Origin of the sequence: Leisingera sp. S232, assembly GCF_049800895.1 — a bacterium.
GTDB lineage: Bacteria > Pseudomonadota > Alphaproteobacteria > Rhodobacterales > Rhodobacteraceae > Leisingera.
This window is the reverse complement of record NZ_JBNAFX010000001.1, coordinates 56,331-112,620: the sequence shown is the minus strand read 5'-3', so window position 1 is coordinate 112,620 and position 56,290 is coordinate 56,331. Positions and strand designations below refer to the sequence as shown.

Genomic DNA, 56,290 nt, shown 5'->3' with positions numbered 1-56,290 from the left:
CAGCTCGTTGTCCGGCATTGCCTGTTGCGCCTGAGCGGGCCCCGGCAACTGGTCTGGCATCGGGGCCTGCGGCGGCATATCGCCGTCGAAAGGGGCAATCTCGTTCATCACTGCTCTCGTCGTTAAGCCAGCCTTATACGGTGCCGGGGGCGTTTCTCCTATCTGGGAATCTCTGTGGATTCCCTGTGGATATCTGCGCCGGGCTTGTGGGCTGTTTACCTATAAAGGCCAGCATAGCTGTCCTATGCAGTCTACATACTGCGGGGGTTCCAGGGAAGGCCTCAATATCTGGGCTTTACCCTGGGTGAAATTTGATTCGAGGGCAGATCTTTTCCACAGATCGCCCCCGGTGCCTTACTTTGGGTCAGGCCTTTTTATTGGCCTCCTGCCAGGCCCGCGGATCTTTCAGAAAGTTTTCCACCTCGGCCAGCGTCTCCTTGCTGAAGCTCTGCTGCGCTTTGGCTTCGGCCAGAACATCCCACCAGGTGCACAGGTAATGCAGCTCCACCCCGTGGTCGCCCAGGCGTTTGGTGGTTTCGGGGAAGATGTCGTAGTAGAAAATCACTGCTGTATGGCCGCAGGACGCGCCGGTTTCGCGGATCGCGTCCACAAAGGACAGTTTCGATCCGCCGTCAGTGGTCATGTCCTCGACCAGCAGCACCCGCTGATCCTCGGTCATCACCCCTTCGATGCGGGCATTGCGACCATAGCCCTTGGGCTTCTTGCGCACATAGGTCATCGGCAGCGCCATGCGTTCGGCCACCAGCGCGCCAAAGGGGATACCCGCGGTTTCGCCGCCAGCAATATTGTCAAACGCCTCGAAACCCGCATTGCGCATCACGGTGACGGTAAGGAAATCCATCAGCGTGGTGCGGATCCGCGGGAATGAAATCAGCTTGCGGCAATCGATATAGCTGGGCGAGGGCAGGCCGGAGGCCAGCGTATAAGGCTCATCCGTGTTGAAATTCACCGCACCGATTTCCAGCAGCATCCGGGCAGACAGGCGGGCGATTTCTTCGCGTGAAGGGTAGGAGGTGGGGATCATGGCGGCAGGCATCCTTTACGGCAGCGGTTTTGCTGTCCTTAAACCGGAAGCGCGCGGGATTGAAGCCCCGGCAGAGCAACGCGATGCTGCCACCCGTGTTCAGCCAAACTGGCCCGCTCCCCGGCTACGGCTGTTTCGTCAGTGAATTCAGAAGAGATGCCGCTCAATTCGACGGTCTCGGCGGCAGCAGCCTGAAAAACCGTATGGCCCTACAGAACGGGTTCCCCGTCAGCAGCCATGACGGCCAAAGCGAAATTGTTTGCGATCAGGTTCGCCAGCGAAACATCCGTCAGCATAATCGTGTTTCCCAGACCATCGCTGACCACAACGTTGTCTCCGGCTTGCTGCATATGGCTGGCCATCAGAGTTGCCAAATCCGTGAGGCCAGACACGGTGCTCAGATCAATCAGATCATTGCCGATATCAAAGTCAGTGATGGTATCGTTGCCGAATGCGTCAAAGAAAACAAACCGGTCCCTGTCGGTCCCGCCCGTAGGCCCCGCCTGTCGGCCCGTCGTTGCCTTCTCCGTCATCCGGCACCGCCAGCCGGACGTCCGTGCTTACAGCTGAGTAAATGCTGTCCGGCGCGGCAGTGGGGCCTTTGTCCCGAACAATAAAGCCTGAGAGCACGTAGGTTGTCATCGGATCAATACGTGAGGACAGAGAAAGGATGTTCTGCTTTTTGGAATTTATTACCCGATGAATCGTCTTAAAGGTGTGCACCTCCCACACTCGTCAAGAGATTGGCAATGAAAAAGCCCGCGCAGTTGCACGGGCTTTATTTTCCAAAAGACGTTCGTGCAATCAGAACAGGAAATCATTGCCCGACAGATCGGCGATACCCACCCCGTCCAGGGTGATGGTATTCCTATTGTTGTCACCAATCACCGCATCCCCGTCGTCATTCTCGGACAAGTGGTTGTTTTTCAGGTCGCGAAAGGAGGTGATGTTGCTGACGCCCTTGAGATCAATCTTCTCGCGCAGTCCGGAGGTCTGGAAGTCAAAGATCGTGTCGTTTCCAAAGCTGTCCTTGAAGACAAACCGGTCGACACCGTTGCCGCCAAACAGGCCGTCGCTGCCGCCGCCGCCAATCAAACGGTCATTGCCGTCCTCGCCATATAGCGTGTCATTGCCACCTTTGCCTTCCAATGTGTCGTTGCCGCCTTCGCCTTCCATGTCATTGCCGCGACGGTTGCCAATGAGCTTGTCAGCCATATCCGAGGCACGCACGTCATCAATATTCCGCAGCTTGTCGCGATCGCCGAAACCATCAATGGCAAAGCCTTTGCCGAGATTGACCTTCACGCCGTCTTCACCGCCAAACCGGAAATCCCGATCATAGCGGACTTCGTCCCGCCCGCCGCGGCCGTTGATTGTGTCATTGCCTTCCAGTCCGCGGAAATAGTTTCTGCCGCCATTGCCGGACAGATCGTCATCAAAGGCCGAGCCGCGCAGGGCTTCGATGCTTTTAAACTTGTCAGTGTTACCCCAGCCATCGGTCGCTGTGCCGGATTTCAGGTTTGCGGTGACTGCGCCGGGGTCGCTGTTATAGGTGACTTGATCAAAGTTGTTGCCTTTGCCCAAGAATGTATCATTGCCTTGCGAGCTGACGAAGTAGTCGTTCAAACCGCTGCCGACCAGTCGGTCATTGCCGTCTGTGCCGATAAATGTGTCTTCATCCTGGTATTCAATGAAGGATCCGGCGAAGGTGGACCAGGGGATGTCGACACCAGGGCCAAGGGCGCCGGTCGGGTTTGTCAAGCTTGTGATCGAGTCGTTGATTGCCAGCCAGGCTTCAAGGTTGTCGACCGCCGGGAAAGGCGTTCCGCCCAGCTGGAAGATATAGGACGTGTCGGAATTGGCGCCCGTTGTCTCGTCCAAAACCAGCACGGTGCTGGTGCCGCCGGACCAGGTTACCTGAGTAATAAGGGTTTCAAGGTTGGCGGCGTTTGCGGTGTGGTCGAACACACGCCAGTCGACCCTCAGCTCCCGAATGCTGCCTTCCAGGTCAACGATGGCGGCATTGTCCTCCTGTTGGCCAGTAATCTGATAGCTGAATGTTGTCGTCTCGGACGGCACAACCACATCTGCCTGGGAAGAGCTGGCTGTAACAGGGGTGCCATCAGAATAGTCAACCCGAATGCCTGGAATGCTGAACGTCGTCAATTTTTTGTCCTCACCGTTAACTCACTTTTTTGGTCGTCGACCAATGGATGGCGCAGACCTTGGGCGGGTGGAGCGGTGATGGGCAAGAAATTTCTTCAACGTTGACGTGAATTTTTTGCATGAATGGTGCGCCAAAGCGCCTGGTTGGCCGCTGTGAGCCAAACCTGGGTTTTTGCGCCCAGTGGCAGCAAAAGGCCGGGGAAAGCAAAGTTCTGGCTAAGATCAGCGCGCGGCGTTTCGGCCGCGCGCTGAGAAATTGTTACCGGCTGACAGCAGGTTATGCGCCAGCGCGCCAAAATACTTCGAACCCTGGGTCAAACACGGTGACAGGACCGTCCTCGGTCTCGATTTTTTCCGGGAATTGCACAGCCGTATCCGACTTGGTCAGGGTCAGGCTCTCATTGCTGACCGGCAGGCGGTAAAAGGCCGGACCGTGTTCCGCGGCAAAGCCTGCCAATTTGTCCAGCGCGCCCTCTTCCTCGAACACATGCGCCAAGAGGGACATGGTGTTGGGGGCGGTGAAACAGCCGGCGCAGCCGCATGCGCTCTGTTTGTTGGGATCAGTATGCGGCGCCGAGTCGGTGCCGAGGAAAAACCGCTTGTCGCCGGAGGTCGCGGCGGCGCGCAAGGCCAGGCGGTGGGCTTCGCGTTTGGGCACCGGCAGGCAGTAGTAATGCGGCTTGATGCCGCCTGCCAGGATATGGTTGCGGTTGATGATCAGGTGGTGCGTGGTGATGGTCGCGCCCAGATCTTGCGCCTGGCTGGCCACGTAATCTGCGGCGTTTTTGGTGGTGATATGCTCCATAACCACCCGAAGGCCGGGGGTTGCCCTGCGAACCGGGTCCAGAACCCGGTCGATGAACAATGCCTCGCGGTCGAAGATGTCGATGTCGTGGTCGGTGACCTCGCCATGGGTGCAGAGCGGCAGGCCGATCTCGGCCATCTTCTCCAGAACCGCACGGACGTTGTCGAAATTGGTCACGCCGGAGGCCGAATTGGTGGTGGCGCCCGCAGGGTAGAGCTTTACTGCCTTGACCAGCCCGCTGGCATGGGCGGCGGCGACATCCGCCGGGTCTGTGTCCTCGGTCAGGTAGAGCGTCATCAGCGGCTCAAACGCCATGCCTTCGGGCAGCGCAGCCAGAATGCGGTCGCGGTAGGCTGCGGCCTGGGCTGCGGTCACCACCGGCGGCACCAGGTTCGGCATGATGATCGCACGGCCGAAATGGCGGGCGGTTTCGGGAAGCACGGCCTGCAGCATGGCGCCGTCGCGCAGGTGCAGATGCCAGTCATCGGGGCGGGGGATGGTCAGCGTGTCGGTCATGCGCGTGCGTTAGCACATAGCAGCCGGGAAACAAAGCGGCTGAATACCTGCGCGGTTGAAACCCGGCTCAGCCTTTGCTGGGGATGGTGAATTCCCCGTCTTCAGCGCGCTTTTGCATTTCCTCCAAACGGCGGCGGAACCGCGGCGCCCGCATCCGCTCTGTCACGTTGCGGCACAACAGCGCCATCAGCACTCCGCGGTCGTCCCGTTCCAGCCGGCCCAAAATGTTGCGCAGGAAAAAGGAATTGTTGCGGCGGCTTCTGAACAGCTTGTAAAAGGCCGCTTCCGACAGTTTACCGCTGCCTGCCAGCGACAGGATGTGATACAGCATCTCCATCTCGATCAGCCGGGTCTGCACGGCGGCGCCCATGTGGGGGGTCCGCAGGCGGGTGACGTTTGGCCGGGCAAACAGCGCCGCATGCATGGCGTCGAGCCGCTCATAGGGGTCGAAAATGATAAACGCCTGGCCTGCCGCATCCAGCATGTCCGGCGCGTAGCCGTAGCGGTCGGTGAACGACAGCCGCCGGTTTTCGGTAAAGCGGTCGTCCCATTCGGTCATCCGCGAATCCAGGGTTGCCTGTGGCTGCACCGCCACCACCGTGGCACCGGGAGAGGCCACGGAATAGGCAGCCGCAGCATAGCCACAGGGGCCTGCGCCATAAAAGATCACATTGTCGAATTCGTCAAAGAAGCCGTCATCAATCAGCTGGTCAAAGAAACTATAGATGGTTTCTTCGCGAAACCAGGTGTCCCCGTCAGAGATGACGCACATATGCGACCAGCCGAGGTTCTTAACCAGATCGAAACCCAGCGGCTGCGCCAGATCCGACAGGTTATGGATGCCTTGCATGGTCTCAAAGGTCACCAAAAGCGTGTTGCCCTGATCGATGAAAGTGGCGAAATGCTTGTTGCCCAGAGGCTGGTACATGCCTTGGGCTTCCGCCAGGGCCGCCAGCCGGGCCTGCCACTGTGGCGGTTTCAGTCCGGAAAGGTCCTCATCCAGGTTTTCAAGTCCGTCGTGCATTACTGCCATCTTTTTACCCCAGTGCGCCCTGCAGCGGTTTTGTTAACTTACGGTTAGGAGACAAATAAGGCCAAATTTGGAAAAACTCAGGCCGGTTTACTGTCTGGGCCGGAATGATCGGCGGGCTTTTGCCCGCGAAAAAGTTGGGCGGCAGTGATGCTGCCCGATACGTGGGCCTGACACACCGGCCCGACACGTGGGCCCGACACATCGGCCTGACACACCGGCCTGACACCCGGGACCGGCAGTCAGGCTGGCGGTTTGGCGCCCGCCGCCACCTGACCCAGCATCGCAAAGCGGCGCATCTCTGCACCTTCAGCCGCAGTCAGCACGCGCGCGGGCGGTGTCATCATCAGCCGGGTGAACAGCGCCCGTGTCTGTTCTGCCAGCATCAGCTCCCTGAACCGCGCCTGCCGCCAGGTCACCGCCTGAAGGTGCAGCCGGTCCAGCACCGCATCCGCGGTCAGCTCTGCCTGCAGCGCGCTGCGCGGGCCAGCATAGCGGGCAATGCCACGGTCCTCGCAGGCAGTATAGTTGCGCTCCACCCAGTAATCCATGCCCAGGCCAGCCTGCCGGTTGACCCGGCCGCGGTCGGACTTCACCACATAGCTTTCCATCGAACCCAAAGGGTAATGGTTCAGCTGTGCCAGCCGGGTGTTCGACTGGCCATAGTCGGAAAACAGCCGCTTGGTCTTGAAGGCGCCGCCCAGTTCACGCCCTTCGCAATCGAACCAACGGAACGTCTCCAGCCGGGCCTTGTCCCGGACGCTGCGGGGGCGGTGCACACCGCATTTTCCATAGGTCCCGTCATTGCGGTACAGCGTCTTGAACATCACCGCCCGCCAGGGCCAGTGGATCACCTCCGGCGCGCAGCGGGTGAACTGCTCGGTGACCGGGCGGTCCTCGAACTGCACCACGCCGCAATTGCCGAACAGCCGCCAGGTCAGCGGGATAGCATCCGCATCCGGCAGCGCCGCCAGCAGGTCCGCCACCGTGCCATCGCCGGTCTTGATGCAGGGAAACTCGTCGATATCGGCAACCAGCACCCAGTCGGCGGTCTTCATCAGCGGATGCTTGTCCGCCAGTTTCAGCGCCGTGAACTGGATGCCCTCACTGCCATAAGGCCCCTCGTTGCGCACATGCGCCAGCTGCCCCATCTCCTGCAGGCGGTCCAGCATCAGATCCGTGCCGTCCTGGCAATCGTTTGAAAAAACAAGGAAATCAGTAAACCCAGCCGCACGGTAATGAGCCAGCCATTCCAGCAGGAAGGCGCCCTCGTTGCGCACGCACAGAACTGCCAGCACCCGCATCGTCACATCTCCCCGCAGCGCCTTGCTGCCGGTTGGAACCGCTTCTGGGGTGTCTCGCTCATACCTCGGCCTTCTTTGCTATGGCGCCAGTCTTACCCGAAGGCGGCGGCGATACAAACCCTCCGGTGCTGTTGCCGGGCCGCAGCGTCGCAGGGACCCACAGCTTGACCGCTGCCTCGGCCCATGGCCTGTTGGGCGGGCAAGGGGAGGCTTCACGTGCAGACAAAGTCCATTGAACAGATCGCGGCCATCGAACAGGTGCAGGAGCTGCTGTCGCAGCAGGGCTATATCTGTGACCGGGCGCTGGCCACCGTGGTGTTCCTGTCGCTGAAACTAGGCCGCCCGCTGTTCCTGGAGGGGGAGGCCGGCACCGGCAAGACTGAAATCGCCAAGGCGCTGGCCGCCGCCCTGGGCCGCCGACTGATCCGGCTGCAATGCTACGAAGGCCTGGATGCCGCCAGCGCCGTCTACGAATGGAACTTCGCCGCCCAGATGATTGCCATCCGCACCGCCGAGGCTGCAGGCAGCGCCGACCGCAAGGCACTGCAGGCGGAACTGTTTTCCGATGACTACCTGGTCGAACGGCCGCTTCTACAGGCGATGCGCCCTGACGAACACGGCGCCCCGGTGCTGCTGATCGACGAACTGGACCGCACCGACGAACCGTTCGAGGCTTTCCTGTTGGAAGCGCTCAGCGATTTTCAGGTCACCATCCCCGAGCTTGGCACCATCCAGGCGCCGGAGCCGCCGATTGTGGTCCTCACCTCCAACCGCACGCGCGAGGTGCATGATGCCCTGAAACGCCGCTGCCTTTATCACTGGGTCGATTACCCGGACTTCCAGCGCGAACTCGACATCCTGCACGCCCGCGCCCCCCAGGCCAGTGAACAGCTCAGCCGTGAGATCGTTGCCTTTGTGCAGTCCCTGCGCACCGAGGATCTGTTCAAAAAACCGGGGGTCGCGGAAACCATCGACTGGGCCAATTGCCTTCTGGCGCTCGACGCCATTGCACTCAGCCCCGCAGTGATCGCCGACACGCTGGGGGCCATCCTCAAATACCAGGACGACATCGCCCGCCTGCATGGCTCCGAGGCCAAACGCATCCTGGATCAGGCCAGGGCCGGCCTGGACACCGCGTGATGTTTCATCTTTCCAGAAATACTCCGGGGGAGGCCCGCAAGGGCCGGGGGCAGCGCCCCCAGGAGGACTGATGCCTGACACCCCGCCGTTCACCCTTCCGGACAATCCCAAGCTGGTGCAAAACCTCATCCATTTCGCCCGCGCCCTGCGCAAGGCTGGCTTGCCGCTTGGTCCTGGCCGGGTGCTGGACGCCGCCAAAGCGGTCGCGGCTGCGGGCTTCACCAGCCGCGAGGATTTCTATTGGGCCTTGCATGCCTGTTTCGTCAGCAAGCCCGAGCAACGTGCAGTGTTTGCGCAGGTCTTTCGCCTGTTCTGGCGCGATCCCAGATATCTCGAACAGATGATGGCGGCGATGCTGCCCGCCATCCGCGGCGTGCAAGAAGAGCGCAGCGCCAAGCCTGCAGAGAAACGCGCAGCCGAGGCGCTGCTGGACGGGATGCAGACCCCGAGAGAGGCGCCGGAGGAGGAGGAGGGCAGCGAGATCGAAATCGACTCCACACGCACCATCTCTGCCGAGGAACGGCTCAGAACTCTCGATTTTGAACAGATGAGCACCGCTGAGACCGCCGCGGCCAAACGCATTCTTGCGCAGCTGAAACTGCCCGTGCAGCCGATCCAGTCGCGTCGGCTGATCGCGGCAAGGCGGGGCGAACAGGCGGATTGGCGCCGCACTCTGCGCACAGCAGCGCGCCAGGGCGGTGACCTGCAGGACATGGCCCGCGCGAAACGCCGCATCCGCTGGCCCAATCTGGTGGTGCTCTGCGACATTTCCGGCTCGATGAGCCAATACAGCCGCGTCATCCTGCATTTTCTGCATGCGGCCGCCAACGCCAAAGGGCGGGGCTGGGCCAAAGTGCACGGTTTCACCTTCGGCACACGGCTGACGAATATCTCCCGCCATCTGGCGCAGCGCGATGTCGATGCCGCCCTGGCCGCGGCAGGGGCCGAGGCGCAGGACTGGGAAGGCGGCACCCGGATCGGTGACTGCCTGCATGCCTTCAACCGCGACTGGTCGCGGCGCGTCATGGGACAGGGGGCGGTGGTCCTGTTGATCACCGACGGGCTGGACCGGGGCGATGCGGATGCACTGGGACGCGAGATGCAGCGGTTGCAACTGTCATCCCGCCGCCTGATTTGGCTGAATCCCTTGCTGCGCTGGGACGGGTTTGCCCCCAGGGCGCAGGGTATTCGCGCCATGCTGCCCTTTGCGGACAGCTTTCGTGCGGGTCATTCCATCGCCTCGCTGCAGGAACTGGCCGATGCCATTTCCTGCCCGCAGGATCAGGGCGACAAAGCCCGGCTGATGGCAATGTTGTGACTGACCTGCTTGCAATCCATGGTCCAAGTGCCGATTTTTAACAGCAATTCCCCAGCCCATGCCCGGAGAGACGCAGATGCCGACCGCCGCAATATTTGAAAACGCCCCGGAAACCGCGCTGGAATGGCATCGGTCCGGCGCGGGTGCGGCGCTTGCGACCGTGGTGCAGACCTGGGGGTCCGCGCCGCGCCGCGCCGGGTCACAGCTGGTGGTCTCGGGCGATGGCAGGATGGAAGGCTCGGTGTCCGGCGGCTGCGTCGAAGGCGCGGTTGTCATGGAGGCGTTGGAAGCACTGCAGGACGGCCAGCACCGGCTGCTGGACTTCGGCGTCAGTGACGAGGACGCCTTTGCCGTGGGTCTTGCCTGCGGCGGCACAATCAAGGTGCTGGTGGAGCCTGTTGGCTCTGCTTTGCCTGTGGCGCTGCTGGAGGAACTTGTCCAAGCCCGTGCCAGCCGTGCGGCTGTCGCTTACGAAGTGAACCTATCCACAGGCACCCGCCGTCTGATGCGCGGAAACTACCCGGACCGGATGCGCATGGACCGCTCCGGGCTGGAGGAAGACGGCGAAACCTTCGTGGCCGTGCATAATCCGCCGCTGCGGTTGGTGTGCGTTGGTGCCGTCCACATCACCCAGGCGCTGGTGCCGATGGCGCGGATTGCCGGTTACGATCCGGTGATCATCGACCCGCGCGCAGCCTTTGCCGCGCCTGAGCGGTTTCCGGGTGAGATCCTGATGGAGGATTGGCCGGATGAGGCGGTCACAAAGCTGGGGCTGGATGCCCGCACTGCGCTGGTCCTGCTGACCCATGACCCAAAACTGGACGACCCGGCGCTGCAGGCCGCACTGGCGGCAGATGTGTTCTATATCGGCGCGCTGGGCAGCACGAAGACCCACGCCGGCCGCATTGCGCGGATGCAGGAGGCCGGTTTCACCGAGGAGCAGATTGCCCGTATCCATGGCCCCGTCGGCCTTGATATCGGGGCGGCGGGACCGGCGGAAATCGCGGTCTCCATCCTGTCAGAGATAACCGCCGTCCTGCGCGGCAAGCAGCCATGAAATTCGGCCCAGTCCCGCTGAACGAGGCATTGGGGGCGATCCTTGCCCATTCCCTGCAAGGCGCCTCCGGCAAGATCGCCAAGGGCACCGAACTGGCCCGGGCGGACCTCGCTGATCTCGCGGCTGCCGGCCACAGCGAACTGACGGTCGCCCGGCTGGAAGCCGGCGACATGCATGAGGATGCCGCTGCCGCAGCCCTGGCAAACGCACTGGTGCCGGATCCAGAGGAGCAGGGCATCCGCATTTCCGGCGCAGGCACGGGGCGGGTGAATCTCTATGCTGTACAGGCCGGTCTGGTGCGGCTGGACCGGGCCAGACTGGACGCCTTCAACGCGGTTGATCCGATGATCACCATCGCCACGGTACCGGACTGTCACCGTGCTGATGCAGGCGGCATGCTGGCGACAATCAAAGTGATTTCCTATGCGGTGCCTGAGGCGGCCGTGCAGCGGGCCTGCACCGGTGCGGCGGGCGCCATCAAGGTGGCTTTGCCTGTCTTTTCCAGTGCCACGCTGATTGAAACCCGGGTAAGCAATGACACACCGTCCGACAAGGGCCGCGCTGCGATGGCGGGACGGCTGCACCGGATGGGTATCCCCCTGTCGGACCGCATTGTGGTGCCGCACCGCGAGGCCGAACTGGCGGCCGCCATCAACGATGCCTCTGGTGATCTGGTGCTGATCCTCACGGGCTCCGCGACTTCTGACGTGATGGATGTGGCGCCGCGGGCTGTCCGGCTGTCCGGCGGAGAAGTGACCCGCTTTGGCATGCCGGTCGACCCCGGCAATCTGTTGTTTCTGGGCATGCATCAGGGCAGGCCGGTCATCGGCCTGCCGGGCTGTGCCCGCTCGCCGGCGCTCAATGGGGCCGACTGGGTTCTGGAACGGGTGATCTGCGGCATTCCCGTCACCGCGCAGGACATCGCCGCGATGGGAGTCGGCGGCCTTCTGAAAGAAATTCCCACCCGCCCCATGCCACGCCGCGACGCAGAAGGTTGATGCCGCCCTGCAGCGAGCGTTTTGTGACGCAGGGTCACAACCCTAGGGCTGCCCATCTGACGCCGAATTTACCGGTTTTGCCTCGTGGAAATCATTTCACCGATGGCCCGGCCCGTGCTTAACTCCTCTTAGCCAGACAAAAACAAGCTAAGGGAGGGTACTATGGCCAAGGTCTCAATGACCGTGAATGGCAAGGCTGCCAGCGGCGATGTCGAGGGGCGCACGCTTCTATCATCATTCCTGCGCGAGGAACTGGGTCTCACCGGCACCCATGTGGGCTGCGACACCAGCCAGTGCGGCGCCTGCGTGGTGCATGTGGACGGCAAGGCAGTGAAAGCCTGCACCATGCTGGCGCTGGAGGCTGAAGGCACAGAGGTTGCCACCATCGAAGGGCAGGCGGGTGCCGACGGCTCGCTGAACACAATCCAGCAGGCGTTTCAGGACCACCACGGGCTGCAATGCGGTTTTTGCACGCCAGGCATGGTGATGTCGGCGGCAGCTTTGCTGAAGGACAACCCGCAGCCCAGCGAACAGGAAGTCCGCGCGTACCTAGAAGGCAACCTGTGCCGCTGCACCGGCTACCACAATATCGTCAAGGCGATCATGGCGGCCTCGGGACAGGATGTCTCTGGCATCGCAGCCGAGTGAAATCACGACCCCAGGCCGGCACGCGGCCTGAGCTGAACAAGGAGTGATGACCAAGAGGTGCGCCAAAGGCAGCACCCTCCAGGGAGGAAGACCAGACATGCCCAAGGACAATCCAAACAGCGGCGGCATCGGCGCCAGCCCCAAGCGGCGCGAGGACGTGCGGTTCCTAACAGGCGCCGGAAACTATACCGACGACATCAACGTTCACGGCCAGGCCCATGTGCATTTCCTGCGCGCAGATGTGGCCCATGCAACCATCAATTCCATCGATACAAGCGCGGCTGAGGCAATGCCCGGCGTGGTGAAGATCTTCACCGGCGCTGATTTCGCCGAGGTGGGCGGCATCCCTTGCGGCTGGGGTGTCACCGACCGCCACGGCGACCCGCAGCAGGAGCCGCGCCACCCGATCATCGCAGATGGCACCATCCGCCACGTGGGCGAGATCGTCGCCGCCGTGGTTGCCAATACGCTGGAACAGGCCCGCGATGCGGCAGAAGCCATTGACCTGGACCTGGGCGACAAGCCCGCGGTGGTCGATATGGCCGCCGCACTGGCCGAGGGCAGCACCAAGGTGCATGAGGATCTGACGTCAAACCTCTGTTACGACTGGGTGTTCGGCAATGATGACGATGCGGCGGTGCAGGCAGCCTTTGACAGTGCCGCCCATGTGACCACGCTGGAGCTGGTCAACAACCGTCTGGTTGCCAACCCGATGGAGCCGCGCGTGGCTATCGGCGAATACAGCCGTGGCACCGATGAATACACGCTGCACACCACCAGTCAGAACCCGCATGTGATCCGCCTGTTGATGTGCGCCTTTGTGCTGGGCCTGCCGGAACACAAGGTGCGGGTGGTGGCCCCGGATGTGGGCGGCGGCTTTGGCTCCAAGATCTTCCACTACGCCGAGGAAGCCTTTTGCACCCATGCCGCCAAGGCCTGCGGGCGGGCAGTGAAATGGACCTCGACCCGGTCCGAGGCCTTCATCTCGGACGCCCATGGCCGCGACCACGTGTCCAAGATCGAACTGGCGCTGGACGCAGACAATAACTTCACCGCGCTGCGCACCAATACAATGGCCAATATGGGCGCCTATCTGTCGACCTTCTCGACCTCGGTGCCCAGCTACCTGCACGGCACGCTGATGGCGGGGAACTACAAGACGCCGATTGTGCAGGTGAATGTGAAAACGGTCTTTACCAACACGGTACCGGTCGATGCCTACCGCGGTGCCGGCCGGCCCGAGGCGACCTATCAGCTGGAGCGTGTCATCGACAAGGCCGCGCGCGAGCTGGGCGCCGATCCAATTGCCCTGCGCCGTCAGAACTTCATCACCCAGTTCCCCTATGAAACCCCGGTGGCGCTGACCTATGACACCGGCGATTACGTGGCGACCATGGACAAGCTGGAACAGGTTGCCGATGTGGCAGGCTTTGCCGCCCGCCGTGCCGCAAGTGAAGCCAAGGGCAAGCTGCGCGGTTTTGGCGTCAACTGCTATATTGAGGCCTGCGGCATCGCGCCCTCCAACATCGTTGGCATGCTGGGCGCGCGGGCGGGCCTGTATGACGCCGCCACCGTCCGGGTGAATGCCACCGGCAGCATCAGCGTTTTTGTCGGCGCGCACTCCCACGGGCAGGGGCATGAGACGTCCTTTCCGCAGGTGGTGGCTGAGATGATCGGCATCGATGAGAGCATGGTCGACATCGTGCATGGCGACACCGGCCGGGTGCCGTTCGGCATGGGCACCTATGGCTCGCGTTCGATTGCGGTCTGCGGCTCGGCCATGGTGCGGGCAACCGAAAAGATCATCGCCAAGGCCAAGAAGATCGCCGCCCATCTGATGGAGGCGTCAGACGCCGATATCGAGCTGAAGGACGGCCAGTTCACTGTTGCGGGCACCGACAAATCGGTCGCCTGGGGCGATGTGACCCTGACCGCCTATGTGCCCCACAACTACCCGCTGGAGGAGCTGGAGCCGGGGCTGGAGGAGACCGCGTTTTATGACCCGGCGAACTTTACCTATCCGGCGGGGGCCTATGCCTGCGAGGTCGAAGTGGACCCCGACACCGGCAAGGTCAGCATCGAGCGTTTCTCGGCCGCCGATGATTTTGGCAATATCATCAACCCGATGATTGTCGACGGCCAGGTCCATGGCGGGCTGGGGCAGGGCATCGGTCAGGCGCTTTTGGAAAACGCGGCCTATGATGCGGATGGCCAGCTGCTGTCGGCGTCCTTTATGGACTACGCCATGCCGCGGGCTGATGATGTGCCGTTCTATCAGGTGGACCATTCCTGCCAGACGCCCTGCACCCACAATCCGCTTGGGGTGAAGGGCTGCGGCGAGGCCGGTGCCATTGGCTCGCCGCCTGCAGTGGTCAATGCGGTGGTCGATGCGCTGCAGTCGGCGGGCCAGGATGTGACCCATATCGACATGCCGCTGAGCCCTGCACGCGTGTGGGCGGCGATGAACGGGTAAGGGTTCATGGGGGCGCTGCCCCCATACCCCCGGAGTATTTTCGGAAAGATGAAAGCCGGCGGGCCGGTTTTCAGAAAGGATACGAAATGTATGAATTCGAGTTCGAGACGCCTGCAACCGTCGCCGAGGCCGTGGCCGCGCTGGCAGAGGAGGAGGCGCAGGCGCTGGGCGGCGGGCAGACGCTGATTCCAACGCTGAAACAGCGGCTGGCGATGCCGTCGAAATTGGTGAGCCTTGCCGGTATTGCGGAGATGAAGGGGGTCAGCATTGCGGACGGCGTGCTGACAATCGGCGGCGGCGCCACCCATGCTGACGTCGCAGCCGAGGCCTGCCCGCCACTGGCGGCGCTGGCCGCGGGCATTGGCGATCCGGCGGTCAGGAACCGTGGTACCATCGGCGGCAGCCTGGCCAACAACGATCCGGCGGCGGATTACCCGGCAGCAATGCTGGCGCTGAAATCCACCATCGTGACGGACAGGCGCGAGATTGCGGGAGATGATTTCTTTCAGGGCCTGTTTGAAACTGCCTTGGACGAGGGGGAAATCATCACTGGGGTGCGCTGCGACATTCCGGAAGCTGCGCATTATCAGAAGTTCGACCAGCCCGCGTCCCGCTTTGCGCTGGTTGGCGTGTTTGTGGCGAAATACGCCGATGGCGTGCGGGTTGGCGTGACCGGTGCCTCGGAAGAGGGCGCCTTCCGCTGGCGCGAAGCCGAAGCTGCGCTGAGCGCCAGTTTTGCGCCGGATGCGCTGGAGGGTCTCAGCCTGGATGCAGGCAGCATGATGGGCGATCTGCATGGCAGCAAGGACTACCGCGCGCATCTGGTGGCGGTGATGACGAAGCGCGCGGTGGCCGCCATCAGCTGAATTCGGGACCACTGTATGACAGCAGAACCACAGCAGGCGCCTGTTTTGCGGCGCCTGTTTTGCGTCAGTGCTTCAGATAGCTGGAAATCTCCTCCAGCAGCGTCTGGGTCTTGCCGGACAGGTCGCGGATTTCTGTGGCGATGACGGCAAAGCCCTTGCCCATGTCGCCGATCCGCGCAGCCTCAATCGAGGCGTTGAAGGAAATGAATTTGATATTGCGGCCAACGCTTTCGGCATTGGCGATGGTCGTGCGCATGTTTTCTTCACGCTGCACCTCGCGCAACTGCTGTGCTTCGCGCAGGTTATGCACCATATCCTTGAGAAAATCGGAAATCACCGGCTCAAGCTGGAAGAGGCACAGGTCGGAAAGCCCCGGAATGGCGCGCAATTGCTGCAGCACGTCCTGTTCAGACTTTGAGATCGCCTTGTGCAGTGGCTGCAGCACCTGCCGACAAGCTTTGCGCTTGGCCTCGAGCGGCTCTGGCAGGCTGTAGCGGCACTCCTCCAGCAGCTCATCGAGGCCGGAGCCGAGCATGGCATAGGCAGCATTCAGTCGCTGCACAGAAAGGTCCAGAACAGCCTTGGGCTCTGTGTCTGCGCTGTCTGATTGCCCCTGCGACAGCGCCAGCAGCGACAGGGCTGCAATACGGCTGGGGCCGATCGCCATGAAAGCGGTGTTTTGAACGTCGGTTAAACTCTGCATGCCTGCCTCTTGGTGCCGTTGGGACGGTTATATCGGGCAGGCGTTAAGGCACCGCTAACTGTAATGGCGGCAGCAAAAGAAAAGCCCCGCGGCCAAGGCTGCGGGGCTGAATTTTGTTTGGCAGATGGGTGGCTTACTTCTTGGCAAGCGGGCCGATCATCATGATCATCTGGCGGCCTTCCATCTTCGGCATGTTTTCGACCTTGCCGATTTCCTTGATGTCTTCGGCTACCCGTTCCAGCAGTTCGCGACCGAGGTTCTGGTGCGCCATCTCGCGGCCGCGGAAGCGCAGGGTGACCTTCACCTTGTCGCCGTTCTCGAGGAACTTGAAGACGTTGCGCATCTTCACTTCATAGTCATGAGTATCCGTGTTGGGACGGAACTTGACCTCTTTGACCTCGATGATCTTCTGCTTCTTGCGGGCTTCGCTCTCGCGCTTTTGCTGTTCGTATTTGAACTTGCCAAAATCCATGATCTTGCACACGGGCGGGTTGGCATTGGGCGAGATTTCAACCAGATCCAATCCGGCCTCTGCCGCCATGTCCATGGCTTTCGCGGGATGCACGACCCCGGCGTTTTCGCCATCGGCACCGATCAGGCGGATTTCGGGGGCACGGATTTTTTCGTTGACGCGCGGGCCGGTGTCGCGTTGCGGCGGCGCGTTATGAGGTCTGCGGGCTATGACTGTGATCCTTCTGTCATTGCAAAAAGTGCGGGAACGCTACTGCCCCCACGCGTGTGATTCAAGCGCTATGGCCGGTATGGCTGCAGGAAAGACGCTTTTCAAGGCCGCATGTTGCAAATGGCCCTGAAAACAAGCGCCGAACAGAGCCTGCCGCAGTGCGGGGTGGGTGGTTCTGCCGCCGAAAACTGCGAAGCTGCGGCGGTGTTCTGCCAGTTTCGCAGGAAACGGGCGGCGCCGTGCCGCCCGTGATGCGGGCGCCGGAAACTTCCCCCTTGAGCCGCAACGTCTTCGGCGCCATCTGGCAGGGCATATGCCGCATCAGCTGCGGCCCCGGCCCGGGTGGCCGACAAGAGTGAGGAGAGAGAAATGAAACAGTTGTTGATTTTGCTGGCGCTGGGTGCCGCCGCAGCCGGGGCCTATGTGGTTGTGACCGGCCAGGGCACGCAGGAGCCAGCTCCGGCGGAGGCGCCGGTTGTGCAGGAAGAGCAAAGCAGCACCGCGCCGGAAACTGCTGAAGAGCCGGCCGCAGCCGTTGAAGAGGCCGCTGAGGACGCAGGCGATGCTGTGGAAGAGGCCGCAGGAAGCGCGGTTGAAGCGGCTCAGGATGTGGTGAATGACGCCACCGACGCAGTGACGGAAACAGTGGGTGACGCCGTTGATGGGGCTGTGGACACGGCCGGCGACGTGGCGGATGCAGCGGCTGACGCAGCCGAAGGCGTTGCAGATGCTGCGGCTGATGCGACGTCTGATGCGGTGGAAACAGCTGTGGATGCTGCCACCGATACCGCCACGAGCGCCGCAGGTGCCGCTGCCGAGGCGCTGAACGATGCGTCTTCCGCGGCCGGAGAACTGCTGAACCAGACCGGCGTGACGGACGCCGCCACGGGCAGCGCTGCAACCGCCAGCGAGTGACCGGGTGACACCGGTTGCCCCGGCAGAAACAGGACATGCGGCCGGGATTTCCCGGCCGCAATTTATTTGAGATTGATTTTCCAGAGCGGTCGCCACAGTTGGTCTGAGCGCCGGATCAGTTCGGCCGCACCTGGGCCTGCTGCGCAAGCCGCGCCACATGGTCCATCGGCGCCTGGGTCACGGTCTGAGCAGGCTGCGGCGCCGACGGTGCCAGGAATGCCAGAAAGCTCTCCCAGCCGCCGCTGGCGCTGCCCTGTTTGCGGGCGCGCTGGATCTGAAGCTGTGCCACTGCAACCAGGTCCAGAGGCTTGCTGCTGTCATAATCCTTGCCTGCCAGTGATGCCAGATGGCTGCGGAATCGTTCGCCCATCGAATTCAGCAGCAGCATCGGTGCGGTCATCGGATGGCCTGTCTGCACCAGCGCATCAAACATCCGGTCGATGTCCTGCGGGGCCATTGCCCGCATGTCGAATTGTGCCTTGATGGCGGCAGTGCGTTCCGCGGCTGACGGCTGCACCTGTTCGGGGCGGTTCTGAAAACCCGACACGGCGGCACGGACGCGAGCCTTGCCTGCCTCGGTTCTGACGGACTGGAAGAGGGGCGCCTGCCCGGGGGCCGTTTCGTTGTACATCTGCTGCTGCTCCATTCTGGATCTCAGCAACTGGAATACCGATTCATCACCAACAAATGATAAACGGGAGGCGGCAACCTCCCGTCAAAACCATGTCAAAAATCGGGCAGCCTGCGGGGGCTGCCCGGCCCGGGATCAGTCCAGGAACGCTTTTTCCACCACGAAATGGGCCGGTTTGGAGTTGGCACCTTCTTCCAGCCCATAGGTGTTTTCGAACAGATCCTTGAGTTCAAGGTTGAACGCCAGATTGCCGCAGATCATCGCGCGGTCGCTTTCCGGGTTCAGCGGTGGCACACCAAGTTCGGCAAACGCCTCGCCCGAGCGCATCAGATCGGTGATGCGGCCCATCTTGGGGCTCTCCTCGCGGGTGGTGGTCGGGTAGTATTTGATCTTCTTCCAGAAGCCTTCGCCGATCACTTCGTTCAGCAGTTCGTCTTCCTTCAGGCCTTCGATCAGTTCGCGGCCATAGGTCAGCTCACCAGCAGTGCGGCAGGTGTGGGTGATGATCACCTCGTCGTAATCTTCATAGGTCTGCGGCTCGCGCAGAAGGCTCGCAAAGGGGGCAAAGCCGGTGCCGGTGGCAAAGAACCAGATCCGCTTGCCCGGCAGCAGCGCGTCATGCACCAGAGTGCCGACAGGCTTGGGGCGCAGGATGATCTCGTCGCCCGGCTGGATGTGCTGCAGGCGCGACGTCAGCGGACCGTCCTCGACCTTGATCGAGTAGAATTCCATTTCCTCGTCCCAGCTGGGCGAGGCGATAGAATAGGCACGCAGCAATGGTTTTACCTTGCCGGTTTTGGGATCGGGATCATTCATCAGGCCGATCATCACGAACTCGCCCGAGCGGAAGCGCAGGGAGGCCGGGCGCGTCACCTTGAAGGAGAACAGCTTGTCGGTCCAGTGTTTCACCTCAGTGACGGTCTGGGCGTCGGGCAGGGCGGGTTTCGCCTTTTCCGGCGCGGGGGTGGTGGCGGTATCGGTCACGGCGGTCATCTCATTCATCGGTTGCACTGCCGGAGGAGTAGCCGGCACCTTTGATTAATCGTTGATCTGGGTCAGGGAAACCCTCTGTTTTGCGAAACCGGCCCCGCGTCTGACACAACGGGGCCGGTTTTGCAAAGATGTCTCCCCGGGTTCGGGGCTGGCTTAGCGGGCAGCAGTGCTGCCGCGCAGGCGGGCCTGATAGCTGTGGTCCTGCCAGTTGGCACGGGCAAGCCACTGGTCCTCGGGCTGGCGGGCGGCCAGTTCGTCGCTCAGTTCCACCTCGTCAAAGCCAGAGCGGCGGGCCATGGCATACTGGTCGGCAATCACATGGCCAAAGGCGCGCAGGCGGCCCTCAAAACCTTTCAGCCGCAGCTGGCGGGCCAGGGTAAAGCCGCGCCCGTCGGCAAAGCTGGGGAACTCAATCCGCACCAGGTCCACGCCGTCCAATGCAACGCCGTTCAGGTTGGCGTCAGAGGCCAGAACCAGCACGTCTGATCCCTCAAAGCCGGCGGTCCAGTCGTCGGCAGCAAAGCCGGTGTCGGTCACGATAACAGTCATCTCACTCACGCTCCTGTGCGTAGCATTTGGCCGTCCACTATGTGGATGCCGCATTCTTCTTTGTTTTCGCCGCGCCACCGGCCGGCGCGCGGGTCTTCGCCTTCCTTGACCGGGCTGGTGCAGGGCGCGCAGCCGATCGACGGATACCCCTTGGCCACCAGCGGATGGCGGGGCAGGCGGTTTTCATCCATATAGGCGCGCACGTCCTCGGGCGCCCAATGGGCCAGGGGGTTGATCTTCAGCCGCCCGGTGCCCTCTTCGACCTCGAAGAAATCAAGCGCCGCGCGGGTGCCGGACTGGAACCGTTTGCGCCCGGTGATCCAGCCGTCATACCCCGCCAGCGCCTTTTGCAGCGGCACCGTTTTGCGCAGGGTGCAGCAGGCGTCCTTGTCGCTGAACTTGAGGGCCCCGTAGGGGTCCTTCTCGGGGATGTCGTCGGCGCGGATGATGCGCAGATTGCGCAGGCCCAGGCGTTCGCTTACCTCCTGCTGATAGATCAGCGTTTCGGTAAACAACAGCTCAGTGTCCACAAACACAACCGGGGTCATCTGGTCGATGATCGCGGCCATGTGTAGCAGCACCACGGATTCCGCGCCGAAAGAGGAGACCAGGGCAATATGCCCTGCGTCCCGCAATGCGCCCTGCATCACCGAGGTGGCCGAATGGTGGCGGAAGCGCGCATTCAGCGCCTCCGCCTTGGCGGCCAGCTCCCGGTCCCGGAGAATATCTGCTTCTCCGGCGGGCTTGTTTCCGGCTGTCTGGAACATCAGATCAGGCGACTTTCTTTGCGGCCTCGGGATAAAGCGCGGCCTTGAAGGGGTCCATGCCGACCCGGCGGTAGGTCTCGATAAAGGTCTCCTCGGCGCTTTCACGTACCGCCAGATAGGTGTCCACGATCCGCTCCACCGCAGGCACGATTTCGTCATAGGCAAAACCGGGGCCGGTGCGGGTGCCGATGGCAGCGTTCTCCGAGGCGTCGCCGCCCAGGGTGATCTGGTAGTTCTCGACGCCGGCGCGGTCCAGGCCCAGGATGCCGATGTGGCCCACATGGTGGTGGCCGCAGGCGTTGATGCAGCCCGAGATCTTGATCTGCAGGTGGCCGATGTCATGCTCCAGCTTCAGCTCGTCAAAGCGGGTGGCAATCTCCTGCGCGACCGGGATCGAGCGCGCGGTGGCCAGGTTGCAGTAGTCCATGCCGGGGCAGGCGATGATGTCCGAGATCAGGCCCAGGTTGGCAGTGGCCAGCCCGTGCTCTTTCAGCTTGGCGTGGATCGCGGGCAGGTCCGACTTGTGGACATGCGGCAGGATCACGTTCTGCTGGTGGCTGATGCGCAGCTCGCCATAGCCGTACTTCTCCGCCAGGTCCGCCATCACACGGATCTGCTCCGCCGAGGCGTCGCCCGGGGTTGCGCCATGCGCCTTGATCGAGATGGTGGCGATGGCGTGGCCTTCGGCGCGGTGCTGATCCAGGTTGGTGTCGGCCCAGGCGCGGAACACCGGGTCGTTTTCATAGGCAGTATCGAACGCTTCGGTGGAACCTGAGCGGAACTCCGGCGCCGTGAAATGCGCCTTGATCTCTTCCAGCAGCTCTTGGTCGGTGCCGTCGTACTGGCCGCGGATGGTGAGGAAGGCTTCCTCGGTCATTGCGCGGTAAGTGTCGATGCCGTTTTCCGAGACGGTGATCTTGATACGCGCCTTGTATTTGTTGTCGCGGCGGCCCAGCACGTTGTAGACGGTCAGAACCGCTTCCAGATAGGGCAGCAGATCCGCCTGCGGCAGGAACTCGCGCAGGGTCTTGCCGATCATCGGGGTACGGCCGAGACCGCCGCCAACGATGACCTTGAAGCCGATCTGGCCGTCCTGCTCGACCACCTGCAGGCCCACGTCATGCGCCTTGATCACGGCGCGGTCGGTGTCGCTGCCGGTGATGGCGATCTTGAACTTGCGGCCCAGGAACTGGAATTCCGGGTGGTCGGTGGACCACTGGCGGATCAGCTCGGCATAGGGGCGCGGGTCGGTGACTTCTTCCGCGGCGGCACCGGCGAAATGGTCGGCGGTGGTGTTGCGGATGGTGTTGCCCGAGGTCTGGATGGCGTGCAGGCCAACCTCACCCAGCGCGTCCAGCATGTCCGGCAGGTCGCGCAGTTTCGGCCAGTTGTACTGGATGTTCTGGCGGGTGGTGAAATGGCCATAGCCGCGGTCCCATTTCTCGGCCAGCAGCGCCAGCGCGCGCATCTGGTCGGGGTTCAGGGTGCCATAGGGGATCGCAACCCGCAGCATATAGGCGTGCAGCTGCAGATAGACGCCGTTCATCAGGCGCAGCGGGCGGAATTCTTCCTCGGTAAGCGAGCCGTCAATGCGGCGCTCGACCTGGGCGCGGAACTGGGCGTTGCGTTCAGCCAGGAAGGCTTCGTCAAACTCGTTGTACTTATACATTGGCTTCAGCCTCCTGCTTGCCATGGAAGTAGTTCGAGGGCCCGGTGCGGCGGAATTCCTCGCGGAAATGGGTCGGCTCGGGGCCGTTCGGGCCTGCCTTGGCGTCAGCCAGATAGGCGCCGACGATGCTGATGTTCTGCTTCTCTGCTTCCAGGAGGCGCAGGGGGGCTACGGCTTCGTCGGTGATCAGCTCGGCCTCGGCCATGTGGCGGGTCCAGGTGTCGTCAGCAGTGAAGTAGATCACATCGCCTTCGAGCAGGTCGTTGGCAGTGATGACTTTGGGCGTAAAAGCGCGGGCCATTATGCAAGCTCCGTTTTGAGATCGTTCAGGGCAGACACCGCTTTGCGCGGGGCAAGGCCCAGGAATGTGAGGGCAGGGCCGTCGAACCCGGCCGCATCCAGGTCGGCGGGCAGGCGGTCCAGATTGGTTTCCAGCACCCGTTGATCCGGGCGCGAGGCGTTTTCGATAATGGTCACGGGCGTGGTGCGGTCTGCCCCATGCATGATCAGGCGGCCCTGTACAAAGCGGGCGGATTTCTTGCCCATATAGACTGCCGCAACCTCGCCGGGGCGCGCCAGCGCTGCCCAGTCGTGATCGGCAAAACCGGTCATCGCATGGCCTGTCAGGAACCGCACCGAGGTGTTGCGGCCGCGCTGGGTCAGGCTTTGGCCGATGGCCGCCACGGCAGCCGATGCAGCGGTAATGCCGGGAATGATGCTGTAGGCGATGCCGGCGTCTTCGCAGGCGGTCAGCTCCTCATCCAGACGGGCAAAGATCGCCGGGTCGCCCCCCTTGAGGCGCAGCACCTTCAAGCCTTGCTTGGCCAGCGCCACCAGCCGGGCATTGATGTCCGCCTGGCTGACCTGCGCACCGAAACCTTCCTTGCCGGCGTCTTCCAGCATCGCCTGCGGACCTGCCAGCGCAAGAATATCTGCGCTGACCAGACGGTCATGCAGAACCACATCCGCCTCCTGCAGCGCGCGCAGGGCTTTGATGGTCAGCAGATCCGGGTCGCCGGGGCCGGAGCCCGCAAAGACAACCTGGCCCGCAACCAGACAGCACATACCACCGCGGCCGTAAGCGGTGGCATTGGCGGCATGTGTCGTATCTGCGGACATTCCCGGAACCCTTTCCAAGGTGGTTTGACTTAGGGGTAGATATAGGAAATATTCCCGGTATTGCGCTATATGGGCAGGCAAATAAGAACATTGGTTCCGCACTGGGTCAAAGGCGGTCCGATGATCCTCAGGAACAGGAGAAAACAGGAATGACGGTGCGGATCGATGGCACGGACAGGAAAATTCTGGCTGAACTGCAGCGCGATGCCAGCCAGTCGCTGGACGAAATTGCTCGCCGTGTGGGCTCTTCCAAGACGCCTGTTTGGAATCGCATCCGCAAGCTGAAGGAGGCCGGTGTCATCGGCCAGCAGACGGTGCTTCTGGATGCGGAATCACTGGGGTTTGAGGCCTGTTTCTTTGTCCTGATCCGCACCTCGGAGCATGAGGCGGAATGGCAGGCCAAGTTCCTGAAAGCGCTTCAGGAACGCCCCGAAGTGCAGGAGGCGCACCGGCTGGCAGGCGATATCGACTATATCCTGAAAGTGCGGGTGCAGAACGCCCGTGCCTATGACGTGTTTTATCAGGCGCTGATTTCCGAGGTGAAAGTGCACAATGTGACGGCGCTTTTGTCGATGGAAGAGATCAAATCAACAACCATGCTGCCGCTGGGCTAGGCTCTGGTTGCGGCAGGCCCGGCCATGTGCTGGCCGGACAAAGGCTTCACGGCAAAACTTCAGAGCGGCGGGCGCAGCAGCAGATGCCGCCCGTCCTGCAGCCGCCAGGGCGATGTGCTTTCGTCAGCGGATGCCGACATCACACCGATATCCGCCAGCAGATGCGGGGATGTGCCTTCTCGCCGCGCCAGTTCGCTGCCCGGTATCTTTACCGAATGACAGTTTTGGAAAGCATATGGATCAGTTTTCCTGAAACCAAAGACGCCTGTAATCCACCGTGCTATGCGGCTGGCAGAAGGGGCGGTGCAGTGCCCGTTCGTTACTGCTGTCTTAGTATTCATTGGTTGCTCTCCATCCAGGTCCTGAGGGATAGGCCCGCAAGGGGCTTGTGCGCAAACCAGTTAAACTGCAAGATGGATCAGGAAAACTGATCCATGGGATGTAATGCGCCTGCCGCCTCTCAATGCTCTGCGCGCCTTCGAGGCCGCTGCCCGTCATCAGGGCTATATCGCCGCTGCGGACGAATTGTTCGTGACCCGTGGCGCCATCAGCCGCCAGATCAAGATCCTGGAGGCGCATATGGGCGTGCAGCTGTTTCACCGCCACGCCCGAGGTGTGGCGCTGACAGCGGCGGGGCAGCGGCTTTTGCCGGTGCTGACCGAAGCTTTTGCGATGATGCAGCACGAGGTGGACCGGATCGCTGCGGATGCCTCTGAACTGCGGGTGATCTGCCCGCCGACCCTGTCACTGCGCTGGCTGCTGCCCCGAGTAGAGGAGTTCCGGGCCGCACATCCAGAGATCACCCTGCGGCTGGCCACTGACTTCTATGGCAGCAAAGGGTTTGAAAGAGCGGAATACGATCTTGGCATTTCGCTGGAGAAAATCCCGGGGCGGCCTGCGGATATCGAGGTCATGCCGCTGTTCGACATGATCCTTGCCCCGGCCTGCGCGCCCTCTCTGCTGCCTCAGCTGGCAGAGGGGCCGGGGGCGCTGGCTGGTCTCCGGCTGCTGCACGAAACCCCGCGCCGCGAGGATTGGGCGACCTGGGTGCAGCACTTCGGGGTGGAGGATGTGGATCCCGCCAGCGGTGAAGCCTTCCCGAACCTCGACATGGCCACCCGCGCCGCGGTGCTTGGCACCGGCGTGGTGATGGCGGATCTAGTTCTGTGCCGCGATGAGCTGGAACGCGGGGAACTGGTGCTGCCGTTTCCGGACATGACCTGCGGAACACCGGCCGGGTCGTATGCTGTGATCGGTGAGCGGCAGAAGTGGCACACTCCCAAGGTGGCCGCCTTCCGGGACTGGATCCTGGACAGTTCCGCCATGGCTGCGGCTGCGATGCCGCCTGGGCGGCACCCTGCGGCGTCGGGCAAGGGGGCGCTGCCCCCTCGGCGCTAAAGCGCCTCACCCCCGGAGTATTTGGGCAAAGATGAAACGGGGCTGCGCCGCGTCAGCGGCGCCGGGCCCAACGGTGCAAGGGGATCTTTGATCCCTGCAGCGCGGGCGGGAGCCCTCCTTTGGTCAGCCGCGGCTGACCAGCAGCCGGGTCAGCCCGTGGAAGTGGTAGCTGTTGCTGTATTCCGCCTCTGCCGCCAGCTTCAGGTCCGGGCACCGTTCAAACAGAATGGGCAGGGCGATCTGCATTTCCAGCCGCGCCAGCGGTGCGCCGACGCAGAAATGCAGGCCGCCGCCGAAGCTTTTGTTCACTTTGGGCGGACGGGTCGGATCAAAAACATCCGCATCATCCAGCGCCTTGGGATCGCGGTTGGCGGCCCCCAGAAGCAGCGCCACCTGCTCGCCGCGCTGAAAGATGTGGCCGAAAACCTCTGCCTCCTCATAGGCGTAGCGGGTGAACATGTGCAGAGGCGGGTCATAGCGCAGGATTTCCTCCACCAGCCTTTCTATGCCTTCGGGCGCCAGCCATTCGGGTTTCCAGCCCTGCTGCAGCATTGTCTTCACGCCGTTGCCAAGCGAATGCACGGTGGCTTCGTGGCCGGCGTTCAAAAGCAGGATGCAGGTGCCGATCAGCTCATCGGTTGACAGTTTATCGCCTTCCTCTTCGGCGGTGATCAACCGGGTGATCAGGTCGTCGCGGGGATCCGTGCGGCGCTGAGCGACATAGCGGCGCAGGAAATCCGTGAACTCCTGCGCCGCCTGCGCCGCGGCGTGTTCGGTCTCTTTTGTACGGGACGCCTGATACATCGCCACCATCTTGTGCGACCAACCCAGAAGCTGTGGTGCCATCTCCTCTGGCACGCCCAGCAGGCGGCAGATGGTGATCACCGGCACCTGGGTGCAATAGGTCTCCAAGAGATCAAAGGGCTGGTCCGCAAAGCGGTCGATCAGCTGATGGCACAGGCCGCTGATCACCGGCTCCAGCGCGGCGATTTCACGGGACGTGAAGGCACGCAGCACCAGTTTGCGCAACCGGGTGTGGCGGGGCGGTTCCGCATCCAGCATCGAATGGGCTTCAACGGCCAGAAAGGGGGCAAGATGGGCAGGGCCGGGTTTGCGCAGCTCTTCCGGCATTTCACGGCCGAAGCGGCGGTCGCGCAGCAGCATATGCACGGCAGAATGGCCGAAGGCGGCTGCCATGCCGTAGTCCTGCCAGTAGTGCAGCTGCCCCTGTTCCTGCGCCGCTGCGTAGAAAGGGTAGGGGTTCTGCACAAAGGCGGGATCGGTGGGGGATTGGATCAAAGTCTTCATACTTGGGTTGTTGCCGTTGCATCTGGTCAATGCAAGGGGCGCTTTGATAACCTGCCGCAATGAAAAATCAGAATGTCCTTCGCTGGAGCCTGCCTGCCGGGTTCCTTGTGGCGGTCGCGGCACTGGCGCTTGCGGCATGGTCATATGGCTACCGCCAGGCGCTGACCGGGCTGGCGGAACGCAGTGCGGCGGATCTTGCGCTGGCGTCTGACCGCGTCAGCACTCAGCTGCAGGTCTATCAGGAGCTGGCGGTGCTGACGGCACCGCATCCGGCGCTGGCGGGCCTGACCACGCCAGCTGCACGCGCGGGCGCGGCAGAGCTGCTGCGGACTGTGGCCGACAAGACCGCGGCGCTGGACGTGTTTTTCGCATCTGCTGATGGTCGGGTTCTGGCAGCCGCGGAAGGGGTGGCGGGGGCCAGCGTGGCGCAGGAGGACTATTTCGTCCGCGCAACCCAGGGCGCGCTGGGCACGGGGCACGGGGTATTGGAACCTGAGGGCAAGCGGGCCTATTTCTATGCGGCGCCTGCCTTTGGCAGCGATGGCCGGGTGCGCGGCGCGCTGGTGGTGGTGGCTGATGTGGGGGATGTGGAACAGACCTGGCGGGGGTCGCTGCCGGCGGTGTTCTTTACAGATGAAAGCGGTGAGGTGTTCATCGCCAACCGCTCGGAGCTATTGTTCTGGCGGCGCGGAGCGCAAGGGCAGATACCCGCAGTGACGAGGCGGGATGTTCATGCGGGACATGAGATCTGGTCGCTGCAGGGCAGCTCTTATCTGCCTGGCCGGGCGCTGCATCTGTCGGTGCGGCTGCCGCTGATCGGCATGACCGGTGAAATTCTGGTGGATGTGGCGCCGGCCCGGCGGTTAGCGGCGCTGCAGGCGGCGGCGCTGGCGGCAATATGCCTGGCCTTCGGTGCTTTGCTGTTCATTGTGATGGAGCGTCGGCGTACTCTGGCAGAGGCCAATCAAGTGCTGGAAAGCCGGGTCGAACAGCGTACCCGCGATCTGTCGGCGGCCAACGCCCAATTGCGCCGGGAAGTGCGCGAACGGAAAGAGGCCGAAGCGGCGCTGAAACGCGCGCAGGAGGATCTGGTGCAGGCAGGCAAGCTGTCGGCGCTGGGGCAGATGTCGGCGGGCATCAGCCATGAGCTGAACCAGCCCTTGATGGCGATCCAGCAGTATGCCGAAAACGGCGCCGCTTTTCTGGCACGGGGCAAGGCGGAGCGTACAGGCGAAAATCTGGGCCGGATTGCCGATATGGCGGCGCGGATGGCGCGGATCATCAAGAACCTGCGCGCCTTTGCCCGCAACGAGAGCGAGCCGATGGGGCGGGTGGATCTGGTTCAGGTGATTGACGCCGCGGTGGAGCTGACGGCGCCGCGGTTGAAGGCGGACCAGATTGACCTGCGCTGGACTGCGGCGGACTGCGGCGGGGCGGTGCATGCCTGGGGCGGCGACGTGCGGCTGACGCAGGTCTTTGTCAACCTGATCAACAATGCCGCCGATGCGATGCAGGGGCAGGTGGAGCAGGTGATCTCGATCTCGGTCGATATTGGTCCCCGGTTGCTGGTGCGGGTGCAGGACAGCGGCCCCGGCATCAAGGAGCCGGAAAAGATGTTCGATCCGTTCTATTCGACAAAGGCAGTGGGCAGCTCTGAGGGCATGGGGCTAGGGCTGTCCATTTCATACGGACTGGTGCAGAGCTTTGGCGGCAATATCCGCGGTGCCAACACTGGCGGCGGCGCGGTGTTTACGGTGGAGCTGGAGCCGTGGCGTGAAGCTGCTGAAAAAGGAGACGCCGCATGACTCGCAAGGTGCTGTTGGTGGATGATGATGCGGCGGTGCGTGAAGCCTTGTCGCAGACGCTGGAGCTGAATGATCTGGAGGTGACGGCCTGTGGTTCGTTTGTGGCGGCAAAGGACCATATAACACCCGGATTTGACGGCATCATTGTCTCGGACATCCGGATGCCGGGGCGGGACGGGTTTCACCTGCTGGCGTTTGCGCGCGGCGCCGACGAGGAACTGCCGGTGGTGCTGCTGACCGGCGAGGGCGACATTCCGATGGCGGTGAAAGCGATGTCGCAGGGGGCCTTTGATTTCCTGGAGAAACCCTGCGCGCCCGCGGATTTTCTGCCGGTGCTGGAGCGTGCCCTGAAGACCCGGGCGCTGGTGCTGGAGAACCGGCGGCTGAAACATCAGCTGGAGAGCGGCGACCCGGCGGCGCGGCTTTTGTTCGGCACGTCGCCGCAGGCCAGGGAATTGCGCCAGCGGGTGCGTACGGTGGCGCCGACGGGGGCGGAGGTGCTGGTCACCGGCGCGCCCGGCAGCGGTATTTCCAAAGTGGCAGAGGTCATCCATCTGATGTCATCCGCCGCGCAAGGTCCGTTTGTGAAACACCCAGCTGCCGGTTTGGCGGCTGAGGCGATGGCAGAGCTGTGCCGGGAGGCGGCTGGTGGCTCGCTGTTTCTGGACGAGGTGCAGGCGCTGCCGGAGCCTGCGCAATACGCGCTGCTGGCAGAGCTGGAACAGGGCGGCAGCGGGGTGCGGATCATCGCAGGCTCCAGCGCCGGTCTGGAAGAGCTGGCGCAGACGGGCAGGTTCAGTGCTGATCTGTTCTACCGGCTGGATGTCATGCGGGTGCGCATCCCGTCGCTGGCGGAGCGACCGGGCGACATTCCGGTGCTGTTTCGCCATTACGTGGCGCAGGCGGCGGAGCAGGCGGGGATCGGTGAACCGGAGATTTCGCAGGAGCATCTGGCGGCGCTGATGGCACAGGACTGGCCGGGCAATGCGCGGTCGCTGATGTCGGCGGCGATGCGGTTTGTGCTGGGGATGCCAGAGGAGGCAGCTGCGGCGGCGGGGCTGGGGCTGGCAGAACAGATGGCGCAGGTGGAGCGCTCCTTGCTGATTGCGGCCCTGGGCCGGGCCAACGGGCGCGCGGCTGCGGCCGCCGAAGCCCTGAAGCTGCCGCGCAAGACGTTCTATGACAAGCTGGCCCGCTATGGCATCCGGCCCGAAGATTACCGCCGCTGAGGGCGCGGGGCCTTGGGGGAGCCGTGCGGTCTGTTCTGTCCGGCGCTGGGGCCGGAACCGTTTAGGAGGCGGCGCCGCCGGAAAGCCCCAATGGGGGCCGCGGGCGGAGAGAGGGCGGGGACCAGAAGCCCCCGTGTCCGCTGAAGCCTTCATTGCGGGACGCCCCTGCACCACATCAAGATGTGGCTTTGGGGGCCCTGTGATCTCCTGTTGGTGCGGGATGTCAGTCCGCACCGGTGTCGCGACATCAGGGACTATGGCAGAGCGGCGTTAAGGGGGAGCAAGCGGTGCGTACGGTGGTAGCGCAACACCTTGACGGACGGCGTGAGCGGAGCGGTTGGATGCCTCCGGCGGGAGTATTTTTGTAAAGATGAAAAAGCAGCGATTCCCGAATTTTCTATTGCGCTAACATTTGTGCGGATTTTCGCACAAAGCACAAAGCACCCTGTGCGGGATTTCGCACAGGGTGCGACAGACGCAGGCGGAACGTATGAGGCTTGCTGCGTAAGTATATGTAAAACCAGGGTAAATTAAGATTTTTGATGATGTTCCAATCAACTGTTGAGCGGTTTTGCGCAACTTGGGATGTTGTTGTCAGGCTTCAGCCGCGCGCTGAGCGTGCCATCGGATTGACCGACATTTTTCTGGGAGGAAACAACAATGAAATTCCTGACAACCGCCGCTACAGCACTGGCGCTGTCCGTGACTGCGGGCGCTGCTGCTGCGTCCTGCGATGACGGCGAAATCGTGGTGAAGTTCAGCCATGTCACAAATACCGACAAGCACCCCAAAGGGATCGCGGCCTCGCTGCTGGAGCGCCGTGTCAATGACGAGATGAACGGCACCATGTGCATGGAGGTCTATCCGAACTCCACGCTTTACAACGACAATAAGGTGCTGGAAGCGATGCTGCAGGGCGATGTGCAGCTGGCCGCGCCGTCCTTGTCGAAGTTTGAGAAATTCACCAAGCAGTTCCGCCTGTTCGACCTGCCGTTCATGTTCAAGAACATCGAAGCCGTGGATGCGTTTCAGGGATCTGAGACCGGTCAGGAGATGCTGGATTCCATGCAGCGCCGTGGCCTGCAGGGGCTGGCCTATTGGCACAACGGCATGAAGCAGATGTCGGCGAACAAGCCGCTGGTTGCGCCCTCGGATGCGGACGGGCTGAAATTCCGTGTGCAGTCCTCGGACGTGCTGGTGGCGCAGATGGAAGCGATCGGCGGCAGCCCGCAGAAAATGGCGTTCTCGGAAGTTTACGGCGCGCTGCAGCAGGGTGTTGTGGACGGTCAGGAGAACACCTGGTCCAATATCTACGGCAAGAAGTTCTTTGAGGTGCAGGACGGTGTGACCGAGACCAACCACGGCGCGCTGGATTATCTGGTGGTCACCTCCGTCGACTGGCTGGACAGCCTGGACCCGGCGGTGCGCGACCAGTTCCTGACCATCCTGACTGAGGTGACTGCCACCCGTAACGCGGAATCCACCAAGGTGAACGGCGAAGCGCGCCAGGCGATCATTGATGCCGGCGGTGTGGTGCGTGAACTGAGTGCAGAGCAGCGCGCGGCCTGGGTCGAAGCGATGAAGCCAGTGTGGGCGCAGTTCGCAGACGACGTCGGCCAGGAGAAGATCGACGCCGCGCAAGCGATCAACGCGGGCCTCTAAAGGCCTGATCCGGGGTGTCTTTGCGGGCACCCCGCGACCGCAGGCGGCGCGGGGATCTGCCGCCTGCACCTCTTTCCGAAAAATCTGGGAGGCAGCCATGGCGGGGTCCAGAACCGGCCCGAGCGGGCTTATCAACGCACTGGAAGAAACCCTGATCGCGCTCCTTCTGGGGCTGATGACGGCGATTACCTTTGCCAATGTGATTGCGCGGTTTGTGTTCAATTCCAACATTCTATGGGCGCTGGAGCTGACGGTGTTCCTGTTTGCCTGGCTGGTGCTCCTGGGCGCGTCTTATGCGGTGAAGACCCATGCGCATCTGGGGGTGGATGCGATTGTCAACATGCTGGTGCCCGGTGCGCGCCGTGCCGTCGGGCTGTTTGCCGCTGGCTGCTGTCTGGTGTTTTCGCTGCTTCTGCTGAAGGGGGCCTATGATTACTGGGCGGTGTTTGCCGACCTGCCGCCCACCTCGGGGCGCTGGTTCCCGACCGGATTTGACATGAAGGCCCGCAGCCAGAGCTTTTACGAGGTGCAGGATGTGCCGATGGTGGCGGTTTTCAGGTTCCTGGAGGACCTGATCAACTATGGCGATGCCTATGAGAAATTGCCGAAAGTGGTGCCCTATTTGGTGCTGCCGGTGTCGATGCTGCTGCTGGTATTCCGGTTCCTTCAGGCAGCTGTTCAGATCGCCCGCGGCGATGTGGACCGGCTGGTGGCCAGCCACGAGGTTGAAGATGAAATTGCAGACGTGCAGGCGCTGCGCGGGGAGCATGACTGATGGAAGTTGTTATCCTATTCGCGATGGTGATCGGCCTGTTGCTGATCGGGGTGCCGATTGCGGTGTCGCTGGGCCTCAGCTCCACGATCTTTCTGCTGATCTATTCCGACAGCTCGCTGGCAAGCGTCGCAGGCACGCTGTTTGAAGCCTTTGAGGGGCATTTCACCCTGCTGGCGATCCCGTTCTTCATCCTCGCCTCCAGTTTCATGACGACGGGCGGCGTGGCACGGCGGATCATTCGCTTTTCCATCGCCTGCGTCGGCCATCTGCCGGGCGGTCTGGCAATTGCCGGCGTCTTTGCCTGCATGCTGTTTGCCGCGCTGTCCGGGTCGTCGCCCGCGACTGTTGTTGCTATCGGCTCCATCGTGATCGCAGGTATGCGGCAGGTGGGCTATACCAAGGAGTTCGCTGCCGGAGTGATCTGTAACGCAGGCACGCTGGGCATTCTGATCCCGCCGTCGATTGTGATGGTGGTCTATGCGGCGGCTGTTGAGGTCTCTGTCGGGCGGATGTTCCTGGCAGGTGTCATTCCGGGCCTGATGGCAGGCCTCATGCTGATGATCACCATCTATGTGATGGCCAAGGTCAAGAACCTGCCTAAGGGCGAGTGGAAGGGCTGGGGCGAGATCATCACGTCGGGTCGTGAAGCGGGCTGGGGGCTGTTCCTGATCGTGATCATCCTGGGCGGTATCTATGGTGGCATCTTCACACCGACTGAGGCGGCAGCGGTGGCGGCGGTCTATGCCTTCTTTATTGCCTGTTTTGTTTATCGGGATATGGGACCGCGCGTCGAATCCCGCGCTTGGGGGGCAGGCGCCGCGGCAGAAGTCGCGACGCTGCAAGGCGGCAGCACATTTGCAGATTTCCTTGCCAGGTTGCCGAAGCAGCTTTGGTTGCGGGCCAAGGCGTTTGCACTGAATTTTGCGGAAAGCGTGGTGTACTTTGTCCCGTCGCTGGTGCATCGAGACACCAAGCATACGCTGTTCGAGGCGGGCAAGCTGACCGTGACGCTGCTGTTCGTGATCGCCAATGCGCTGATCCTGAAGCATGTGCTGACGGACGAACAAGTGCCGCAGCATATCGCCAATGCGATGCTGTCGGCGGGCTTTGGTCCGGTGATGTTCCTGATTGTCGTCAATGTGATCCTGCTGATCGGCGGCCAGTTCATGGAGCCTTCGGGCCTCTTGGTCATCGTGGCGCCTTTGGTGTTTCCGATAGCCATCGAACTGGACATCGATCCCATCCACCTGGGCATCATCATGGTGGTCAACATGGAGATCGGCATGATCACCCCGCCGGTTGGCCTGAACCTGTTCGTGACCTCAGGTGTGGCGGGCATGCCAATGATGGGCGTGGTGCGCGCGGCTTTGCCGTTTCTGGCGGTGCTGTTCGTCTTCCTGATCCTGATCACCTATGTGCCCTGGCTGTCGACTGTGCTGCCAAATGCGGTGATGGGGCCGGAGATCATAACAAAGTAAGGGTGTGCCAAAAAGAAACGCCCCGGGATGCCGGGGCGTTTTGCGTTTCAGGGCAGGGGCGCTGCCCCTCTTGTCCCTGCGGGCCAATTCACCCCAGGGTATTTGAGACCAGAAAGAAGCGCATGAAACCCGCTGCTTCTTTCTGGTCATAAATACCCAATTTGCTTCAGCTGGCCTCAAGCGCGGCGATAATGGGGGAGAAATCCGCGGCCTTCAGACTGGCACCGCCCACAAGCGCACCGTCGACGTTTGAGACGGCAAAGATCTCGCCTGCGTTGGAAGGTTTGACCGAGCCGCCATAGAGCAAGCGGAATCTGTCAGCGGTTTCCGCGCCGAAGCGGATGGTGAGTTCTGCGCGCAGGAAGTCATGCACCTCTGCAATCTGTTCCAGCGTCGGCACCTTGCCGGTGCCGATGGCCCAGACCGGCTCATAGGCGATCACGGAGTTGGCGCCTGTGGCAACGGCAGGGACGGAGCCTGCGAGCTGGGTGCCAGCCACTTTCAGAGTATCGCCTGCTTCGCGCTCCGCCAGAGTTTCGCCGATGCAGATCACCGCGGTAAGGCCCTCGCGGATTGCCGCCTCAGCCTTGGCACAGACCTGGGCATCCGTTTCGCCGTGGTCGGCGCGGCGTTCGGAATGGCCGAGGATCACGGCAGCGGCGCCTGCGTCCTTCAGCATGGCAGCCGACAGATCGCCGGTATGGGCGCCGGAGGCATTTGCGTGGCAATCCTGGCCACCGATGGCAACAGCGCTGCCCTTGGCGCTGTCCGCGGCGCGCGACAGCAGGGTTGCGGGCGGGCAGATCAGGATGTCGGCAGCGGGGCTGCCGTGGCTTTCCGCCAGGGCCGCCAATTCAGCGAGGCTTGCGCCGGTGCCGTTCATTTTCCAGTTGCCTGCTGCCAGTTTGCGCCGCATGGGGTGCCTCCGAATGTGCTGTTTGGGCGTGACTGGTAGCACTGGCTGCAGGTTCGCGCAATTCGCTTGAGGGCGGTTCAGCGCAGCAAAAAGGGCGGGAAACCCGCCCTGTGTCATTTGCAGGTCTGGCTGGTGTCAGGCGCCGGGCATTTCCTTGAAGGAGATCGACTCGCCGCAGCCGCAGGCTTCGGAGACATTCGGGTTGTTGAACTTGAAGCCGCTTTCCAACAGCGTCACCTCATAGTCGATTTCAGTGCCGAACAGGAACATCTGCGCCATCGGGGCGATCAGGATGCGGGCGCCGTCCTGTTCTACCACCTCGTCATTGGCGTCGGGCGCGTCGACATATTCCATGGTATATTCCATGCCCGCGCAGCCGCCCTTCTTGACGCCGATGCGCAGGCCGGCATGGCCGTCCTTGGCCATCAGTTTCGCGATCTGGGCCGCAGCCTTGGGCGTCATGGTCACGGCCTGTTTGCCGGGAATGCCGAACATGCGTCTCTCCTTACACTTCCCATCTATCTAAGGTGGGCACCCGGGCGGCTCAACCCCGCAAGATGCGGAATCGCGTCGGGGCGCAGAATAACATGTCTATCCTGTTCAGGCGTTAAAGAGGCCGCCCCCTGGGCAGAGAGGCGGCCGGGGATGGGGGTATTGTTTTAGATCGGAGCTTAGAGCCCCATGCAGTTTGCATAGTAGGTGACGGTTGCAGGCCAATCGGAGAAGACGCCGTCAACCCCGACATCCTGGGCCAGCACATCCAGCAATTGGTAATACATGCTGTCATCGGTGGTGGCGTCCTTGATGGACTGAAAGTACCAGCCGCCGCCGAAAGTTAGCGGGCCGGAGCGTTCCAGGGTCCAGGTGATCAGTTTGAGGCCCGCAGTCTTGGCTGCCTTGGCATAAGCCGAAGGGACGACCTGGCCGTTCTCCAGCGTCACCAGCATCCACATCGGCGGCGCGATGTAGTTGACGCCCCTGGCGTGCAGCGCTGCAAAGTCATGCGGGAAGGTCGCCGGGTTGTCCGGGTCAAAGCCTTCGCGGTCGTAGCTGGCATCCAGGAACACCGCCTGTTTGCCGAATTCGGGCTCGTGTTCGATCCAGTAGAGCACGTCTTTAAGGTTGAAACTTTGCGCCCAGACGTCTGCGGGCGGGATGCCGGCGGCCTTGTATTCGTCAATCAGTTTCTGGGCGTAGTCAGCCTGGGTAAAGCCGTCAAAGGGCATCTCTACTGCGGGGGATTTCAGTTCGGGGGTGAACTTGGCGCCCAGTGATTTGAACAGATCAATGGATTCTGCGTGGGTCATTGTGGTGGCGTCGCCTGAAAACAGTGTTGAGCGCCAGTCGGCAGTTCCGCCCAGATAGGCTGCGGCGGTCAGGGCTGTGTTGTCGGCGCTGTCCATCTTGGGCTGCAGGGTGCGGAACTCGGCCAGGGTCAGTTCGGAGGTGCGGCATTCGGCGGTGGCCGGGGTGTCGCCATCGGCGGCGGAGAAAGGGGTGATGCAGGTTTCTGCCAGGTCCGAGGTCAGGATGTCCGTGGTGGTGTGCAGATCGTTCTGCGCATGGCGGCAGACCAGCTCGAGATCCTTGGTGAAGGTGACATCGCATTCCAGAATGCCGGCACCCATCTGCGCGGCTGCCACGTTGGATTCAACGGTATGTTCCGGGAACATCAGCGGCGCGCCGCGGTGGCCGATGGAGAAATCCGAGCGGCTGGGCGTCTGCGCGGCGCAGGACTGCAGTTTGTCCTTCAGGGCACCCTCGGGCAGCTTGGAAATCAGATAGGCCGGACGGGGGCCGTAGCTGAGGCCATAGTCCGGGCTGCCGGTCGCCGGGGGGCCGGCTTCGGCTGCCAGAGGGATGAACGCTGCGGCTGCAGACAGCAGGGCAAAACGCATGAGAAATCTCCGGTTGGTCAATTCTGCCCGTAACAGACGCGGGCGATGTAACAGCCGGAGTGCGCCCGTGTAACGGGCGCATTAAACTCTCATGACAGTTTTAGATTACATGAAGCCCAGTTCGAGGCGCGCCTCGTCGGACATCATCTCCATGCCCCAGGGCGGCTCCCAGGTGAGCTCGACGTCGGCGCTTTTGACGCCGTCCACGGGGGATATCGCATCAATGATCCAGCCGGGCATCTCGCCGGCCACAGGGCAGCCCGGTGCGGTCAGAGTCATTATCACCTTCACATCGTTTTCGGCGTTGATGTCGATCGTGTAGATCAGGCCCAGTTCGTAGATATTCACCGGGATTTCCGGGTCATAGACGGTGCGGCAGGCTTCGACGATGGCCTCGTACAGCGGGTGGCTGACAGAGGAGGGCGCGATCAGCGGGGCGCCTTCGAGCGGTTCGGCAGGGTTGGTCATGAGGATCCCGGTTCTATTTACCGACGATTTATATAGGAAATAAGCTTCCCGGCGTCCAGAGGCGGCAGGCCGGACCGTTGCAATGATATGTTAACCACTTTGCGGACAGAATTTGATTAGGCCCTGCGGGCGCGCTAAGTTGTGGTTCCCCCGCGATGTTTTTGTGATTGCTGTCCTGTCGCAGCAGACCGGTATCCTTTTGCCGTTCGAGCTGTGGATTGGGTGTGCCTGGAGAGGAGCGATGCCTAAGCTGTCTGCACTTTGCCGCCTTTTTGCCCGCCTATTGCTGGCGGCAGGCGCGGTTTTGGCGGCGGCACCGGCCTATTCCGGGGGCAGTTGGCAATGGCATCTGACGCCCTTTGTCCTGGCGCCCTCTATCGAAAGCACTACGGAACTGGGCCGGACGGGGGGCGATGTCGAGATCGACGCCGGTGATGCTTTTGGCCAGTTGCAGGCTGGTGGGATGTTGCAGTTCGAAGGCTTCCACAGCAGCAATTTCGGGTTTCGCTTGCGGTATTCGATACTGGATGCAGATGCGGATGGGGCAGGGTCTGGCGGCGCGGCGGCGGTGCGCTTTGATCAGAATCTTGGCGAAGCGGTTGTGGCTTACCGGTTTGACCGGGGTGTGGCCCAGCTTGAGGTGTTTGGCGGTGTCCGCCATTGGGATGTGGATGTGGCCGCCAGCCTGCCGGGCGGCACGTTGCACCGGGGCGCCGACTGGAGTGACGTGATTGCCGGAATGCGCTGGGAGCGTCGGTTGTCAGAGGATCTTAGCCTGGCGCTGGAGGGGGATATCAGCCTGGCCGGTGGGTCCGAGGACAGCTGGTCGGCCATGGGCGGGGTGATCTATGACCGCTGGGAACAGGCGTCTGTCTATGTCATGTGCCGCGGGCTGGGGGTGGAGTTTCAGGAAGGTACGCCCGGCACTGTCGGTTTCTTTCGCCATGATGCGGTGACCTATAGCCTGCTGGCTGGGGTCGGGTTCCGGTTCTGAACGGCCTGCGATGTTGTGTGTCGGTGACAAGAACTGTCATGTAAGAGGACGGGCCAATCCATGTGACCCGCGCAGATATTGGGGCCGCGCGCAAAGACTCTGGAACGGCTCACTCCACACGGGATGGGACAAAGCGGTTTGTCGCGGCCTTCGCGCCTGCGGTTGCAGTCATGCGTTTTGCAGATCTTCGCGCGGCGTTGCGTGGGGCGCGCCTGTATCTTTTGCTGCGACCGGGCGGCAAGGGGCGGCACAGGTCGATTTGCTTTCAGAAGGGCCGTTGAAGTCAGCGCTAGCTCAGCGGCTTTGGCGCCGGTGCGCTGGCGGAGCGGCTTAGGTCCAGCAGCCAGTCGTGAAACTTGCGGACCGATGGCGACATCTCGGCAGCCAGCGGCACGATCAGGTGATAGGCAAAGGAGGTTGCAAAGGTGGCTCCGAACGGGTTCACCAGCGAGCCGCTGTCGAGTTCGGGGCGAACCGCCCAATCGGCAAACAGCGAAACACCCAGGCCGTTTATCGTCGAGCTGAGCTGGAAATGCCGATCTTCAAGCATCATCCGCGACGGGGCCACGGGATTTGCGACATTGTTGTCGACAAACCATTCCTCCCACATCCGCGTGTCATCGACGTGCAGCAAGGTGCATTTGGTCAAGTCCGACGGGTGCCGGATCGGATGCGCTGCCAGGTAGTCAGGGCTGCAGGCCACGACGAGCCGCTCTGGCCACAGCTTGGTGACCTTGAATGCGCTCCAGTTGCCACGGCCCCACTGGATGCCGAGATCGGCAAAGCGCTCGGGCTTGTCGATATGCGCGTAGTTGTTGTTGTGATTCTTGATCGACAATTGAAGGCTGGGGTTGGCTTCGAGCAGGCCGCCGAGCCTTGAGGACAGCCAGCGGCTTGCAAACATCGGCAGCAGCGCCAGTTCGATCGTCCCCGCGCGGCTGGTCGATTGGGCGATCCCTGTGCGGATCGCTTCGAGCCCGCGCGCCACATGCGCTGCAAGGATGACGCCCGTCTCGGTCAGCTCAAGCCCGGCGGCGCTGCGGCGAAACAGGGCCGCATCCATCTCGGCTTCCAATTTTTTGATATGGTAACTAACCGCACTTTGACTGGTGCCCAAGAGCTGCGCTGCGCGTGTAACGTTCTGAACTTCGGCAACAGTATCAAAAACCTGAATTGATTTGATATTTTTGATTTCCACACCAGCACACGGATTTGTTTTCAAAACAGATGTCTAACTGTGGGTATCTAAAAATTAGAACGCAAGAGAAAATCATTATATTTTTGCGCGACCTGCTTTGCGGGCTAGGCTCAGAATAGCTGCTGGAAAAGCAGTTGGGAGGACAAAGTGACAACGGCCCTTTTACAGGTGGAACGACTTTGCAAGTCTTTCGGTGGCGTCCATGCGGTGCGCGATTTGTCTTTTCGCGTCGAGCCGGGACAAATCCTAGGTCTGATTGGCCCGAACGGCTCGGGGAAATCTACCACGGTGAACGCGCTGGCGGGGATCTTTCCGGTAACATCAGGTGAAATCCTGCTGGCGGGCGGCCATATTCAGACCCTGCCGGAATACGAACGTGTCGCAATGGGTCTGTCGCGCAGCTTTCAGACGGCCAGTATTTTTCCCGAATTCACCGTGCGTGAACAAATCCAATTGGGCTGCAACGTCACTCTGCGGTCGCATCCGCTGTCTTCGGTATTTGGCCTTGGCCGACATCCCGGTGAAACCGAAGCCACGAACCGGCATATCGAAGACATACTGGAATTGACGGGGCTGAAGGCCGTGGCAGATGCGACCGTGGGCACGATCACAGCGGCGGAGCAGCGCTTTTTGATGATCGCCACCGCGCTGGCGGCCCGGCCCAAGGTGATCCTGCTGGATGAACCGGCCGCCGGCCTGGTCAGCCACGAACGCCAGACCCTGTCACATCTGATCCGCAGCATACGGGATACCGGTGTATCGGTCCTGGTCATCGAACATCACATGGCGCTGATCATGGATGTCTGCGACCGCATCGTGGTTCTGAACTTCGGCTCCAAGATTGCAGAGGGCACACCGGATGAAATTCGCGGTGATCAGGCTGTCATTGACGCTTATCTCGGGGAGGCCGTGTAATGCTGACAGTGTCGGACCTGCGGGTCAGCTATGGGCAGATCGAAGTGATCCATGGCGTCAGCATCGAGGTGCAGGAAGGCGAGTGCGTGGCTCTGATCGGCGCAAATGGCGCAGGGAAATCCTCAACCCTGAAGGCAATCTGCGGGCTGGTTACTGCCACTTCCGGCACCATTACGTTCGAGGGGCAGGACATCACCAATCAAAGCGGGCACAACATCGTGCGCGCAGGCATCACGATGTGCCCTGAAGGTCGGCAGGTCTTTCCGCAGATGACCACGCTCCAGAATCTGCGCATGGGTGCTTATGCCCGGCGCGACGATGAACAGGCTATCGATCTTGAGGAGATGATGAACATGTTTCCGATCCTGCGGGAACGGAAACATCAGGCCGCCGGAACCCTATCCGGCGGCGAACAGGAGATGCTGGCCATCGCGCGCGCGCTCATGGCGCGGCCCCGGCTGTGCATCTTCGACGAACCGTCGCTGGGGCTGGCGCCCAAAATCGTGGCGGAGGTGGGCGCAACCATCAAGCGGATCAAGAAGATGGGCAAGACCATCCTGCTGGTTGAACAGAATTCATTGATGGCGCTGCGCCTGGCAGACCGGGCCTACCTGTTCGAGGCCGGGGAAATCGTGCTGTCCGGCACAGGAGAGGAACTGCAATCACATCCGGAAGTGGTCAAGGCCTACCTCGGCCACTGACCGGTCAACGACGACAACTTGGGAGGAACGTTCTATGAAGATGAAGGCGCTTACTGCAGCACTCGCGATGTTTGGCACCGCCGGTTTCGCCGCAGAAAAACAACTCGATATCGGCGTAAGCGACGCTCTCACGGGGGGGGCAGCGGTCTATGGGCTGCCTCAGTCCAATGCCGTGCAGATGGCTGCAGAAGAAATCAACGCGGCGGGCGGTATCAAGGTTGGCGACGACACCTATATGCTCAACGTCATTGCATATGACGACAAGGCCAATCCGACCGAGGCGTCAAACGCGGTGCGTAAACTGATCGACCGGGATAGTGTGAAATTCATCCTCGGCTTCTGCTGCTCGGGGGCAACCGGGGCCGTTGCCTCGTTCATCGAGAATGAAGATGCGGTGATGTTGGTGGGCAATGCCGCCGAGCGCTCGATCACCACGCGCGAGATCCCCAATCTGGTCCGCACCCGCCCACCGGCCGATTACACTGGCGCGGCGGCCGGAACCTTTGTCGCCGAGAAGGGACACAAGAAGGTCGCGGTTCTCGGGGCTCTCGATGTTGGCTTTTACGCCAGCTATGTTGATGCGTTCGAGAAAGAGCTCAACAAGGCCGGCGGTGCGATCGTCACCCGTGAAAGCTTTGGTCTAAAAGACCGGGACATGAGCCCGCAGCTGACCAAGATCCGCGAAATGCAGCCGGACGCGATTCTTGTGGTTGGGTATGTGGAACCGGCGGCATTCATCTATCGCCAGGCCGTCGAACTTGGCATCGATGTCCCTCGTTATGGTTTCACCTCGGGATCTGAGGAACAATTTCTGCGCGTTGCCAGCTCTGAGCAGATGGAAGGCGTCTGGGATTTGCGCCCGACCGAACTGACACTGCTTTCGGCCAGTGACAACGGCATCGCCTATCACAAGAACTACTCGGAAAAGTTCGGCATCGCGCCATCGCCCAGCTCGCCATATGCCTATGATCAAACTTATGCGCTGAAGGACGCGATCGAGGCCGCAGGCACCGTCGATGATACCGAAGCGGTGGCAGCCGCATTGCGCGGATTGGCCGTCCCGGATGAGGTGGTGATGCAATACCTGCCGGTGGACAAAAAGATGTTCGATGTGAATGGGCAGGCCTACACCTCGAACGGTGCCTTCCAATGGCAAAGCGGCAACTGGGTCTTTGTCCAGGATCTGCCGTCGGATGCGGCGGCCTATTCGGCCTTCCTGAGCACAATCGACTAACGGAACCCGGCAGTGCGGAGCGATCCGCGCTGCCTTACAGGGGCTGCCTTTGAGGGACGGTGTGTATGATCGAGATCCTGCAACAGATTATCAACGGGATGGCCATCGGCGGGGTCTACGTGTTGATCGCGCTTGGGTTGACCACAGTGTTCGGCATTCTTGGGATTGCTCATTTCGCCCATGGATCCGTCTCGATGTTCGGCGGCTATCTCACCTTTTTCTTTGTGGTGACGTGGGGGTTGCCGCTGATAGCTGCCATTGTCATCGCGTTGTTGGTCGGTCTGATCCTGGGGATTCTGATCGAGCTTCTGGCCTACAGGCCAGTGCGCAACGCAAATCACATTAACGCCTTCATCGTAGCGCTTGGCCTGACGATGATGGTCGAGGGGCTGAACCTGGAATTCTTCGGCCATGAGCAGGTTGTGATCCCGACAGATTTCTCCTGGGTGTTCAAAATCGGTGGGGTGACGATCCCGGAGCTGCGGCTCTACACAATACTGGCGGCTGCCCTGCTCATCGCGGCCATGACGATCTTTGTCGAAAAGACCAAGACCGGTCAGGCAATCCGGGCCGTGGCCGAAAACCGCGATGCAGCCATTCTGATGGGGGTCAACGTGAACACGATCCCCTTGGTGGTATTCTCTATTTCCACAGCGCTGGGCGTTTGCGCGGGCGTCATGGTGGGCGCATTGTTTGCCATCGCTCCCGGCATCGGCGAAGGGCTGGTGGTCAAAGGATTTGCGGTTCTGATCCTTGGGGGGCTGGGTTCGATCCCAGGTGCCGTTGTCGGCGGGCTGGTCCTGGGCATTACCGAAGCCTTGGCTGCCGGGTTCATTTCTTCGGCGTACAAGGATGTTATCGCCTTTGTCGCAATGATCCTTGTGCTGCTGGTACGCCCGCAGGGTCTTATGGGGAAAGCATAATGCGGGCGCATGGCAAGGCTTTTATGTGGGGATTGGCACTGATCGGGTTCATCCTGCTCCCCCAGTTCATCACCGTGAAATACTATCTTCACCTCTCGATTCTCGCTTTGTGCTGGGTGATTGCGGCGCAGGGGCAGAACCTGATCCAGGGCTTCACCGGCTATGTCTCTATTGTGCAGGCGGGCTTTATGGGGATCGGCGCCTATTCCACGGCTCTGATGGGGATGCACTATGATCTGCCTGTCTGGCTGACCATCCTGCTGGCCCCATTTGTCACCGCGTTTTTTGCGCTGCTGACCGGATATCCCAGTCTGCGGGTCAAAGGGCATTACTTCGCCGTTGTGACGCTTGCCTTCAATCTCGTGATCTTCATCGTGCTGATGAACTGGCACGAGTTGACACAGGGTGAGGCAGGCATAACGGGCATCCCAAAGCCGGGTGGCAAGGATGGCTTGTTCAACTGGCGAGACCGCGAGACCTATTACTACTTTGTTCTGATAGTGGCAGTGCTGATGACAGGGCAGGCTGCGCTGATTGTGCGCTCTCGCATCGGCCAGATCCTGATCGCCATCCGCCAGAACGAGGATCTTGTCGGTGCTGTCGGTGTGCCTGCTTGGAAGTACAAGCTTTTCGCATTTGTGACATCGGCCATGTATGCCGGCCTGGCGGGCGCGATCTATGCGCATTACCAAAGTTTCATCAATCCTGAGATCTTTGGCGTGGCTCAGTCGCTTGACGCGATCCTTGCGGTGATCATCGGCGGGTCCGGGACCATTGCCGGCCCGGTCATTGGCGCCTTCTTTGTCGTGTTCCTGCCGGAGTATCTGCGCTTTGCCGACAGTTTCCGACTGATCCTTTACGGTCTGGTGCTGGTGCTTGCCACGATCTTCATGCCGCGCGGCATCGTTGGCGTTGCTGGCAGTCTTTGGGCGCGGGTTCGGGGCAGCAGGTCATGAGCGGCGCCTGCGGGATCATTGACCGGTCACGCGCCTTTGCCGAAGGTCCGGTGGCCTCTGCTGCGCCGGGCTGGTCGATGGGGGGGCAGCCCGACCCGGATCTGTTCCGCATGGCGGCCGCAATCGGCCTGACGGGCGTAACGACCCCAAAGGAATTCGGCGGGCAGGGCCACAGCTTTGCAACGCTTGTGGCGGTCTGTGAGATCTTGGCGGCGGTGGACTTCGGGTTCGCCATGTCTTTGGTCAATACCCAGAATGTGGGTCTGCGCTTGTGTAGGTCGGCAAGCGATGCCGAGCACAGCCGCTATCTTCCCCGCATTCTCGCGGCTGAGATCAGCGCCTGCACCGCCCTGACCGAACCCGGAACGGGATCGGATGTGGCCGCCATCGCGACACGCGCAACCCAAACGTCCGGGGGCTGGCGACTGACCGGCGAGAAGACCTGGATCGTGAACGGGCGCCACGCGGGCCTTGCGGTGGTCTTTGCCCAGTGTTCCAACGCCGGGGACGCCGATGGGATCGGCGGCTTTCTTGTTGATCTCGATCGCGCTGGGGTCCGGCGCTACCCTGTGAATTCAGGTTTTGCGCAGACCTCGATGGGCACGGGCGGGTTTGTGCTTGAGGATGTCGTGGCGGAAGCATTGGTATTGCCGCCTGGCACGGCCTTCAAAAGCATCCTGACCGAAATCAACGCTGCCCGCACCTATGTCGCGGCGATGTGCAACGCGATGCTGGGCGCGGCCGTTGCGCAGGCGGCTGACTATGGTGCCAAGCGGCGCAGCTTTGGCAATCCTTTGGCACATTACGCCGCATGGCGGCATCCCTTTGGTGCAGCAGAAACCGATCTTGCCGCCTCTCGCGCGCTGACCGCCCGGGCGGTGGACATGATCGTGGAGGGCGCGGATGCCCAACTGGCAGCTGCAGAGGCCAAGATTGCCGCCGTGCAGGCTGCGCAGCTGCATATTCCGCAGATGTTGCACGCGATGGGGGCTGCCGGGCTAAAGCCTGAATACTGCTTTGCCCGGCACCTTGCAGCGGCGCAGGTTGCCGGGTTCACCGATGGCGCAACCAGCATTCTGCGCGACCGGGTGGCCCGCCTCACCCGTTCCAAAACCGACACTCCCAAGAGGTGATCCATGCGTGTTTTCCAGATTGAAGGTGATTGGGGTTTTGACAACCTGAACCTCTCGGAACGGCCAGAGCCGAAACCGGGCCCGGGGGATGTCGTCATCCGTATGCGGATGGCGTCGCTGAATGCACGGGATCTTATTGTTCCAGAACGGGGCTATGGTCGCGCCACCGGCGAATTGCCCCTGATCCCGATCTCGGATGGAGTGGGTGAAATCGTCGAAATCGGTGCGGGGGTGACCCGCGTGGCGGTCGGAGATCGTGTCTGTCCGACCTATTTTCAGAACTGGACCAGTGGGGAGCCTTCACCTGAACGTTTTGCTTCAGCACTTGGCGGGCCGAATGACGGCGTGATGGCAGAATTGGTCTGCCTGTCCCAGGAAGGGGTTGTAAAGGTCCCGGAGTATCTCAGCGATGCGGAGGCCGCGACCCTTCCCTGTGCTGCGCTGACCGCGTGGAGTGCCGTGGTCACCCATGGCCAGACGCGCGCCGGCGACCGCATTCTGGTTCAGGGCACCGGCGGTGTGGCGCTTTTTGCGGTCGCATTCGCCAAGATGCACGGTGCGCATGTCACCGTGATTTCGTCCAGCGATGACAAGCTGGAAAAGGTCCGTTCCATGGGGGGCGATCAGACGATCAACTACCGCGAGACCGAAGATTGGGCCCGCGCCAGCCGCCCGATTACCTCTGATCGCGGCGGGTTCGACAACATCATCGAATTGGGCGGGGCCAAGACGCTGCCCCTGTCGCTGCGCGCAGTCAGGCCTGGCGGCACGCTGTCCATGATCGGTGTTTTGTCGGGCCTGAATATCGAGGCCTCACTGGGTCTGATCGTGGCGCGACAGGTACGCCTGCAAGGCGTCACAGTTGGCCATCGAGATGGGTTCGAAGCCATGCTTGCCGCGATGGCGCTGCATGGCACACGCCCGGTGCTGGGCAAGACATTCGCGTTCGAAGACCTTAGGCCCGCGCTCGAGCATGTGCGCAAGGGCGGGCATTTCGGCAAGACCCTGATCAAGTTCTGAGAGCCGAGCACATGCCGACGCATGCCTTTCAGCCCCGCTGCCATCCACCGGACAAGCCGGCTTTTGTGATGTGCGAAACCGGTGAGACGGTGAGCTTCGCGGCGCTGGAAGCTCAGGCCAACCGGGGCGCTCATCTGCTGCGGTCGCACGGCATCCGCGAGGGGGACCATATCGCGATCCTGATGGAAAACCGCCGCGAATTCATCGAGGTCTGCTTCGCGGCCGACCGCGCGGGCGTCTACTACACAACCATCAGCACCCATCTGTCCAAAGCCGAGATCGCCTTTATCCTTGAGGATTGTGATGCACGGCTGCTGATCGTGTCAGACAGTTTTGGTGATCTGGCGACGTCGCTGTTTCAATCCTGCGCCTGTGACATGCTGGTCGTCGGCAAGGATACCGCAGGTTTTGCAGATTGGTCGCAAAGCCTTGCCTCCATGCCTGAAACGCCAATCAGGGATGAATGGCAGGGGCTGGACATGCTCTATTCTTCAGGCACCACCGGGCGCCCGAAGGGGATCAAATGGCCGCTGCCGCACGAGAAACCAGGCACGCGCGGCATGTTGATCGATCTGCTGTCGGGGCTGTTTGGCTACGACCGGGACACCCGCTATCTCAGCCCGGCGCCGCTTTATCATGCTGCGCCGCTCAGGCATTCGATGGTCACGATCAAGATGGGCGGCACCGCCTATATCATGCGCCGGTTCGACGCGGCCACGGCATTGCATCTCATCGAACGCCACCGCATCACCCATAGCCAATGGGTGCCAACGATGTTCGTGCGGCTGCTGAAACTGCCTGCGAAGATCCGGCGGGAGTTTGATCTCTCTTCGATGAAAATGGCCGTGCATGCGGCCGCACCATGCCCGCCCGACATCAAGAAACAGATGATCGACTGGTGGGGCGAGATTGTGCACGAGTATTACGCCGGAACCGAAAACAATGGCTTCACCGCCATCACCAGCGCCGAATGGCTGGCCCATCCCGGATCGGTCGGGCGCGCCAAGCTGGGAACGCTGCATATCTGCGACGAACAGGGCACCGAACTTCCTGTGGGGCAGACGGGCGAAGTGTATTTCGAGAACGGCCATCAATTTGCCTATCACAAAGACCCGGTCAAGACCGCCTCCTGTACCAATGCGCAAGGATGGACCACGCTGGGTGACATCGGCCATGTCGACGACGAAGGGTATCTCTATCTCACCGACCGCAAGTTCTTTGTCATCATTTCCGGCGGCGTCAACATCTACCCTCAGGAAACCGAAGACGTGCTGCTGTCACATCCGGCGGTGCTGGATACAGCGGTGATCGGTGTGCCCAACGCGGAATTCGGCGAGGAGGTGAAGGCCATTGTTCAATTGATGCCTGCCATCGCCGGATCAAAAACGCTGGCTCAGTCATTGATCGAATATTGCCGTCAGCATTTGTCGCCGATCAAATGTCCGCAAAGCATTGATTTTGAAGATCAGCTGCCACGCTCCGCGACAGGTAAGCTGTATAAGCGTCAGCTTCGCGATCTGTACTGGAACAAATGACGCATGTCTTGGTTTGACCGGGTCCTTTCTCCGGCCATCGCGACAAGCCGCAGAACCAGAGGTGAAGCCCAATTGCGTAACGCAAACCGGAACCCGCGAGGGTTCCGGCAGCAGGATCAATCGTTGATGTCGTGGTTGAAAGTCTTCACCTGGCCTTTGGGCAGGGCGAAAAATTTGCGCATCACCAACCAGGCTGCCAGCGACAGTGCCGCAAAGATCAGCAGCAGCGGCGGCAGGGTGAAGCCTGCGCCCGCCAGCAGCAGCAGGGCGACTATGGCGGCACCGATGGCAAAGCCCAGGAAGACAAAGCCGGGCAACAGAATCTCGACGATGGCAAGCGTCAGCGCGGCCGCGCCCCAAACCCACCATATCGCCCAGAAAGACGCGTCCATCATTTGCCTCCCTTCAGCAGATTGAAGGCGTTTCCGAAGGCTTCCAGCGCATGGGCCGGGACCAGGATTGTCTGCTTGCCATCGCCATTGCCAAGCGCATTCAGCGACTCCACCTGTTTCAGCGCCACCTGATACTGCGCTGCCTCGATGCCGTGGTCAGCGATCGCCTTGGCCACGACTTCGGTGGCGTAAGCTTCGGCTTCGGCCTGAATGCGGCGGGCCTTGGCGGTCTGCTCGGCTGCATAAAGCTCGGCGTCGGCGTTCAGTTCGACTGCGCGTTTCTGGCCCTCGGCCTCGGTCACCTGGGCACGGCGGGCGCGTTCGGCGTTCAGCTGCTGCAGCATCGCGTCGCGGGTGGCCTGATCGAGGTTCACATCCAGGATCTCGGCGCGAGTGACTTCGATGCCCCAATCATCCACGGCGGTTTCGACCGCATGCTGGATCTGGCCAATCAGCTGGGCGCGGTTCGACTGCACCTCATCAAGGTCCATCTTGCCGATCTCGGCCCGCACGATGCCTGCCACGGTGGTGGCGATGGCGCCATCCACGTCGCGAATCCGGTAAACCGTCTTTTCCGGCTCAAGAATGCGGTAGAAAACCGAGGTGTCGATCTGCACCAGCACGTTGTCCTTGGTGATGGCGTCCTGGGTGGCATTGGGCAGCTGGCGTTCCAGGATCGAGATCTTATGGCGGGCCACGTCGAGGAAGGGCACGATAAAGTTGATGCCGGGGCCAAGCACCGAGTGCAGGCGGCCAAAACGTTCAACCACATATTTTTCTGATTGCGGCACGATCTTGACCCCTTTGAGGATCACAATGACCAGTAATACCGCACCCAGAAGGTACAGCAGGTTGTCGGTCACAAGTTCGGCCAAGATGTCTTCGATCATGGAAAAATCCTTTGTCATTTCAATTGAGGCAGGCGTTTCCGGGAGGTCGTGCCTGGATACAGAAGGTTCGGGCGGGTCACTTTGCGACAGCCCGTCTTCAGCAGGCCGGTTGCCCGGAGCCTTTGATTTGTTTACGTCGGGTTTCATTGTGTGCAATGGTATACATTTGGGTGCCGCCGCGCCGGATTTCAAGCCATGTATGGTGCCAAGAAGGCCGGGGTGGCAAGCCCCGGCGGGGTTGAATTGCCCGCAAATATCGGGCAAAGGCTCCGGGTTTGCGGCACTGGACCCGCCTTTGGCCGGAATGTAAGGACAGACCATGACAGCCCCGTTCTCTTTTGACCTGAAGGCCACCGATGGCAAGGCGCGCACCGGCGTGATCCATACCCCGCGGGGTGAAATCCGCACGCCGGCCTTCATGCCGGTTGGGACGGCTGCGACAGTGAAGGCGATGATGCCGGAAAGCGTGCGCGCAACTGGGGCCGATATCCTGCTGGGCAACACCTATCACCTGATGCTGCGTCCCACGGCGGAGCGGATCGACCGGCTGGGAGGTTTGCACAAGTTCATGAACTGGGAACGCCCGATCCTGACCGACTCGGGCGGGTTTCAGGTGATGTCACTGGCGGGGTTGCGCAAGCTGACCGAAAAGGGCGTGACCTTCAAATCCCATGTGGATGGCTCCAAGCATGAGCTGACGCCGGAACGGTCAATGGAAATCCAGCGGCTTTTGGGCAGTGACATTGTCATGTGCTTTGATGAATGCCCGGCACTGCCTGCGGACCGGGACCGGATTGCCGAATCCATGCGCCTGTCGATGCGCTGGGCGGAGCGGTCGCGCGAGGCTTTTGGCGACCGCCCAGGCCATGCGCTGTTTGGCATTATGCAGGGCGGGCTGGAGCAGGACCTGCGCGAAGAAAGTGCTGAGGCGCTGAAGAAGATCGGTTTTGAAGGTTATGCGGTTGGCGGGCTGGCAGTGGGCGAGGGGCAGGAGGCGATGTTCGGTTGCCTGGAATATGCGCCGGGTTTCCTGCCTGAGGACAAGCCGCGCTATCTGATGGGGGTGGGCAAGCCGGACGATATCGTCGGCGCCGTTGCCCGCGGTATCGACATGATGGATTGCGTGTTGCCGTCGCGGTCGGGCCGTACCGGCCAGGCCTTTACCCGCTATGGCGTCGTGAACATCAAGAATGCGCGCCATCAGGACGACCCGCGCCCCTTGGATGAGAATTGCAGCTGTCCGGCGTGTTCAAACTACTCCCGCGCCTATCTGCACCATGTGTTCCGCAGTAACGAGATGATTTCGGGTATGCTGCTGACCTGGCACAATCTGCATTACTTCCAGGAAATTATGGGCGGAATGCGGGATGCGATTGCGGCGGGCACGTTCGAGGCCTGGCAGAAGAATTTCCATGAAATGCGCGCGCAGGGCGATATCGAACGGCTGTAAGCCGTCTGCTTGTGTCGGTTCGAATCAAGTTTGACGATGTTTTCATGGCTGCGGCAGATGCGGGACACGCTTCTGCCTCAAATTCCCTGTGAGATCAGGCTGAAGCTTGATGTTCGAAGCGGAGGCACCTTATGCAAAACGCAAATTCTGCCGGCGTGGGTCAAATAATTCTGCTGTCTGTTCTGGCCGTTGGCGTCGCGCTTTTTGCGGTTTTGGATGACGGCCGGGTGCACGCCGGTCAAGAGCATGAACGGACCCATCAGGCTGTCATGCCTGCAAAATAGCCGCTCCTGCGTCGTTTTCTGGGCTCTGCGGGTAGCTGAAACCGTCCCTTGTTCACATGTTATGAAGACCTGATCCGCTATCTTTGCGTCAACGCATGGAGGGTGGCGATGATTTTACGCGGTGTGTTTGCAGTTGCGGTCCTGCTGGCCGGATCTGTGTCAGCACAGGCGCAGACTGATCAAGCGCAGACCGCGCCGGGATCGCTGGCGGAGGCCTCAAGCTTTTTCAAGGCGCCGCGCCTGGATGGCTGCACAATTTCTTTGGAAGACCTTGTAAATGGCGGCTCTGAGGCGCTGCGCGGGCAGTGGACCGTGCTGAAAGGGCCGGGGGAGATCGGGCTGTCGGTGGGCGGGCGCATCACGATGGAGCCGCTGCTGCAGCGCGGCGGCGAGGTGCTGCGGCTGGGGTTCCGCAATCGTCGGCTGGTGGCGGATTCTCCGGTGCTTGGGGTTCTGCCCATCGGCGTGCTGGACCGGGCACCCGTCAAACCTGGAACCGGCCTGAGAGCGGAAAGCGTGGGGCGCGGCGACCTTGCCGAAGGCACCGAGGTGTTTCTGGATGAGTTGACGCTTGGTGTGCTGCCGTGCGGCACGGATCAGCTGCTGCGGCTGAATTTGCTGGCGGAGCGTGAGACCGGCACCGGAGAACTTCAACGACAGGACATCCGCCTGTTTCTGATTGATCAGTCACGGCTGAGCGGCACCTACCGCGAAACCGGGCCAGGCGGGCAACTGGAGCGCGGTTTGATTACGCTCAGGCGGCGCTGATGCCACCTCTGCAGTTATCCACAGGGCCATGCCGGGATGGCCTTCATTATTTGCTCACCGTTCCTGCATTTGCGCCCTTGTGGTCCCGGCGCGCAGCGGGCAAGGTGAGCCCCAGCCTTGAGGTGTCGCGGTTGAAAACAGTGAACCGCCCCACCAAGTAAAGACCTCCAATGAGGAGACGGGCCAAAGCTGCCGGATGCCGGGGCCGGGCCGTCTTGCCTAACCAAAGGACCGAGTATGCAAGAGCCACTCAATTCCTCCTACCCAGTGCTGCCTCTGCGCGACATCGTGGTCTTCCCCCACATGATCGTGCCGCTGTTCGTGGGCCGGGAAAAATCGGTGCGCGCCCTGGAAGAGGTGATGGCCGACGACAAGCAGATCCTGCTGTCGAGCCAGATCGACCCCTCCGAGGATGATCCCGAAACCGATAGCATCTATACCACCGGCGTGCTGGCCAATGTGCTGCAGCTGCTGAAACTGCCCGATGGCACCGTCAAGGTGCTGGTCGAAGGGCAGAGCCGGGTACAGATAACCGAATTCCTGGAAAATGACGTATTCTTCGAAGCCAAAGCCGAAGAATTGAGCGAAATTCCCGGCGATATCACCACGACCGAAGCGCTGGTGCGCACTGTGGGGGACGAATTCGAGCGCTATGCCAAGGTGCGCAAGAACATCCCCGAAGAGGCGCTGTCTGCGGTTGGAGAAACCACGGAGCCGGCCAAGCTGGCGGACCTGGTGGCGGGGCATCTGGGCATCGAAGTCGACCGCAAACAGGAGCTCTTGGAGACGCTTTCCGTCAGCGAGCGGCTGGAGAAAGTCTATGGCCTGATGCAGGGGGAAATGTCGGTCCTGCAGGTCGAGAAAAAGATCAAGACCCGCGTCAAGTCCCAGATGGAAAAGACCCAGCGCGAATACTACCTGAATGAGCAGATGAAGGCCATTCAGAAGGAGTTGGGCGACGGCGAAGAGGGCGCCGGCGAGATTGCCGAGCTGGAAGAGAAGATCGCCGCAACCAAGCTCTCGAAAGAGGCGCGCGAGAAGGCCGATGCGGAGCTGAAGAAGCTCAAGAGCATGTCGCCGATGTCCGCCGAGGCGACTGTTGTGCGCAACTACCTCGACTGGATGCTGTCGATCCCGTGGGGCAACAAGTCCCGCGTCAAGAAGGACCTGAACCGCGCGCAGGAGATCCTGGATGCGGATCATTATGGCCTGGAGAAGGTCAAGGAGCGCATCGTCGAGTATCTGGCGGTGCAGCAGCGCTCGGCCAAGCTGAAGGGGCCGATCCTCTGCCTCGTCGGTCCTCCGGGCGTGGGTAAAACCTCGCTGGGCAAATCCGTGGCCAAGGCAACGGGCCGCGAGTTCATCCGCATTTCGCTGGGTGGCGTGCGCGACGAGTCCGAGATCCGCGGCCACCGCCGCACCTACATTGGTTCAATGCCCGGCAAGATCATTCAGGCGCTGAAGAAGGCCAAGACCACCAACCCTCTGATCTTGCTGGATGAGATCGACAAGATGGGCCAGGATTTCCGCGGCGACCCGGCCTCGGCGATGCTAGAGGTGCTGGACCCGGAGCAGAACAGTACCTTTATGGATCACTATCTGGAGGTCGAATATGATCTCTCGAACGTGATGTTCCTGACCACTTCGAACAGCTACAACATGCCGGGCCCGCTGTTGGACCGGATGGAGATCATTCCGCTTTCGGGATACACCGAAGATGAAAAGCGCGAGATCGCCAAGCAGCATCTGATTTCCAAACAGGTGAAGAACCACGGCCTGAAAGCCAAGGAGTTCGAGCTGACCGAGGACGCGGTGACCGAGATGATCCGCACCTATACCCGCGAAGCCGGGGTGCGGAACCTGGAGCGTGAGATCGCCAAGGTTGCCCGCAAGTCGCTGACGAAGATCGTCAAGAAAGAAGCCGACAGCGTGACTGTCACGGCGGACAATCTGGATGATTTCCTGGGCGTCAAGAAGTTCCGCTATGGCCTGGCCGAGCTGGAGGATCAGGTGGGTGTTGTCACCGGGCTGGCCTATACTTCGGTTGGCGGTGAGCTGTTGTCGATTGAGGCGCTGCGCCTGCCGGGCAAGGGTCGGATGAAGACCACCGGCAAGCTGGGCGATGTTATGAAGGAGTCGATTGAGGCGGCCTCCAGCTATGTGCGTTCGGTCAGCCCGCAGATCGGGGTCAAGCCGCCGCAGTTCGACAAGCTGGACATCCATGTGCACGTGCCAGACGGGGCGACCCCCAAGGATGGCCCAAGCGCAGGCCTGGCGATGGTGACAGCGATCGTGTCGGTGCTGACCGGTATCCCTGTGCGCAAGGACATTGCCATGACCGGCGAAGTCACCCTGCGCGGCAATGCAAGCGCCATTGGCGGGCTCAAGGAAAAACTGCTGGCCGCATTGCGCGGAGGTATCAAGACAGTGCTGATCCCGCAGGAGAACGAAAAGGACCTGCCGGAGATCCCGGACAACGTGAAGGAGGGGCTGGAAATCATCCCGGTCAGTCATGTGTCCGAGGTTCTGGAACACGCGCTGGTCTCCAAGCCTGAAGCCATCGAGTGGGATGAGGAAGCGGAGGAAGCAGCAGCAGCCAAAGCGGCGCTGCAAGGCTCCGGCGAGGGCGCAGGCGCCACAGCGCATTGATCCGCTGATCAAATTGGCAGACAAAAGAAAAGGGCGGCTCGAGAGAGCGCGCCCTTTTTTGCTTTCTTACGTGTCGGCCCGTCTTGCCGGGGGCATATGGTCCTTGGCAACTGCGTGGCATCGCAAAGGAAGGCTCCCGCCCGCAGTCGGCTGCGCATTTTGCGCCGCCGCTGCGGTTGGGCATGGCGCCGCACCTGTGGTGCGGCGCACGGCCTGCCCCGGCTGGGGCAGGCCGCCGGGCCCAAAATCCGGATGGCGGCTGGCCGCAGGCCGGGCGCCGTCCGGGTGCGGGAGCGCGCCCGCAGCTGGGTATGAACACAGGGATCAGGCGGCCCTGCTGGCCTGTTCTATCTTAGCCTTTACGGTGGCGATTGCCATCTGTGCTGGGCTGACATCTGCGGCCTTGGCCTGAGTCAGGATCGCCGCCATGGTCTCGTCCAGCGCCTGCAGCTTTTCGGCGACAAAGCCCTCGCGGTCCTTGATCCGCCGGATCTCGCTCGCAACGTTGATAATGCCGCCGCCGTTGGCGACAAAATCGGGCGCATAGAGAATACCGCGGTCATGCAGGGCTGCGGCATCCGCAGCAGTCGCCAGTTGGTTGTTGGCGCCGCCTGCGACGATTTCTGTTTTAAGTTGCGGAATGGTTTGGGCGTTCAGGATGCCGCCGATGGCGCAGGGGGCAAAGACGTCTGCCTCAGTGCTGTAGATATCTGCCAGCGGCACAGCCTTGGTGCCGAATTCGGCAATCGCCATTTTGACACGGGTCTCGTCGATGTCTGTGACGATCAGCTTCGCGCCGGCCTTTGTCAGGAACTTGCAAAGGTGCCAGCCAACGTGGCCCAGGCCCTGTACCGCCACGGTGACGCCATCCAGATCGCGGCTGCCGTGCTTATGGGCGCGGGCGGTGCGGATTGCATTGAAAATGCCGCGGGCGGTGATTGGCGAGGGGTCGCCGCTGGCGAAGGCGCCGTCGGCAAGGCCAGCCGCAAAGCGGGTTTCTTCCGCCAGGACCGCCATGTCTGCCGGGCTCATACCCATGTCTTCGGCGGTGATGTAACGGCCCTCTAGCCCTTCGATGGCGCGGGCGAAGGCGCGCAGCGGCTCTGGCGACTTGTCCTTGGCCGGATCGCCGATGATCACCGCCTTGCCGCCGCCGAGTGGCAGGCCTGCCGCGGCGTTCTTATAGGTCATGCCTTCGCTGAGGCGCATGACGTCAGTCAGTGCCTCATCCTCGCTGGTATAGGGGCGCATGCGCAGCCCGCCCGCCGCCGGGCCGAGCCGGGTGGAATGTATGGCAATGAAACCCAGAAGGCCCACAGAGGTCTCCTCGACGCGGTAAATCTCTTCGTGGCTGCTGGACGCAACGGCGGTCACTGTCATCTGGATGGCTCCTCCAAGGCTTTTCCGGATGGTAACAGCGGCTGAGCGCCGGTTTTCACCAAAAGAAGCTCCTGCTTTGCCCGATTTTGGTGGTATGCTCTGCGCGAAGCTCTAATTTTAGAGGGAAGCTCCATGGATTCGATTGATCGCAAGATTGTTGCCGCGCTTCAGCGCAACGGCCGGCTGAAGATTTCCGAACTGTCTGAGATGGTAGGTCTTTCCCCAACGCCTTGCGCGCGTCGGCTTGCCCATCTGGAAGAAAGCGGCGTGATCAGCGGCTATTCGGCGCGGGTGGATCAGGCTAGGATGGGCCTTCCGGTGACGATCTTTGTGACGGTGGAGCTGGAACGGCAGTCCACCGATGCGCTGCAGGCATTTGAAGCGGACGTGCGCAAGTTCGATCAGGTGATGGAGTGCTACCTGATGACCGGCACCCGTGATATCCTGCTTCGGGTGGTGGCAGAGGACCTGCCGGATTTTGACCGGTTCCTGGAGGGCCAGCTGATGCGGGTTCCGGGCATCCGCAACACCCGTTCCAGCTTTACTCTGCGTACAATGATCCGGCGTGATGCGCTGCCGTCCTGCTGACCGCTTCACCAAAGCGGGCAGGGCGCATTCTTTCCCGAACCCCTTTGGCATGCGGCCCATAGGCCTGTGTGGAAAACGCTGCGCCGCACCGGCGAGGGCATAAAAAGCGGGCCATGTCCTTGCCCTAGGGACACGCCAGGAAACTGCCACTGGAGAAAATCCGGGGAAGCAGTGAAATTCTTCCATTGGACCTCTTGCGGTGCCCGCACCGGACCGTTAAAAGCCTGCCTCACGGGTGATTAGCTCAGTGGTAGAGCGCTTCGTTCACATCGAAGATGTCAGGAGTTCAAATCTCTTATCACCCACCATCCTACCCCTTTGAAAACAAAGAAAAC

The 56,290-nt window shown here is 61.6% G+C and carries 54 protein-coding genes and 1 tRNA gene (1 of these 55 running past the window's edge); 29 read left to right on the top strand and 26 right to left on the bottom strand.

The features are described from left to right. From ACP151_RS00565 to ACP151_RS00535, 7 genes are all read right to left on the bottom strand, one after another. Positions 1-108: the start of a replicative DNA helicase gene (locus ACP151_RS00565; protein WP_424976873.1), read on the bottom strand. 1,431 nt of this gene lie to the left of the window's left edge; only the first 108 of its 1,539 coding nucleotides appear in the window; the start codon lies at positions 106-108; the stop codon falls past the left edge of the window. A 256-nt stretch (positions 109-364) separates the two neighbouring features. Continuing rightward, positions 365-1,045, bottom strand: a complete 681-nt coding sequence (locus ACP151_RS00560) for an orotate phosphoribosyltransferase (protein WP_424976872.1) — start codon at positions 1,043-1,045, stop codon at positions 365-367. Positions 1,046-1,254: 209 nt separating this feature from the next. Then, positions 1,255-1,578 (bottom strand): hypothetical protein, encoded by a 324-nt coding sequence (locus ACP151_RS00555; RefSeq protein WP_424976871.1) that lies wholly within the window; start codon positions 1,576-1,578, stop codon positions 1,255-1,257. A 271-nt stretch (positions 1,579-1,849) separates the two neighbouring features. Next, positions 1,850-3,211 (bottom strand): calcium-binding protein, encoded by a 1,362-nt coding sequence (locus tag ACP151_RS00550; protein WP_424976870.1) that lies wholly within the window; start codon positions 3,209-3,211, stop codon positions 1,850-1,852. Positions 3,212-3,488: 277 nt separating this feature from the next. Further along, positions 3,489-4,532, bottom strand: a complete 1,044-nt coding sequence (pyrC, locus tag ACP151_RS00545) for a dihydroorotase (protein WP_424976869.1) — start codon at positions 4,530-4,532, stop codon at positions 3,489-3,491. Positions 4,533-4,599: 67 nt separating this feature from the next. Then, a complete protein-coding gene (locus ACP151_RS00540) occupies positions 4,600-5,556 on the bottom strand; it encodes a phosphoadenosine phosphosulfate reductase (protein WP_424976868.1) in 957 nt (318 codons plus the stop codon). A 248-nt stretch (positions 5,557-5,804) separates the two neighbouring features. Further along, positions 5,805-6,866, bottom strand: a complete 1,062-nt coding sequence (locus ACP151_RS00535; RefSeq protein WP_424976867.1) for a glycosyltransferase family 2 protein — start codon at positions 6,864-6,866, stop codon at positions 5,805-5,807. A 231-nt stretch (positions 6,867-7,097) separates the two neighbouring features. On the opposite strand from ACP151_RS00535, the gene ACP151_RS00530 reads away from it, so the two are divergent. From ACP151_RS00530 to ACP151_RS00500, 7 genes are all read left to right on the top strand, one after another. Further along, on the top strand, positions 7,098-8,006 hold the full coding sequence (locus tag ACP151_RS00530; RefSeq protein ID WP_424977066.1) for an AAA family ATPase: 909 nt from the start codon (positions 7,098-7,100) through the stop codon (positions 8,004-8,006). A 70-nt stretch (positions 8,007-8,076) separates the two neighbouring features. After that, positions 8,077-9,324, top strand: a complete 1,248-nt coding sequence (locus tag ACP151_RS00525; protein ID WP_424976866.1) for a vWA domain-containing protein — start codon at positions 8,077-8,079, stop codon at positions 9,322-9,324. Positions 9,325-9,400: 76 nt separating this feature from the next. Continuing rightward, a complete protein-coding gene (locus tag ACP151_RS00520; RefSeq protein WP_424976865.1) occupies positions 9,401-10,381 on the top strand; it encodes an XdhC family protein in 981 nt (326 codons plus the stop codon). Then, positions 10,378-11,379 (top strand): molybdopterin-binding protein, encoded by a 1,002-nt coding sequence (locus ACP151_RS00515; protein ID WP_424976864.1) that lies wholly within the window; start codon positions 10,378-10,380, stop codon positions 11,377-11,379. Before ACP151_RS00520 ends, ACP151_RS00515 begins: the two co-directional genes overlap by 4 nt. 162 nt (positions 11,380-11,541) lie before the next feature. Continuing rightward, a complete protein-coding gene (locus tag ACP151_RS00510) occupies positions 11,542-12,027 on the top strand; it encodes a (2Fe-2S)-binding protein (RefSeq protein ID WP_424976863.1) in 486 nt (161 codons plus the stop codon). Positions 12,028-12,124: 97 nt separating this feature from the next. Then, positions 12,125-14,500: a xanthine dehydrogenase family protein molybdopterin-binding subunit gene (locus tag ACP151_RS00505; RefSeq protein ID WP_424976862.1), complete on the top strand. Its 2,376-nt coding sequence runs from the start codon at positions 12,125-12,127 to the stop codon at positions 14,498-14,500. 86 nt (positions 14,501-14,586) lie between these two features. Next, a complete protein-coding gene (locus tag ACP151_RS00500; RefSeq protein WP_424976861.1) occupies positions 14,587-15,366 on the top strand; it encodes an FAD binding domain-containing protein in 780 nt (259 codons plus the stop codon). A 64-nt stretch (positions 15,367-15,430) separates the two neighbouring features. On the opposite strand, the gene ACP151_RS00495 is transcribed toward ACP151_RS00500, so the two are convergent. Both ACP151_RS00495 and infC read right to left on the bottom strand, forming a co-directional pair. Next, a complete protein-coding gene (locus ACP151_RS00495) occupies positions 15,431-16,069 on the bottom strand; it encodes a methyl-accepting chemotaxis protein (protein WP_424976860.1) in 639 nt (212 codons plus the stop codon). Between the two features lie 133 nt (positions 16,070-16,202). After that, positions 16,203-16,751, bottom strand: coding sequence for a translation initiation factor IF-3 (gene infC, locus ACP151_RS00490; RefSeq protein WP_424977064.1), 549 nt, complete (start codon positions 16,749-16,751; stop codon positions 16,203-16,205). A 369-nt stretch (positions 16,752-17,120) separates the two neighbouring features. On the opposite strand from infC, the gene ACP151_RS00485 reads away from it, so the two are divergent. Further along, positions 17,121-17,666 (top strand): hypothetical protein, encoded by a 546-nt coding sequence (locus ACP151_RS00485; RefSeq protein WP_424976859.1) that lies wholly within the window; start codon positions 17,121-17,123, stop codon positions 17,664-17,666. A gap of 115 nt (positions 17,667-17,781) precedes the next feature. Here ACP151_RS00485 and ACP151_RS00480 read toward each other — a convergent pair whose 3' ends face one another. The 7 genes from ACP151_RS00480 to cobA form a co-directional block, all read right to left on the bottom strand. Beyond that, positions 17,782-18,312, bottom strand: a complete 531-nt coding sequence (locus ACP151_RS00480) for a hypothetical protein (protein WP_424976858.1) — start codon at positions 18,310-18,312, stop codon at positions 17,782-17,784. A gap of 120 nt (positions 18,313-18,432) precedes the next feature. After that, a complete protein-coding gene (locus tag ACP151_RS00475) occupies positions 18,433-19,299 on the bottom strand; it encodes a ferredoxin--NADP reductase (RefSeq protein WP_424976857.1) in 867 nt (288 codons plus the stop codon). A gap of 144 nt (positions 19,300-19,443) precedes the next feature. Further along, positions 19,444-19,839, bottom strand: coding sequence for a DUF934 domain-containing protein (locus ACP151_RS00470; RefSeq protein ID WP_424976856.1), 396 nt, complete (start codon positions 19,837-19,839; stop codon positions 19,444-19,446). Between the two features lie 5 nt (positions 19,840-19,844). Then, positions 19,845-20,606, bottom strand: a complete 762-nt coding sequence (locus ACP151_RS00465; RefSeq protein WP_424976855.1) for a phosphoadenylyl-sulfate reductase — start codon at positions 20,604-20,606, stop codon at positions 19,845-19,847. Between the two features lie 4 nt (positions 20,607-20,610). Beyond that, positions 20,611-22,275, bottom strand: coding sequence for a nitrite/sulfite reductase (locus ACP151_RS00460; protein WP_424976854.1), 1,665 nt, complete (start codon positions 22,273-22,275; stop codon positions 20,611-20,613). Then, entirely contained in the window at positions 22,268-22,576 is a 309-nt protein-coding gene (locus ACP151_RS00455; protein ID WP_424976853.1) for a DUF2849 domain-containing protein, read from the bottom strand. The genes ACP151_RS00460 and ACP151_RS00455 overlap by 8 nt, the downstream gene beginning before the upstream one ends. Next, positions 22,576-23,340, bottom strand: coding sequence for a uroporphyrinogen-III C-methyltransferase (cobA, locus tag ACP151_RS00450; protein ID WP_424977063.1), 765 nt, complete (start codon positions 23,338-23,340; stop codon positions 22,576-22,578). The genes ACP151_RS00455 and cobA overlap by 1 nt, the downstream gene beginning before the upstream one ends. 203 nt (positions 23,341-23,543) lie before the next feature. On the opposite strand from cobA, the gene ACP151_RS00445 reads away from it, so the two are divergent. Continuing rightward, entirely contained in the window at positions 23,544-24,008 is a 465-nt protein-coding gene (locus ACP151_RS00445; protein WP_424976852.1) for an Lrp/AsnC family transcriptional regulator, read from the top strand. 59 nt (positions 24,009-24,067) lie between these two features. On the opposite strand, the gene ACP151_RS00440 is transcribed toward ACP151_RS00445, so the two are convergent. Next, positions 24,068-24,349, bottom strand: coding sequence for a hypothetical protein (locus ACP151_RS00440; RefSeq protein ID WP_424976851.1), 282 nt, complete (start codon positions 24,347-24,349; stop codon positions 24,068-24,070). 103 nt (positions 24,350-24,452) lie between these two features. Between ACP151_RS00440 and ACP151_RS00435 the strand changes: the two genes are divergently transcribed. Next, positions 24,453-25,406 (top strand): LysR substrate-binding domain-containing protein, encoded by a 954-nt coding sequence (locus ACP151_RS00435; protein WP_424976850.1) that lies wholly within the window; start codon positions 24,453-24,455, stop codon positions 25,404-25,406. A 123-nt stretch (positions 25,407-25,529) separates the two neighbouring features. Here the strand turns inward: ACP151_RS00435 and ACP151_RS00430 are convergent, their stop codons facing one another. Then, a complete protein-coding gene (locus ACP151_RS00430; protein WP_424976849.1) occupies positions 25,530-26,714 on the bottom strand; it encodes a cytochrome P450 in 1,185 nt (394 codons plus the stop codon). Positions 26,715-26,773: 59 nt separating this feature from the next. Between ACP151_RS00430 and ACP151_RS00425 the strand changes: the two genes are divergently transcribed. The 5 genes from ACP151_RS00425 (at position 26,774) to ACP151_RS00405 (ending at position 33,663) form a co-directional block, all read left to right on the top strand. After that, positions 26,774-28,519, top strand: coding sequence for a sensor histidine kinase (locus ACP151_RS00425; RefSeq protein WP_424976848.1), 1,746 nt, complete (start codon positions 26,774-26,776; stop codon positions 28,517-28,519). Beyond that, positions 28,516-29,748, top strand: a complete 1,233-nt coding sequence (locus tag ACP151_RS00420; RefSeq protein ID WP_424976847.1) for a sigma-54-dependent transcriptional regulator — start codon at positions 28,516-28,518, stop codon at positions 29,746-29,748. The genes ACP151_RS00425 and ACP151_RS00420 overlap by 4 nt, the downstream gene beginning before the upstream one ends. 660 nt (positions 29,749-30,408) lie before the next feature. Next, positions 30,409-31,410: a DctP family TRAP transporter solute-binding subunit gene (locus ACP151_RS00415; RefSeq protein WP_424976846.1), complete on the top strand. Its 1,002-nt coding sequence runs from the start codon at positions 30,409-30,411 to the stop codon at positions 31,408-31,410. 97 nt (positions 31,411-31,507) lie between these two features. After that, positions 31,508-32,185, top strand: coding sequence for a TRAP transporter small permease (locus ACP151_RS00410; RefSeq protein ID WP_424976845.1), 678 nt, complete (start codon positions 31,508-31,510; stop codon positions 32,183-32,185). Next, the gene (locus ACP151_RS00405; protein WP_424976844.1) at positions 32,185-33,663 is read left to right on the top strand and encodes a TRAP transporter large permease; all 1,479 of its coding nucleotides are present in this window, start codon (positions 32,185-32,187) and stop codon (positions 33,661-33,663) included. The genes ACP151_RS00410 and ACP151_RS00405 overlap by 1 nt, the downstream gene beginning before the upstream one ends. A 166-nt stretch (positions 33,664-33,829) precedes the next feature. Here the strand turns inward: ACP151_RS00405 and tpiA are convergent, their stop codons facing one another. The 4 genes from tpiA to ACP151_RS00385 all read right to left on the bottom strand — a co-directional run bounded on the left by tpiA (position 33,830) and on the right by ACP151_RS00385 (position 36,945). After that, a complete protein-coding gene (tpiA, locus tag ACP151_RS00400) occupies positions 33,830-34,579 on the bottom strand; it encodes a triose-phosphate isomerase (RefSeq protein WP_424976843.1) in 750 nt (249 codons plus the stop codon). A 135-nt stretch (positions 34,580-34,714) separates the two neighbouring features. Beyond that, positions 34,715-35,074, bottom strand: coding sequence for a HesB/IscA family protein (locus tag ACP151_RS00395; RefSeq protein WP_424976842.1), 360 nt, complete (start codon positions 35,072-35,074; stop codon positions 34,715-34,717). A gap of 176 nt (positions 35,075-35,250) precedes the next feature. Next, the gene (locus ACP151_RS00390) at positions 35,251-36,477 is read right to left on the bottom strand and encodes a glycerophosphodiester phosphodiesterase family protein (protein WP_424976841.1); all 1,227 of its coding nucleotides are present in this window, start codon (positions 36,475-36,477) and stop codon (positions 35,251-35,253) included. A gap of 105 nt (positions 36,478-36,582) precedes the next feature. Beyond that, positions 36,583-36,945 carry an SUF system Fe-S cluster assembly protein gene (locus tag ACP151_RS00385; RefSeq protein ID WP_424976840.1) on the bottom strand — a complete coding sequence of 121 codons (363 nt, stop codon included), beginning with the start codon at positions 36,943-36,945 and terminating at the stop codon, positions 36,583-36,585. 241 nt (positions 36,946-37,186) lie between these two features. Here ACP151_RS00385 and ACP151_RS00380 point away from each other — a divergent pair, with 241 nt between their 5' ends. Continuing rightward, positions 37,187-37,939 (top strand): hypothetical protein, encoded by a 753-nt coding sequence (locus ACP151_RS00380; RefSeq protein WP_424976839.1) that lies wholly within the window; start codon positions 37,187-37,189, stop codon positions 37,937-37,939. Between the two features lie 289 nt (positions 37,940-38,228). On the opposite strand, the gene ACP151_RS00375 is transcribed toward ACP151_RS00380, so the two are convergent. After that, positions 38,229-39,137 carry a LysR substrate-binding domain-containing protein gene (locus tag ACP151_RS00375; RefSeq protein ID WP_424976838.1) on the bottom strand — a complete coding sequence of 303 codons (909 nt, stop codon included), beginning with the start codon at positions 39,135-39,137 and terminating at the stop codon, positions 38,229-38,231. A 147-nt stretch (positions 39,138-39,284) separates the two neighbouring features. Between ACP151_RS00375 and ACP151_RS00370 the strand changes: the two genes are divergently transcribed. The 8 genes from ACP151_RS00370 to ACP151_RS00335 all read left to right on the top strand — a co-directional run bounded on the left by ACP151_RS00370 (position 39,285) and on the right by ACP151_RS00335 (position 47,554). Then, the gene (locus tag ACP151_RS00370; RefSeq protein ID WP_424976837.1) at positions 39,285-40,052 is read left to right on the top strand and encodes an ABC transporter ATP-binding protein; all 768 of its coding nucleotides are present in this window, start codon (positions 39,285-39,287) and stop codon (positions 40,050-40,052) included. Beyond that, positions 40,052-40,753 carry an ABC transporter ATP-binding protein gene (locus ACP151_RS00365; RefSeq protein WP_424976836.1) on the top strand — a complete coding sequence of 234 codons (702 nt, stop codon included), beginning with the start codon at positions 40,052-40,054 and terminating at the stop codon, positions 40,751-40,753. Before ACP151_RS00370 ends, ACP151_RS00365 begins: the two co-directional genes overlap by 1 nt. Before the next feature lie 34 nt (positions 40,754-40,787). Then, positions 40,788-41,987 carry an ABC transporter substrate-binding protein gene (locus ACP151_RS00360; RefSeq protein WP_424976835.1) on the top strand — a complete coding sequence of 400 codons (1,200 nt, stop codon included), beginning with the start codon at positions 40,788-40,790 and terminating at the stop codon, positions 41,985-41,987. Between the two features lie 65 nt (positions 41,988-42,052). Further along, entirely contained in the window at positions 42,053-42,910 is an 858-nt protein-coding gene (locus tag ACP151_RS00355; RefSeq protein WP_424976834.1) for a branched-chain amino acid ABC transporter permease, read from the top strand. Further along, entirely contained in the window at positions 42,910-43,866 is a 957-nt protein-coding gene (locus tag ACP151_RS00350; RefSeq protein ID WP_424976833.1) for a branched-chain amino acid ABC transporter permease, read from the top strand. The genes ACP151_RS00355 and ACP151_RS00350 overlap by 1 nt, the downstream gene beginning before the upstream one ends. Continuing rightward, positions 43,863-44,999, top strand: a complete 1,137-nt coding sequence (locus tag ACP151_RS00345) for an acyl-CoA dehydrogenase family protein (protein ID WP_424976832.1) — start codon at positions 43,863-43,865, stop codon at positions 44,997-44,999. The genes ACP151_RS00350 and ACP151_RS00345 overlap by 4 nt, the downstream gene beginning before the upstream one ends. A 3-nt stretch (positions 45,000-45,002) precedes the next feature. Beyond that, positions 45,003-46,019, top strand: a complete 1,017-nt coding sequence (locus ACP151_RS00340; protein ID WP_424976831.1) for a zinc-dependent alcohol dehydrogenase family protein — start codon at positions 45,003-45,005, stop codon at positions 46,017-46,019. An 11-nt stretch (positions 46,020-46,030) separates the two neighbouring features. After that, a complete protein-coding gene (locus ACP151_RS00335) occupies positions 46,031-47,554 on the top strand; it encodes an AMP-binding protein (protein WP_424976830.1) in 1,524 nt (507 codons plus the stop codon). A gap of 116 nt (positions 47,555-47,670) precedes the next feature. Here the strand turns inward: ACP151_RS00335 and ACP151_RS00330 are convergent, their stop codons facing one another. Then, positions 47,671-47,946: an NfeD family protein gene (locus tag ACP151_RS00330; protein ID WP_424977062.1), complete on the bottom strand. Its 276-nt coding sequence runs from the start codon at positions 47,944-47,946 to the stop codon at positions 47,671-47,673. Next, positions 47,946-48,836 carry an SPFH domain-containing protein gene (locus tag ACP151_RS00325; RefSeq protein WP_424977061.1) on the bottom strand — a complete coding sequence of 297 codons (891 nt, stop codon included), beginning with the start codon at positions 48,834-48,836 and terminating at the stop codon, positions 47,946-47,948. Before ACP151_RS00325 ends, ACP151_RS00330 begins: the two co-directional genes overlap by 1 nt. Before the next feature lie 319 nt (positions 48,837-49,155). Between ACP151_RS00325 and tgt the strand changes: the two genes are divergently transcribed. From tgt to lon, 3 genes are all read left to right on the top strand, one after another. Then, entirely contained in the window at positions 49,156-50,286 is a 1,131-nt protein-coding gene (tgt, locus tag ACP151_RS00320; protein WP_424976829.1) for a tRNA guanosine(34) transglycosylase Tgt, read from the top strand. Positions 50,287-50,678: 392 nt separating this feature from the next. Continuing rightward, positions 50,679-51,338: a hypothetical protein gene (locus ACP151_RS00315; protein ID WP_424976828.1), complete on the top strand. Its 660-nt coding sequence runs from the start codon at positions 50,679-50,681 to the stop codon at positions 51,336-51,338. Between the two features lie 237 nt (positions 51,339-51,575). Continuing rightward, on the top strand, positions 51,576-53,987 hold the full coding sequence (gene lon, locus ACP151_RS00310) for an endopeptidase La (protein ID WP_424976827.1): 2,412 nt from the start codon (positions 51,576-51,578) through the stop codon (positions 53,985-53,987). Positions 53,988-54,311: 324 nt separating this feature from the next. Here lon and ACP151_RS00305 read toward each other — a convergent pair whose 3' ends face one another. Continuing rightward, positions 54,312-55,367 carry a Glu/Leu/Phe/Val family dehydrogenase gene (locus tag ACP151_RS00305; RefSeq protein ID WP_424976826.1) on the bottom strand — a complete coding sequence of 352 codons (1,056 nt, stop codon included), beginning with the start codon at positions 55,365-55,367 and terminating at the stop codon, positions 54,312-54,314. A gap of 132 nt (positions 55,368-55,499) precedes the next feature. Between ACP151_RS00305 and ACP151_RS00300 the strand changes: the two genes are divergently transcribed. Together ACP151_RS00300 and ACP151_RS00295 are read left to right on the top strand one after the other, a co-directional pair. Then, positions 55,500-55,955, top strand: a complete 456-nt coding sequence (locus ACP151_RS00300) for an Lrp/AsnC family transcriptional regulator (RefSeq protein ID WP_424976825.1) — start codon at positions 55,500-55,502, stop codon at positions 55,953-55,955. A 233-nt stretch (positions 55,956-56,188) separates the two neighbouring features. Then, positions 56,189-56,263 (top strand) — tRNA-Val (locus ACP151_RS00295). Positions 56,264-56,290: the final 27 nt, after the last annotated feature.

Coding starts and splice junctions, on each gene's coding strand:
- ACP151_RS00560 (WP_424976872.1), bottom strand. CDS start 1,045: ATGATCCCCACCTCCTACCCTTCACGCGAAGAAATCGCCCGCCTGTCT.
- ACP151_RS00555 (WP_424976871.1), bottom strand. CDS start 1,578: ATGACGGAGAAGGCAACGACGGGCCGACAGGCGGGGCCTACGGGCGGG.
- pyrC (WP_424976869.1), bottom strand. CDS start 4,532: ATGACCGACACGCTGACCATCCCCCGCCCCGATGACTGGCATCTGCAC.
- ACP151_RS00540 (WP_424976868.1), bottom strand. CDS start 5,556: ATGCACGACGGACTTGAAAACCTGGATGAGGACCTTTCCGGACTGAAA.
- ACP151_RS00535 (WP_424976867.1), bottom strand. CDS start 6,866: ATGCGGGTGCTGGCAGTTCTGTGCGTGCGCAACGAGGGCGCCTTCCTG.
- ACP151_RS00525 (WP_424976866.1), top strand. CDS start 8,077: ATGCCTGACACCCCGCCGTTCACCCTTCCGGACAATCCCAAGCTGGTG.
- ACP151_RS00520 (WP_424976865.1), top strand. CDS start 9,401: ATGCCGACCGCCGCAATATTTGAAAACGCCCCGGAAACCGCGCTGGAA.
- ACP151_RS00515 (WP_424976864.1), top strand. CDS start 10,378: ATGAAATTCGGCCCAGTCCCGCTGAACGAGGCATTGGGGGCGATCCTT.
- ACP151_RS00510 (WP_424976863.1), top strand. CDS start 11,542: ATGGCCAAGGTCTCAATGACCGTGAATGGCAAGGCTGCCAGCGGCGAT.
- ACP151_RS00505 (WP_424976862.1), top strand. CDS start 12,125: ATGCCCAAGGACAATCCAAACAGCGGCGGCATCGGCGCCAGCCCCAAG.
- ACP151_RS00500 (WP_424976861.1), top strand. CDS start 14,587: ATGTATGAATTCGAGTTCGAGACGCCTGCAACCGTCGCCGAGGCCGTG.
- ACP151_RS00495 (WP_424976860.1), bottom strand. CDS start 16,069: ATGCAGAGTTTAACCGACGTTCAAAACACCGCTTTCATGGCGATCGGC.
- ACP151_RS00485 (WP_424976859.1), top strand. CDS start 17,121: ATGAAACAGTTGTTGATTTTGCTGGCGCTGGGTGCCGCCGCAGCCGGG.
- ACP151_RS00480 (WP_424976858.1), bottom strand. CDS start 18,312: ATGGAGCAGCAGCAGATGTACAACGAAACGGCCCCCGGGCAGGCGCCC.
- ACP151_RS00475 (WP_424976857.1), bottom strand. CDS start 19,299: ATGAATGAGATGACCGCCGTGACCGATACCGCCACCACCCCCGCGCCG.
- ACP151_RS00470 (WP_424976856.1), bottom strand. CDS start 19,839: ATGACTGTTATCGTGACCGACACCGGCTTTGCTGCCGACGACTGGACC.
- ACP151_RS00465 (WP_424976855.1), bottom strand. CDS start 20,606: ATGTTCCAGACAGCCGGAAACAAGCCCGCCGGAGAAGCAGATATTCTC.
- ACP151_RS00460 (WP_424976854.1), bottom strand. CDS start 22,275: ATGTATAAGTACAACGAGTTTGACGAAGCCTTCCTGGCTGAACGCAAC.
- ACP151_RS00455 (WP_424976853.1), bottom strand. CDS start 22,576: ATGGCCCGCGCTTTTACGCCCAAAGTCATCACTGCCAACGACCTGCTC.
- cobA (WP_424977063.1), bottom strand. CDS start 23,340: ATGTGCTGTCTGGTTGCGGGCCAGGTTGTCTTTGCGGGCTCCGGCCCC.
- ACP151_RS00445 (WP_424976852.1), top strand. CDS start 23,544: ATGACGGTGCGGATCGATGGCACGGACAGGAAAATTCTGGCTGAACTG.
- ACP151_RS00440 (WP_424976851.1), bottom strand. CDS start 24,349: ATGAATACTAAGACAGCAGTAACGAACGGGCACTGCACCGCCCCTTCT.
- ACP151_RS00435 (WP_424976850.1), top strand. CDS start 24,453: ATGCGCCTGCCGCCTCTCAATGCTCTGCGCGCCTTCGAGGCCGCTGCC.
- ACP151_RS00430 (WP_424976849.1), bottom strand. CDS start 26,714: ATGAAGACTTTGATCCAATCCCCCACCGATCCCGCCTTTGTGCAGAAC.
- ACP151_RS00425 (WP_424976848.1), top strand. CDS start 26,774: ATGAAAAATCAGAATGTCCTTCGCTGGAGCCTGCCTGCCGGGTTCCTT.
- ACP151_RS00420 (WP_424976847.1), top strand. CDS start 28,516: ATGACTCGCAAGGTGCTGTTGGTGGATGATGATGCGGCGGTGCGTGAA.
- ACP151_RS00415 (WP_424976846.1), top strand. CDS start 30,409: ATGAAATTCCTGACAACCGCCGCTACAGCACTGGCGCTGTCCGTGACT.
- ACP151_RS00410 (WP_424976845.1), top strand. CDS start 31,508: ATGGCGGGGTCCAGAACCGGCCCGAGCGGGCTTATCAACGCACTGGAA.
- ACP151_RS00405 (WP_424976844.1), top strand. CDS start 32,185: ATGGAAGTTGTTATCCTATTCGCGATGGTGATCGGCCTGTTGCTGATC.
- tpiA (WP_424976843.1), bottom strand. CDS start 34,579: ATGCGGCGCAAACTGGCAGCAGGCAACTGGAAAATGAACGGCACCGGC.
- ACP151_RS00395 (WP_424976842.1), bottom strand. CDS start 35,074: ATGTTCGGCATTCCCGGCAAACAGGCCGTGACCATGACGCCCAAGGCT.
- ACP151_RS00390 (WP_424976841.1), bottom strand. CDS start 36,477: ATGCGTTTTGCCCTGCTGTCTGCAGCCGCAGCGTTCATCCCTCTGGCA.
- ACP151_RS00385 (WP_424976840.1), bottom strand. CDS start 36,945: ATGACCAACCCTGCCGAACCGCTCGAAGGCGCCCCGCTGATCGCGCCC.
- ACP151_RS00380 (WP_424976839.1), top strand. CDS start 37,187: ATGCCTAAGCTGTCTGCACTTTGCCGCCTTTTTGCCCGCCTATTGCTG.
- ACP151_RS00365 (WP_424976836.1), top strand. CDS start 40,052: ATGCTGACAGTGTCGGACCTGCGGGTCAGCTATGGGCAGATCGAAGTG.
- ACP151_RS00360 (WP_424976835.1), top strand. CDS start 40,788: ATGAAGATGAAGGCGCTTACTGCAGCACTCGCGATGTTTGGCACCGCC.
- ACP151_RS00355 (WP_424976834.1), top strand. CDS start 42,053: ATGATCGAGATCCTGCAACAGATTATCAACGGGATGGCCATCGGCGGG.
- ACP151_RS00350 (WP_424976833.1), top strand. CDS start 42,910: ATGCGGGCGCATGGCAAGGCTTTTATGTGGGGATTGGCACTGATCGGG.
- ACP151_RS00345 (WP_424976832.1), top strand. CDS start 43,863: ATGAGCGGCGCCTGCGGGATCATTGACCGGTCACGCGCCTTTGCCGAA.
- ACP151_RS00340 (WP_424976831.1), top strand. CDS start 45,003: ATGCGTGTTTTCCAGATTGAAGGTGATTGGGGTTTTGACAACCTGAAC.
- ACP151_RS00335 (WP_424976830.1), top strand. CDS start 46,031: ATGCCGACGCATGCCTTTCAGCCCCGCTGCCATCCACCGGACAAGCCG.
- ACP151_RS00330 (WP_424977062.1), bottom strand. CDS start 47,946: ATGGACGCGTCTTTCTGGGCGATATGGTGGGTTTGGGGCGCGGCCGCG.
- ACP151_RS00325 (WP_424977061.1), bottom strand. CDS start 48,836: ATGATCGAAGACATCTTGGCCGAACTTGTGACCGACAACCTGCTGTAC.
- tgt (WP_424976829.1), top strand. CDS start 49,156: ATGACAGCCCCGTTCTCTTTTGACCTGAAGGCCACCGATGGCAAGGCG.
- ACP151_RS00315 (WP_424976828.1), top strand. CDS start 50,679: ATGATTTTACGCGGTGTGTTTGCAGTTGCGGTCCTGCTGGCCGGATCT.
- lon (WP_424976827.1), top strand. CDS start 51,576: ATGCAAGAGCCACTCAATTCCTCCTACCCAGTGCTGCCTCTGCGCGAC.
- ACP151_RS00305 (WP_424976826.1), bottom strand. CDS start 55,367: ATGACAGTGACCGCCGTTGCGTCCAGCAGCCACGAAGAGATTTACCGC.
- ACP151_RS00300 (WP_424976825.1), top strand. CDS start 55,500: ATGGATTCGATTGATCGCAAGATTGTTGCCGCGCTTCAGCGCAACGGC.